The organism is Halopseudomonas pelagia (genome assembly GCF_009497895.1).
GTDB classification, from domain to species: domain Bacteria; phylum Pseudomonadota; class Gammaproteobacteria; order Pseudomonadales; family Pseudomonadaceae; genus Halopseudomonas; species Halopseudomonas pelagia_A.
This window is the reverse complement of sequence record NZ_CP033116.1, coordinates 1,432,701-1,489,736: the sequence shown is the minus strand read 5'-3', so window position 1 is coordinate 1,489,736 and position 57,036 is coordinate 1,432,701. Positions and strand designations below refer to the sequence as shown.

Annotated in this window: 53 protein-coding genes and 1 tRNA gene (1 of these 54 cut by a window edge); 26 read left to right on the top strand and 28 right to left on the bottom strand. The window is 54.4% G+C overall.

The features are described 5' to 3' along the window. The 3 genes from EAO82_RS07040 to EAO82_RS07030 form a co-directional block, all read left to right on the top strand. Positions 1–476 carry the final stretch of a substrate-binding domain-containing protein gene (locus tag EAO82_RS07040; RefSeq protein ID WP_174958765.1) on the top strand. 847 nt of this gene lie to the left of the window's left edge, so 476 of the gene's 1,323 nt are visible here — the last part of the coding sequence; its start codon lies beyond the left edge, outside the window; its stop codon occupies positions 474–476. A 131-nt stretch (positions 477–607) separates the two neighbouring features. Next, positions 608–2,542, top strand: coding sequence for an acyltransferase family protein (locus EAO82_RS07035; protein ID WP_096347998.1), 1,935 nt, complete (start codon positions 608–610; stop codon positions 2,540–2,542). A gap of 441 nt (positions 2,543–2,983) precedes the next feature. Next, a complete protein-coding gene (locus EAO82_RS07030) occupies positions 2,984–4,045 on the top strand; it encodes a tyrosine-type recombinase/integrase (RefSeq protein WP_174958762.1) in 1,062 nt (353 codons plus the stop codon). A gap of 56 nt (positions 4,046–4,101) precedes the next feature. Here the strand turns inward: EAO82_RS07030 and istB are convergent, their stop codons facing one another. After that, positions 4,102–4,857 (bottom strand): IS21-like element helper ATPase IstB, encoded by a 756-nt coding sequence (istB, locus tag EAO82_RS07025; RefSeq protein ID WP_153274255.1) that lies wholly within the window; start codon positions 4,855–4,857, stop codon positions 4,102–4,104. Positions 4,858–4,871: 14 nt separating this feature from the next. Beyond that, complete coding sequence (gene istA / locus EAO82_RS07020; protein ID WP_174958648.1) at positions 4,872–6,416, bottom strand: IS21 family transposase; 1,545 nt, start codon at positions 6,414–6,416, stop codon at positions 4,872–4,874. Between the two features lie 515 nt (positions 6,417–6,931). Here istA and EAO82_RS07015 point away from each other — a divergent pair. Then, positions 6,932–7,177 carry a helix-turn-helix transcriptional regulator gene (locus EAO82_RS07015; protein ID WP_231703303.1) on the top strand — a complete coding sequence of 82 codons (246 nt, stop codon included), beginning with the start codon at positions 6,932–6,934 and terminating at the stop codon, positions 7,175–7,177. 676 nt (positions 7,178–7,853) lie between these two features. On the opposite strand, the gene EAO82_RS07010 is transcribed toward EAO82_RS07015, so the two are convergent. The 5 genes from EAO82_RS07010 to EAO82_RS06990 are packed head-to-tail and all read right to left on the bottom strand — an operon-like array spanning position 7,854 to position 10,016. Further along, the gene (locus EAO82_RS07010; protein ID WP_096345074.1) at positions 7,854–8,132 is read right to left on the bottom strand and encodes a hypothetical protein; all 279 of its coding nucleotides are present in this window, start codon (positions 8,130–8,132) and stop codon (positions 7,854–7,856) included. 60 nt (positions 8,133–8,192) lie between these two features. After that, positions 8,193–9,155: a metallophosphoesterase gene (locus tag EAO82_RS07005; RefSeq protein WP_096345075.1), complete on the bottom strand. Its 963-nt coding sequence runs from the start codon at positions 9,153–9,155 to the stop codon at positions 8,193–8,195. 14 nt (positions 9,156–9,169) lie between these two features. Further along, positions 9,170–9,421 carry a hypothetical protein gene (locus EAO82_RS07000; RefSeq protein ID WP_096345076.1) on the bottom strand — a complete coding sequence of 84 codons (252 nt, stop codon included), beginning with the start codon at positions 9,419–9,421 and terminating at the stop codon, positions 9,170–9,172. A gap of 13 nt (positions 9,422–9,434) precedes the next feature. After that, the gene (locus tag EAO82_RS06995; RefSeq protein ID WP_096345077.1) at positions 9,435–9,734 is read right to left on the bottom strand and encodes a hypothetical protein; all 300 of its coding nucleotides are present in this window, start codon (positions 9,732–9,734) and stop codon (positions 9,435–9,437) included. A 30-nt stretch (positions 9,735–9,764) separates the two neighbouring features. Continuing rightward, positions 9,765–10,016 carry a hypothetical protein gene (locus EAO82_RS06990; RefSeq protein WP_096345078.1) on the bottom strand — a complete coding sequence of 84 codons (252 nt, stop codon included), beginning with the start codon at positions 10,014–10,016 and terminating at the stop codon, positions 9,765–9,767. 165 nt (positions 10,017–10,181) lie between these two features. Between EAO82_RS06990 and EAO82_RS06985 the strand changes: the two genes are divergently transcribed. Further along, positions 10,182–10,406, top strand: a complete 225-nt coding sequence (locus tag EAO82_RS06985) for a hypothetical protein (protein ID WP_096345079.1) — start codon at positions 10,182–10,184, stop codon at positions 10,404–10,406. A 167-nt stretch (positions 10,407–10,573) separates the two neighbouring features. After that, entirely contained in the window at positions 10,574–11,494 is a 921-nt protein-coding gene (locus EAO82_RS06980) for a WYL domain-containing protein (RefSeq protein ID WP_321540969.1), read from the top strand. Between the two features lie 40 nt (positions 11,495–11,534). On the opposite strand, the gene EAO82_RS06975 is transcribed toward EAO82_RS06980, so the two are convergent. From EAO82_RS06975 to EAO82_RS06965, 3 genes are read right to left on the bottom strand one after another with little or no spacing between them, the layout of a single operon-like run. Continuing rightward, the gene (locus EAO82_RS06975) at positions 11,535–14,798 is read right to left on the bottom strand and encodes a type I restriction endonuclease subunit R (protein ID WP_096345081.1); all 3,264 of its coding nucleotides are present in this window, start codon (positions 14,796–14,798) and stop codon (positions 11,535–11,537) included. Continuing rightward, the gene (locus tag EAO82_RS06970) at positions 14,795–16,186 is read right to left on the bottom strand and encodes a restriction endonuclease subunit S (RefSeq protein ID WP_096345082.1); all 1,392 of its coding nucleotides are present in this window, start codon (positions 16,184–16,186) and stop codon (positions 14,795–14,797) included. Before EAO82_RS06970 ends, EAO82_RS06975 begins: the two co-directional genes overlap by 4 nt. Further along, positions 16,183–18,516, bottom strand: a complete 2,334-nt coding sequence (locus tag EAO82_RS06965; RefSeq protein ID WP_096345083.1) for a class I SAM-dependent DNA methyltransferase — start codon at positions 18,514–18,516, stop codon at positions 16,183–16,185. Before EAO82_RS06965 ends, EAO82_RS06970 begins: the two co-directional genes overlap by 4 nt. 435 nt (positions 18,517–18,951) lie before the next feature. Here EAO82_RS06965 and EAO82_RS06960 point away from each other — a divergent pair, with 435 nt between their 5' ends. Next, positions 18,952–19,533 carry a recombinase family protein gene (locus tag EAO82_RS06960; protein ID WP_096345084.1) on the top strand — a complete coding sequence of 194 codons (582 nt, stop codon included), beginning with the start codon at positions 18,952–18,954 and terminating at the stop codon, positions 19,531–19,533. Between the two features lie 224 nt (positions 19,534–19,757). Here EAO82_RS06960 and EAO82_RS06955 read toward each other — a convergent pair whose 3' ends face one another. Beyond that, a complete protein-coding gene (locus EAO82_RS06955; RefSeq protein WP_153274273.1) occupies positions 19,758–21,188 on the bottom strand; it encodes an IS1182 family transposase in 1,431 nt (476 codons plus the stop codon). 566 nt (positions 21,189–21,754) lie between these two features. Here EAO82_RS06955 and EAO82_RS06950 point away from each other — a divergent pair. The 3 genes from EAO82_RS06950 to EAO82_RS06940 all read left to right on the top strand — a co-directional run bounded on the left by EAO82_RS06950 (position 21,755) and on the right by EAO82_RS06940 (position 24,542). Next, positions 21,755–22,639: a type I restriction enzyme HsdR N-terminal domain-containing protein gene (locus tag EAO82_RS06950; RefSeq protein ID WP_096347482.1), complete on the top strand. Its 885-nt coding sequence runs from the start codon at positions 21,755–21,757 to the stop codon at positions 22,637–22,639. Between the two features lie 515 nt (positions 22,640–23,154). Further along, a complete protein-coding gene (locus EAO82_RS06945) occupies positions 23,155–23,637 on the top strand; it encodes a hypothetical protein (protein WP_143520352.1) in 483 nt (160 codons plus the stop codon). A 98-nt stretch (positions 23,638–23,735) separates the two neighbouring features. Then, positions 23,736–24,542: a serine protease gene (locus EAO82_RS06940; protein WP_096347480.1), complete on the top strand. Its 807-nt coding sequence runs from the start codon at positions 23,736–23,738 to the stop codon at positions 24,540–24,542. A 410-nt stretch (positions 24,543–24,952) separates the two neighbouring features. Here EAO82_RS06940 and EAO82_RS06935 read toward each other — a convergent pair whose 3' ends face one another. Next, on the bottom strand, positions 24,953–25,516 hold the full coding sequence (locus tag EAO82_RS06935) for a hypothetical protein (RefSeq protein ID WP_096347479.1): 564 nt from the start codon (positions 25,514–25,516) through the stop codon (positions 24,953–24,955). 68 nt (positions 25,517–25,584) lie between these two features. On the opposite strand from EAO82_RS06935, the gene EAO82_RS06930 reads away from it, so the two are divergent. Beyond that, positions 25,585–25,932, top strand: a complete 348-nt coding sequence (locus EAO82_RS06930; RefSeq protein WP_143520351.1) for a hypothetical protein — start codon at positions 25,585–25,587, stop codon at positions 25,930–25,932. A gap of 247 nt (positions 25,933–26,179) precedes the next feature. Here EAO82_RS06930 and EAO82_RS06925 read toward each other — a convergent pair. Further along, positions 26,180–26,270 (bottom strand) — tRNA-Ser (locus tag EAO82_RS06925). 210 nt (positions 26,271–26,480) lie between these two features. Here EAO82_RS06925 and EAO82_RS06920 point away from each other — a divergent pair. From EAO82_RS06920 to EAO82_RS06910, 3 genes are all read left to right on the top strand, one after another. Beyond that, a complete protein-coding gene (locus tag EAO82_RS06920; protein WP_096347478.1) occupies positions 26,481–27,170 on the top strand; it encodes a crotonase/enoyl-CoA hydratase family protein in 690 nt (229 codons plus the stop codon). A 126-nt stretch (positions 27,171–27,296) separates the two neighbouring features. Then, complete coding sequence (locus EAO82_RS06915) at positions 27,297–28,379, top strand: metal-dependent hydrolase (protein WP_096347477.1); 1,083 nt, start codon at positions 27,297–27,299, stop codon at positions 28,377–28,379. A gap of 78 nt (positions 28,380–28,457) precedes the next feature. Further along, a complete protein-coding gene (locus EAO82_RS06910; RefSeq protein WP_096347476.1) occupies positions 28,458–29,684 on the top strand; it encodes an MFS transporter in 1,227 nt (408 codons plus the stop codon). On the opposite strand, the gene EAO82_RS06905 is transcribed toward EAO82_RS06910, so the two are convergent. The 5 genes from EAO82_RS06905 to EAO82_RS06885 form a co-directional block, all read right to left on the bottom strand. Continuing rightward, on the bottom strand, positions 29,685–30,011 hold the full coding sequence (locus tag EAO82_RS06905; protein WP_096347475.1) for an AzlD domain-containing protein: 327 nt from the start codon (positions 30,009–30,011) through the stop codon (positions 29,685–29,687). Next, complete coding sequence (locus tag EAO82_RS06900; RefSeq protein WP_096347474.1) at positions 29,998–30,741, bottom strand: AzlC family ABC transporter permease; 744 nt, start codon at positions 30,739–30,741, stop codon at positions 29,998–30,000. The genes EAO82_RS06905 and EAO82_RS06900 overlap by 14 nt, the downstream gene beginning before the upstream one ends. Before the next feature lie 86 nt (positions 30,742–30,827). Then, positions 30,828–34,310, bottom strand: a complete 3,483-nt coding sequence (locus EAO82_RS06895; protein ID WP_096347473.1) for a PAS domain-containing hybrid sensor histidine kinase/response regulator — start codon at positions 34,308–34,310, stop codon at positions 30,828–30,830. A 147-nt stretch (positions 34,311–34,457) separates the two neighbouring features. Continuing rightward, entirely contained in the window at positions 34,458–34,832 is a 375-nt protein-coding gene (locus EAO82_RS06890) for a diacylglycerol kinase (RefSeq protein ID WP_096347472.1), read from the bottom strand. Between the two features lie 13 nt (positions 34,833–34,845). Then, the gene (locus tag EAO82_RS06885; RefSeq protein ID WP_096347471.1) at positions 34,846–35,502 is read right to left on the bottom strand and encodes a response regulator transcription factor; all 657 of its coding nucleotides are present in this window, start codon (positions 35,500–35,502) and stop codon (positions 34,846–34,848) included. Between the two features lie 199 nt (positions 35,503–35,701). Between EAO82_RS06885 and EAO82_RS06880 the strand changes: the two genes are divergently transcribed. Then, on the top strand, positions 35,702–36,631 hold the full coding sequence (locus EAO82_RS06880) for a DMT family transporter (RefSeq protein ID WP_096347470.1): 930 nt from the start codon (positions 35,702–35,704) through the stop codon (positions 36,629–36,631). On the opposite strand, the gene EAO82_RS06875 is transcribed toward EAO82_RS06880, so the two are convergent. Further along, positions 36,567–37,370, bottom strand: a complete 804-nt coding sequence (locus tag EAO82_RS06875) for a tRNA-uridine aminocarboxypropyltransferase (protein ID WP_096347485.1) — start codon at positions 37,368–37,370, stop codon at positions 36,567–36,569. The two genes, EAO82_RS06880 and EAO82_RS06875, sit on opposite strands and share 65 nt — an antisense overlap. 190 nt (positions 37,371–37,560) lie before the next feature. Here EAO82_RS06875 and EAO82_RS06870 point away from each other — a divergent pair, with 190 nt between their 5' ends. The 3 genes from EAO82_RS06870 (at position 37,561) to EAO82_RS06860 (ending at position 40,543) form a co-directional block, all read left to right on the top strand. Further along, positions 37,561–37,959, top strand: a complete 399-nt coding sequence (locus EAO82_RS06870; RefSeq protein WP_096347469.1) for a PA3611 family quorum-sensing-regulated virulence factor — start codon at positions 37,561–37,563, stop codon at positions 37,957–37,959. A gap of 70 nt (positions 37,960–38,029) precedes the next feature. After that, on the top strand, positions 38,030–39,433 hold the full coding sequence (locus EAO82_RS06865; RefSeq protein ID WP_096347468.1) for an MBL fold metallo-hydrolase RNA specificity domain-containing protein: 1,404 nt from the start codon (positions 38,030–38,032) through the stop codon (positions 39,431–39,433). Positions 39,434–39,457: 24 nt separating this feature from the next. Continuing rightward, positions 39,458–40,543 carry a TIGR00730 family Rossman fold protein gene (locus EAO82_RS06860; protein ID WP_096347467.1) on the top strand — a complete coding sequence of 362 codons (1,086 nt, stop codon included), beginning with the start codon at positions 39,458–39,460 and terminating at the stop codon, positions 40,541–40,543. On the opposite strand, the gene EAO82_RS06855 is transcribed toward EAO82_RS06860, so the two are convergent. The 3 genes from EAO82_RS06855 to EAO82_RS06845 all read right to left on the bottom strand — a co-directional run bounded on the left by EAO82_RS06855 (position 40,503) and on the right by EAO82_RS06845 (position 42,672). Beyond that, positions 40,503–40,946, bottom strand: a complete 444-nt coding sequence (locus EAO82_RS06855) for a regulatory protein RecX (protein WP_096347466.1) — start codon at positions 40,944–40,946, stop codon at positions 40,503–40,505. The genes EAO82_RS06860 and EAO82_RS06855 overlap by 41 nt on opposite strands. Positions 40,947–40,957: 11 nt before the next feature. Then, positions 40,958–42,004 (bottom strand): recombinase RecA, encoded by a 1,047-nt coding sequence (recA, locus tag EAO82_RS06850; protein ID WP_096347465.1) that lies wholly within the window; start codon positions 42,002–42,004, stop codon positions 40,958–40,960. 146 nt (positions 42,005–42,150) lie between these two features. Further along, positions 42,151–42,672, bottom strand: coding sequence for a CinA family protein (locus EAO82_RS06845; RefSeq protein ID WP_096347464.1), 522 nt, complete (start codon positions 42,670–42,672; stop codon positions 42,151–42,153). A gap of 111 nt (positions 42,673–42,783) precedes the next feature. Here EAO82_RS06845 and mutS point away from each other — a divergent pair, with 111 nt between their 5' ends. Continuing rightward, a complete protein-coding gene (gene mutS / locus EAO82_RS06840; RefSeq protein WP_231703302.1) occupies positions 42,784–45,360 on the top strand; it encodes a DNA mismatch repair protein MutS in 2,577 nt (858 codons plus the stop codon). A gap of 158 nt (positions 45,361–45,518) precedes the next feature. Continuing rightward, positions 45,519–45,842, top strand: a complete 324-nt coding sequence (fdxA, locus tag EAO82_RS06835; RefSeq protein WP_096347463.1) for a ferredoxin FdxA — start codon at positions 45,519–45,521, stop codon at positions 45,840–45,842. 525 nt (positions 45,843–46,367) lie between these two features. Here the strand turns inward: fdxA and groL are convergent. The 3 genes from groL to EAO82_RS06820 all read right to left on the bottom strand — a co-directional run bounded on the left by groL (position 46,368) and on the right by EAO82_RS06820 (position 49,000). Then, entirely contained in the window at positions 46,368–48,011 is a 1,644-nt protein-coding gene (gene groL, locus EAO82_RS06830) for a chaperonin GroEL (RefSeq protein WP_096347462.1), read from the bottom strand. Positions 48,012–48,062: 51 nt separating this feature from the next. After that, positions 48,063–48,356: a co-chaperone GroES gene (locus EAO82_RS06825; protein ID WP_022964075.1), complete on the bottom strand. Its 294-nt coding sequence runs from the start codon at positions 48,354–48,356 to the stop codon at positions 48,063–48,065. A 194-nt stretch (positions 48,357–48,550) separates the two neighbouring features. After that, complete coding sequence (locus tag EAO82_RS06820) at positions 48,551–49,000, bottom strand: FxsA family protein (RefSeq protein ID WP_096347461.1); 450 nt, start codon at positions 48,998–49,000, stop codon at positions 48,551–48,553. A gap of 232 nt (positions 49,001–49,232) precedes the next feature. Here EAO82_RS06820 and EAO82_RS06815 point away from each other — a divergent pair, with 232 nt between their 5' ends. After that, positions 49,233–49,991 (top strand): SDR family oxidoreductase, encoded by a 759-nt coding sequence (locus EAO82_RS06815; protein ID WP_096347460.1) that lies wholly within the window; start codon positions 49,233–49,235, stop codon positions 49,989–49,991. A gap of 78 nt (positions 49,992–50,069) precedes the next feature. On the opposite strand, the gene EAO82_RS06810 is transcribed toward EAO82_RS06815, so the two are convergent. Further along, positions 50,070–51,083: a DUF481 domain-containing protein gene (locus EAO82_RS06810; protein ID WP_096347459.1), complete on the bottom strand. Its 1,014-nt coding sequence runs from the start codon at positions 51,081–51,083 to the stop codon at positions 50,070–50,072. 48 nt (positions 51,084–51,131) lie between these two features. On the opposite strand from EAO82_RS06810, the gene EAO82_RS06805 reads away from it, so the two are divergent. Next, positions 51,132–51,464, top strand: coding sequence for an MGMT family protein (locus EAO82_RS06805; RefSeq protein WP_096347458.1), 333 nt, complete (start codon positions 51,132–51,134; stop codon positions 51,462–51,464). Positions 51,465–51,483: 19 nt separating this feature from the next. Next, positions 51,484–52,890, top strand: coding sequence for an AmpG family muropeptide MFS transporter (locus tag EAO82_RS06800; protein ID WP_143520349.1), 1,407 nt, complete (start codon positions 51,484–51,486; stop codon positions 52,888–52,890). An 89-nt stretch (positions 52,891–52,979) separates the two neighbouring features. Here the strand turns inward: EAO82_RS06800 and EAO82_RS06795 are convergent, their stop codons facing one another. After that, positions 52,980–53,843 (bottom strand): mechanosensitive ion channel family protein, encoded by an 864-nt coding sequence (locus EAO82_RS06795; RefSeq protein WP_096347457.1) that lies wholly within the window; start codon positions 53,841–53,843, stop codon positions 52,980–52,982. 19 nt (positions 53,844–53,862) lie between these two features. Beyond that, entirely contained in the window at positions 53,863–54,348 is a 486-nt protein-coding gene (locus EAO82_RS06790; protein WP_096347456.1) for a YajQ family cyclic di-GMP-binding protein, read from the bottom strand. A gap of 104 nt (positions 54,349–54,452) precedes the next feature. Between EAO82_RS06790 and EAO82_RS06785 the strand changes: the two genes are divergently transcribed. The 3 genes from EAO82_RS06785 to EAO82_RS06775 all read left to right on the top strand — a co-directional run bounded on the left by EAO82_RS06785 (position 54,453) and on the right by EAO82_RS06775 (position 56,996). Then, positions 54,453–55,421: a response regulator gene (locus tag EAO82_RS06785; protein WP_096347455.1), complete on the top strand. Its 969-nt coding sequence runs from the start codon at positions 54,453–54,455 to the stop codon at positions 55,419–55,421. Positions 55,422–55,423: 2 nt separating this feature from the next. Next, on the top strand, positions 55,424–56,341 hold the full coding sequence (locus EAO82_RS06780; RefSeq protein WP_231703338.1) for a 2-dehydropantoate 2-reductase: 918 nt from the start codon (positions 55,424–55,426) through the stop codon (positions 56,339–56,341). A gap of 76 nt (positions 56,342–56,417) precedes the next feature. Beyond that, entirely contained in the window at positions 56,418–56,996 is a 579-nt protein-coding gene (locus EAO82_RS06775; protein ID WP_096347453.1) for a cob(I)yrinic acid a,c-diamide adenosyltransferase, read from the top strand. Positions 56,997–57,036: the final 40 nt, after the last annotated feature.

Sequence of the window (57,036 nt, the reverse complement as noted above, 5' to 3'; positions counted from 1 at the left end):
CCTTTATCAACTACGCGCAAAGCCAAGCCGGGCAGGATATCGTGGCCCAGTCCGGTTTCTTTTCCCAGAACCCCTTTGCGGTTGATCCGGAGCAGGACGCCAGTGTGCCGGCAACGTTCAAACGCCTGACCGAACGCTATCAGCGCCTGTCCGTTAACTTTCGTTTCGCTGAAGGCCGTACCAAGCTGGACAATAAGGCCAACCGCGACTTGCTGCGGATTCAGCACTACCTCAGGGAAACCGGCAAAACCGGTAAGGACCTGATGCTGATTGGTTTTGCCGACCAGCAAAGCGACGAACTGCGCGCCCAGATGATCTCCGAACTGCGCGCTCTGTCCGCCAGCAAGGCCCTGCGGCAACTTGGCACCCAGGTGCACGGGCACACTGGCTACGGCCACTATATGCCGGTGGGTTCAGCGGGCGGTGCTACTGGCGCCCAGCGCAACGGCCGGGTGGAGGTGTGGGTCCGGCGCTGAGCGCGCTCGGCTTGCCACCCGCCGCCCGGCGGTGGCCGGCCTAATCAGAGCCACACCTGCTGCAAACAGCTTGTCTGCGCTGGCCTAGCCCATATAATCTCCCCCGGTCTGCACATTCTAGGGGAATTGACTTGAAGATCGCTCCGGGCTACCGCGCTGATATCGAAGGCTTACGCGCACTGGCCGTCGTCCTGGTGATTCTCTACCACTACGAAGTTCCGGGAATCAGCGGCGGCTTTATCGGCGTGGATGTGTTCTTCGTCATCTCTGGCTACGTCATCACCCAGCTGCTGCAACGCAACTTCGAGAAGGCGGCCTTCAGTTTCCGGGACTTCTACGCCCGTCGCATCCGTCGGCTGGTGCCCCTGTTTCTGGTAGTGTCCAGCGTCACCTTCGTGATGATCTCGCCCTTCTACCTTGGCGATGCCTACTACCTGTTTGCCAAGAGTTGGCTGGCGTCTCTGTTTGGCTTGAGCAACATTTATTATTTTCAGGAGCTCTCTCAGTACTTCGCCCCGGAAAGCCGCTCGCTGTCGCTGTTGCACACATGGTCCTTGGCGGTTGAGGAGCAGTTCTACCTGATATGGCCGCTGGCGCTGTACCTGGCCTACCGATTTGGTAAGGGCCGTAATGGGCACTGGCCTTTCCGCATTACGCTGGTCGCCACTTTCGCGCTGTCGGTGTATCTGGCTGACGCCTATCCAGCCGCCGCCTACTACCTGCTGCCGGCCAGGCTGTTTGAATTCATGCTGGGCACCGGCGTAGCGCTGTTCAGCCGTCAGCTTCCAGTCCTCGGACGGCTCAGTGCCGAGCTGCTCGCGGCGCTCGGCCTGGCGATGATCTGCGTAACCGCGATAGTGCTCACCAAGCATGACCATTTTCCCGGCTACAACGCCCTGTGGCCTACGCTGGGCACCGCGCTGGTGATCTACGCCGGATTGCACCAGAGCCGGACTCTCACTGCTCGCCTACTCAGCCTGCCAGTCATGGTTTTTCTGGGAGGCATTTCCTATTCCCTGTATTTATGGCACTGGCCGCCCGTGGCGCTGCTGCATTATCAGTTGATCGAGCTCACCTGGAGCAACCGTCTGCTGCTGATCGGCATTGTCGTGGTGCTGTCATGGCTAAGCTTCCGCTTTGTGGAGAACCGCTATCGTCACCGCCCGTGGAACTTGAAAAAATCCTTTCTGATATTCATCCTGGCCCCGGCTCTGATCATCTGGGCTATCCAGTCGACCATCCGCATAGCCGATGACCTGAGCTTTCGAATTCCTGAAGACCGTCGCGAACTTTATCGCATCATTTCCCAGAACAACGCTGCCGACCTGTACAAGCGCTGCTTCAAGGGCGCGCCTGCGCAATTCAACACAAGCGAAGCCTGCCTGTTCGGTGCCGAGCCGCAAGACGGCCAGCCAGACAGCATATTGATTGGTGACTCCCACGCCATCGCCCTGCTTGGCTTTGTGGAGCAGCTCATCGGTGATGAGCAGTCCTTGCTGGTGGTAACCCGGGCCTCCACCCCCTTCGTAATACCGGAACACTCCGTGGCCGCATTCGTGGATCCGGAGAAGGTCGAGCGCAACACTGCCTTGGCCAATTATCTGCAGCAACGCCCGATGACCGTGTACGTCAATGCATGGTGGAACTCGTATTTGCAGAACGAGTTGTATCAGACCTACTTCATTGACACCCTGGCCTGGCTCGACGCCCAGGGCCATAACGTCGTTGTAATCGAAGATGTGCCTGAGTTGCCCTCCTCCTCGTATGCGGAATGCCTGTTGAAGAATATGGACGATTGCTCCATCGACGCCGCAGACGCCCGGCTCAAAATGAGCAACTTCCTGCGCTTCAAAGAAGCCGCGCAACAGCGCTTTCCTGATATCAATTGGATAGACCCGAGAAAAGTCATCTGCGACCAGCTCCGCTGCCAGACGGTATTGAACGGTATCCCTCTGTATCGGGACGAGAATCATCTTAACTATGTGGGATCGACAGAGATTGGTCGGGAGTATGTTGAGCGGTTTGGGAGCCCATTGGGGGGGGTTAAAAAGCCAGGGGATAATTGAGCGTTAAGCTGGGGCCTGAAGTACGAGAGGGATTACTCGGCGCGGGGCGCCTCACCTCTTCGGGCTGGACCGGCAATCCCACCGTTGTAGCTTTGCGACACCGTTCTTCGCCTGCTGGCGCAGGCTCGTTGAACCGTGAGGGGTCTCGTCCGTCTTTTCACCGCACAAATGAAAAAGCCCCAGCTTGCGCTGGGGCTTTTTCATTTGTCTGGCGGAGAGAGAGTCCTCTATATCCAAGTCCATAAATAACCTGTGAAGCACACTATTAGCGCGCTGCGAGCGCGTTTTCCTTGTTCGTTCGTCCATAGACGTCCTGCTGAGTCTACCGAGAACTCGTCCCAAAGTATGGGCCTGGGTATGGGCTGGGTATGGGCTGGGAAAGGAAAGGAAAGGAAAGGAAAGGAAAGGAAAGGAAAGGATCACTTTGGAGGAAGTAAATTTATGAGCAAGCTATCAATCAAAAAAATTGAAAAAATTATGAAAATCGGGGATCGCGGCCTCACATCCGATGGCGGCGGACTCTACCTAAAGGTAAGCAAACAAGGCAGTGGTAGCTGGATCTTCAGGTACAAGAATTCAGGAAAAAGTCGAGACATGGGCCTTGGTAGTTTTCCCGAAATCAGCTTGGCCTCTGCACGGAACCAAGCCTTCCTGGCCAGACAACTCAGAGAAAGGGGCTTGGACCCTATCGAAGAACGCGCTAAAGCCGATGCAATTGCTGAGGATGCTTTGTCAGAAGGCATGCATCGCAAGCAGTCTTTCAAGACTCTCACTGAGCAATACATCACCAACCACAGCCCCGCATGGCGGAATGATAAGCATAGAAGTCAATGGGCCAACACCATGAACTCCTATGCATTTCCAGTAATTGGGCAGCTTGCCCCGAATGAAATAAAAACATCCCATTTAATGGAGATACTTTCCCCGATCTGGATCACGAAAACAGAAACAGCCAGTCGTGTCCGCAATCGTATCGAACTCGTACTAGACTTTGCAAAAGCATTGGGCTGCCCTCTTGAGACCAACCCTGCTCGTTGGCGTGGACATTTAGATAAGCTTTTACCGAAACGTTCAAAGGTAGCACCAGTTAATCACCATTCAGCGGCTTCCTGGAATGAAATGCAGCCAATTGCACTGGATCTTCAGGGACGAGAAGCTCCATCCTTCCAAGCTCTACTAATGACGATTTTAACCGCCTGTAGAACCTCTGAAGTACTAAACGCACGCTGGGATGAAATCGATTGGGAAGAAAGAATATGGACTATTCCTTCGAATCGTATGAAAGCGGGAAAGCTACACCGTGTACCGATCGTGCCTCATCTAGAGCACCTGCTAATCAATATGAATAATCGTCGTGAGTCAGATTACATATTTCCTGGAAACACAAAAGACAAACCTCTTTCTAATATGGCAATGACAATGGCATTGAGACGAATAGAGAGAGATGACATTACAGTACATGGATTTGCGTATTCCGGCGAACGTGACCGGTCATTCCGGTGATCGTGACCGATTTGCACACGGCCTTCACGCTGGAACGGGTTTTGTACTCTGAGCGGTCACGATGGGTCAATCGATACCGCGTTTTGAGCGTTAGCCTTTCTCAGTGATTCCCCCTTCAGATTGAGCCGGTGGGCGCCGTGCAGGAGCCGGTCCAGGATGGCGTCGGCGAGCGTGGCGGAGCCGATGTACTCGTGCCAGTGTTCGGTGGGTAGCTGACTGGCAATGAGCGTTGAACCACGTCCATGACGGTCCTCGATCACCTCCATCAGATCCTGTCGTTGCTGGGCATTGACCTTCTGCATGCCCCAGTCATCTAGAATCAGCAGATCGGTTTTCAACAGCTGCGTCATCAGGCGGGCGTAGCTGCCATCGCCGTGGGCGATCCGCACTTGCTCGAACAGCCGTGGCACCCGCAAGTAGCGGACGGATAGCCCTTGGCGGCAGGCCTGGTTGCCCAGGGCGCAAGCCAGCCATGTCTTGCCACAGCCGGTGGGACCGGTGATACACAGATTCAGCGATTGACCGATCCAGTCACAGCTGGCCAGGCCTGCCATACGGGAACGTTCCAGCCCTCGCGGGTGGCGATAGTCGATGTCTTCGATGCAGGCCTGCACGCGCAAGCGAGCAGCCTTCAGTAGCCGGTCCAGCCGACGGTTCTCCCGGTGCAGCACTTCCCGGTCTACCAGCAGGGCCAGGCGCTCCTCGAACGCCAGGTCATGGGTTGCGGGCTGCGCCCGCTGCTGTTCCAAGGCGTCGCACATGCCCGTTAGCTTGAGGTGGCGCAGGGTGTTGAGTGTGTTGTGAGTCAGCATAGGTCTCTCCGGGATCAGTGGTAGTAATGCGGGCCGCGAACGTTGGTGTGCGCCGGCAGGTCGGTCAGGTCACGCTCATCGTCGGCCAGAGGCAGCGGGAACTGGTCCAGCCCCTGTTTCAGGATCGAGGTGATGCTCTGGTAGCTGGCCGAGTTGATCGACAGCGCCCGGGCACAGGCTTGTTCAAGGCGTTCACGGCTGTAGCGCCGACTGAGACTCAGCAATCCCAAACAAGCGCGGTAGCCATGCTCTGGATGAGGGCGGTCCTTGAGCTGGCTCTGCACCACCTCCAGCGTGCCGGGGCCGATGTCCTTGGCCCAGTTGAGGAAGCGCTGCGGCGACCAGTCCTTGTGGGCCTGATGCGCCTTGGGCATGTGTTCGGTCAGGGTTACGAAGCGGCTCTTCCCGTGGCGGGGATGTAATGCCACCCGCTGGCCCTTGTGCATGACCTCCAGGGCGGTATCCGTTAACCGTACGTCCAGAACCAGCCCCACCAAGGCGTGAGGTACGCTGTACAGGCGTTTGTCGACCTCGATGTGGTAGTCGATGCCTGGCCTGGCCTTGCGCCATTCGGCGTAGGTATAGGGCGCTACTGGCAGAGGCCGCAGTGCCGGTCGATCAAGTGCGTCGAACAGGCTCTGACGGCTCTCGGTTCGACCCTGGAACAGGCGCTGGTTCAGGGCTGGTAGCAACGCTGCAATGGCGGCATTGAGTTCGGCCAGGGAGAAGAACATCTGATGCCGTAAACGGGCCAGGATCCAGCGCTCGACCAACAGCACCGACGTCTCGGCCTTCGCCTTATCCTTGGGCTTGTAGGGCCGTGCTGGCAATACCGCCGTCTGGTAATGGCAGGCCAGCTCAGCATAGGTCTCGTTGATCGTCGGACTGTAGCGGTCCGCCTTGGTCACCGCCGCCTTGAGGTTATCCGGAACCAGCAGTTCCGGTACCCCGCCAAAGAACCTGAACATCCTTTGGTGGGAGGCGATCCAGTCTGGAAGGCTCTGGCTCCAGGTAGCCTCGGCGAAGGTGTAACTGGACGCGCCCAGCACTGCCACAAAGACCTGGGCCTTGCGCACCTCACCGGTAGAGCGGTCCACCACCGGCACAGTAGGGCCGCAGTAATCGATAAAGATCTTCTCGCCAGCCCGGTGGACCTGTCGCATGCTGCGGCGCTGCCGGCCACGCCAGAGCCGGTAGTGGTGGCAGTACTGGCTGTAGCGATACGCCTTGTCGCCGTGGCGTTCTACGTATTCGGCCCAGAGCAGTTGCAGAGTGACGCCTTTGGTCTTGAGCTCTTGATGAACCTCGAAGTAGTCGGGCTCGGCAAAGCGTGACGGTGGCGCCTTGGCCGGGAACAGCAGCGCGTACAGCCGAACCTTGTCCAGGTCCTTCGGCAGTGGCCAGGTAACGCCCTGAACCTGGGCCAGGCTGACGTACTTGCCGACCACGCCCTTGGAGAGTCCGCAGGCACGAGCAATGCGCTCGTGACTGAGACCGGCTTCGTATTTGAGGCGCAAGACCTCGATGATCTGTCGCATGGAAATCCTCGCAGCCGGCATCCGCTCTTCCTCGTGAAAAAAGGAAGCGGTATGCGCGATTAAGTTGAAGAATTCCAGTGTGTTGGCAGTGATTCCGGGGGAACGTGACCGACGATTCCGGCATCGTGACCGGTGATTCCGGGATATCACCCAAAATCGGTCACGATAAAACGGAATGAGCGGTCACGTTAGCCCGGAACAGGCGGTCACGTTCAAACGGAATGGGCGGTCACGATGGGCCGGAATATGCAGGATTCCGTTCAACCTTCCGCGATTGGGCAGCTGAAAACACAATCTATCCTAGAGAAGTTTGTGAGCAAGCCCTGGCACATACGTTAGGCAATAGTGTTGAGGCTGCATATCGCCGAAGTGATTTATTTGCTAGGCGGTTTGGGCTAATGATCGAATGGAGTGAATACCTTTTAGGCAAGGTCCCCAATACCCTAGTAATTGAAAAGATACTTAATATATAGCTCTAGTACGAGCCTTACACCCTCCTCTACTCCACGAATAGCAAAAACTGGAGCCACTAAATAATGCAGTCAGTACAGCTGGCTACTTTAGAGGAAAAAATGATGAACAAAAATAACGTACCAACCAGAAGAATATTGCGGTTACCCGAAGTCATCAACCTAACAGGCTTCAGTAAATCATGGATATACCAATTAATGGGGCTGGGTAAATTTCCGAATTGCATTAAAATTGGCATTCGCTCCGTAGGTTGGGACAGTTACGAAATTACAGCTTGGATTAATAAAATGATCGAAGAAAAAAGATACTGAACTTTCAAACTACAATGCGATATTACACAGGCAGCAGGCGTGCTCTTGGTTACTAATCAGCAATTTACAAGAGAATTCTTGCACAGGAACTCAATGGGCAGAAATGCAGTAAAACCCACCGGCAAGCTTTATAATCACTCCTAGAATGCCGATCGGAGGTAGGCAGTCTCATGACAACACTTTATCTCATATTTTGCAGTTGGACCCTGAGACCACCAAGTTTGTATTACTTGGAAAGATAGAACTCGGTATTGTTCACGTTGCTAACTACAAGCCCAACAGACTCAGACAAGTGCTTAGCAAGGCGAACATACAGGGTAGATCTACTAGGAACACAGGTAAACCACACATAATTCATTTTATGTTTTTTTATATGTGACACTGCGATTTTTTCAACCTCACGGAAAACTTTCAACGAACTGACTCCTGAAAACCCCAAGTCGTTGTAGCTTTCATGATGAACGCCCCATTTGTCAAAAGGATCATAAATTGAATATGTGGTAAAAAACGAAAGTTGACCGTCATTCGAAAACCGAACAAAGTAACCAACCCCATCTACACTAAAACTATATTCACTCTTCTTCATGACCACAAGCCAACCTAATATGTAAGTTCTCCCTAAAATCCAGGGAGATTATATCCTGCCTAGGAATATTTTCTTTTAAATATTTTATCTTTAATTAAAGTTGAAGTTTACAAACGTAAAACCCAATTCGGTTTTAGAAAATGTTAATTTTGAGTCAGTTTTTACCAAGGGCGATTCTCGGACTGTTTTTTCCAACTCATTTTCGCTCAGGTTTGAAACATCTTCAGTTTTGAATATAAAACTTTCTGCTACAACACTTTCCCAGGCCCATTTCTGGTAAAGAATCTCATAATCCCCGAGCTTTGCCTCTACCTGAACCAAAATATTTGTGTCATCGTCAATGGGGATGCTCTCAAATTTATTGCTCAACGTTGACTCCAATAATTTATTGAATACATTTGCGAATAAATTAAATTAAATTAAATTAAATTAAATGATATCTAAATCGTGTCCTACATGAATATATCGCTCTAACATTAACTTATTTTCGCCATGCCATTGGTAGGCGCAAAGCTTTCTGTTATCTATACTATTTTCAGGTGGTTTGGCAGCAATGCTATAATCCAAGCAAGCAACATATTCACTTAAGGGCTCTGGATTTCCGCTCATCCAATAGTGCCCAAGGAATAGTAGTTTATCATTTTCATAACCCGGGATGACATCATCAGATAAAGGTATATCCGGAATGCATTCGACGTCTTTAGTAGAGCCTATCGCTAGCTGTTTATAGGTGGCGCCCTTCACTTCCGTCCACCACTTAACGCGTATTTCTGTGCGTCGATGGCCCTCTTTATCGGCAAAGTCCTGACCGTTTGGTAAGGTGACTTCCAAGCCCTTAAGCACAATTTCAAGCGCCTCATAAGCTGCCGAACTTTTACGGGTTAATTCTGGCCAGGCGCTTGGAAGAATGCAGTTTTTTTCATTTGTATATTTTTTTAGTGTTTGTAGTGAGGAGGGATGCCAGCAGGCATGCACTACCCGTAAATCTTCGAGCTCCAAGAAGAGTGGAAGCGTTTTAAACCACTCAATGATTTCTCGGTGCTTTTTCGAACCTTCATTAACCTGCTTAAGAAATTCTTTGTGCTGGTCTCTATTTTTTTCGCTATGTGGTCGTAAATATTCGCCTGGCTTATCGTCGTGTTCTGTAGCCCAAGCTATTGCATTAAATTCGTGGTTGGCCATTACAGCCTGGGCGTGACCGCTTTCAACCATTGAGCGCGCAATATTAATAACTTCAAGTTGCTCAGGGCCGCGATCAATAAAATCGCCAAGAAAAATAACTGTTCGCTCTGGGTGCTGCCACACACCATTAATTTCTGAGTAATTCATTTTACTCAAAAGTTTTTTTAGCGGTATTGCGTGACCGTGTATGTCACCGATGATGTCGTACATTAAAATTCCTTTTATTAATTGATTTCTTCAGATGGAAGCGCACCGCCAACGATTTCACCTTCTAGGGAAATTTCTAAGCTAGCGTTCTTTTCATAAACGAAGCGGTATTTTTGAGCTTTTCCAAACGGGCCAAAATCACCGCCTGTTTCAAGCATGTTTTTCAGTACCGCTGACGTGGCTGTTTCGACCTGAATATTCAGCGGTGGGTGCCATATTCCATCGAGAAGGGCTACTTGGCACTGATTGAGTAGGTGACCCATGGTCATTGCAGAGCGCCCCTCACGCTTGAGCCCGGTGATAGAAAGCCCAAGCCTCCTTAAACCAGTCCTGGCTAGTTTCGCTGATCGCCTTGGCTGCGTCGGCCTCAGGAATGCCCAGGACCAGGAACAGACTCAGTGCAAACGCTTCTCTGTTGTACTTCAAGTCGGAAAGCCCTTTATCTAGCCCTAGGTGTGATGATTCCACTACAGCATCTAGGCGGGAGACCGTTTGTGCAGATGGGTGCTGGTACCCCAGAATTTCAGTTTGAGTGCGATCAGCAGCACGAAGCTGGTTTTCTTCAGATAAATTCATCGACATGACGGCACTCCTTGCTAGTCGTGATAAACCTTAATTTTCCGCCTGCAAAGCCAGTACTATATTTGCTAGGGTTTGTGGCTCAATCGACTCGACCTCAAACCAGTCCATCAAGGTTTCGCTAATAGCCTCACCTATTGGTTGGCCGTTGGAAAGTTTTTGAAAAGCGGATTGCGCGATTGAATCATACTCATCGTAACAATCATTTTCTTTGCAGCAGGTTCCCATAGGGTCCAGGTAAAACAACACCTCTGAAATACGGCTAGCGTCCTGGCTTTTGATCATTTTTATCACTCCTTTGGCCCGCTCGGCTTTTCATATCGATGCTTTATCTTTGATGACGTCAGTTTAGCGCTATGTGCGACATATTACGTCGCGCTAAGCTGTCATCCTACGTATCATCAGTTTACAGCTCAGACTGAGGGCATAGCGAGGCAGCGAGGGAGTGCCATGTTCAATCACGAAATGTTGATGGCTTCAGCAATCTGGGGGTGTCTGGCTCTAGCGCTCTTGCTGCTGTGGGGTTGCCTGGCTTTTGTACTGCAAAAAATCGGGCTGTTTTCAAACACCATTGCGCAAAGGCAGTCACGCATTCTCATTGCCTTTCGCTGGGTTTGGCTGTTGCCAATGAATATTGCGTTGATTACGCTCGTTCTGGCTTTTGTCTGGGACTGAATAGTCATCAGAAAAGCATCAAATTCCAACACCGGTTCACCGCATCCCCCTTCATGCCCGAGTAAATTGATACCGCCATGCCTGCCGCTAACAGTCGAAGCACCTTAAGCCGCCAGTGGGAGTTGTTGAAACTGCTGCCCTCTCGCCCACCTGGTTACACCGTGCAGATGCTGGTTGAGCAATTGGCCGATGCAGGGTACGGAATCAGCAAACGTACCGTTGAGCGCGATCTGAATGAGCTCTCGCTGCTATTCCCGCTGCAATGCAATAACAAAGGCATACCCTACGGCTGGTATTGGACGCCTGGCTCGCCTTCGGATCTGCCTAGCGTAACCCTCAGCGAGGCGCTCACATTGCAGCTAGTCGAAAACAGCCTGCGCCCATTGCTGCCGGCAGGCATTTTGAAAAGCCTGCAGCCACGCTTCGCTCAGGCCAGACAGAAGCTCGATGCACTTACCGCGCAAATGCCTGCCGCCCGATGGATCGACAAAATTGCCAGCGTTGCACCAGAGCTAAATCTGATTGCGCCTGAAATCGATCCGGATCTGTTGGATGCAATCCAGCAAGCACTTCTGGGCGATCAGCAAATAGACTCGACTTACTTCGCAGCACACACCAATAAAACGCGAACTCTAACGCTCAATCCCTTAGCGTTGATCTTGCGTGGAAATATCAGCTATTTGGCCGCAACGGTTGAGCCCTACACAGACGTGAGGCTTTTTGCCGTGCATCGGTTCAAACAGGTCGAAATTCTGGAAACGCCAACCAACAGACCCGCTGATTTTGAGCTGAAAACCTACATCAAGAGTGGTGCACTGCAGTTCAGTCAGGGTGATGTGATTCAGCTTAAGGCAAGAATTAGCGGTGACTTGGTCAACTTGCTGACTGAAACGCCATTGTCAGCAGACATGCAAATCAAGGCAGAAGAGGATAGCCACGCGCTTAGCGCAACGGTGCTGGATAGCTGGGAATTGCATTGGTGGGTTTTGTCACAAGCTAATGCCATCGAGGTTCTGGAGCCCCCTGAGCTTAGAGCGGAAATCAGCCGAAAAATCGCCATGGCACACGCATTGTATGAGGAGTCCTAGTGCGCCCAGGGTGCGGAAACGACCAGGACGCATAAACGGATTAAGTCGCTAACTGCAGCAAGTCGAAAACCACTCGGGCAAATTTATTGGCCTTTTGTGGATCAGATAACAGCTGCAGCATCTGGTTTTGATGCGCGTCGCCACTGCTCATAATCGCGTCATCTATAGCCTTAGGGAAATTTCCCAACAGCGCCTGCTCCGGGGTATTGTTGGCTAGCTGCTGCATGACCAACTGGTTCTCACTGACCTTGTCACGAATGGTGTAGGCGTAGTTCACCATGTCCTTATCAGTTAGCTGATCCGTCACAAACAGCTCATTCAGCCGCTCTAATATCTCCGACAGCATCTCTTCCTTGATGTCTTTCGCCCTGCCCGAGCCAAGCCCTTCACCAGGCTCCAATTTATAGTCAGCCGAGTCCTCTTGCAGCTTCAGATCTTGCTGCCGGATTATAGAAACCCGGTAATGGCTGAGCACGATACTGTCTAGGTCAATATCTTCCTCATCCACCGCGCTTTCGCGCAGCATAGGGTTGAGACTGCGCGCATACAGGCTGAGCTTTTCCAGCTGTTTATCGTCGTAATCGACAATCTGCGACATGAATTCATAGAAGCGCACGAATGTGCCCAGATCCTTTTTAAAGATATCCAGAGCATCCTTTTCCTTTTTGCACTCTTTGAGATCATTTTCAGCATTGGCGATCAGCACTGCATCCTGGGTCTTTTTTATGCGCTCAAATATAGTTTTCGAGTGTTCATAGGCCTCAACAGCGGATTTGTAGCGCTTGCTCCAACGCTCGACAGCAGGCTTGCAAATGTTGGCAATGGCCGCATTGCTTTTGTTTTTAACGAAAAATGCCGAGCAGAACTGCTCAACCTCAGTTGTCTTGTAAATACCTGCCGCGTTGAGCTTTTCAAACAGGTCGAAAATCAAGTCGGGATTAGAAACATCGGCCAGCTCTGCCGTCTGAAAGTACGGCTGAAACGAGTCGAGAATATCCTGCGGCTCGTTGAAGAAATCCAGAACGAAGGTACCCGTTTCTGCTTTGCCAGGGTAGGTACGGTTTAAGCGCGAAAGGGTTTGCACGCACTCCACACCGCCGAGCTTTTTGTCCACGTACATGGCGCAGAGCTTGGGCTGATCGAAGCCGGTCTGAAACTTGTTGGCAACGACCATAACTTGATAATCATCGCTGTCAAAGGCTTTGCGCATGTCGCGGCCTCTGAGGTGGGGGTTCATGTTGCTCTCGGTGTATTTCTCACCGATCAGCGCGACTGAGTTCGGGTCTTTTTCAGTAAATTCGACCTCGCCCGAAAACGCCACCATGGCATGGATTTTTTGGTAGCCCTTATCGACGATGTACTTGTCAAAACACAGCTTGTAACGCACCGCCTCTTTACGTGAACTGGTGACCACCATGGCTTTGGCTTGGCCGCCCAGCAAGCCCATGACGTTGGTGCGGAAGTGCTCAACGATTACCTGCACTTTTTGCGCAATGTTGTACTCGTGCAGGCGCACCCACTGGTTGACCTTGACCTTGGCTTTTTTGCTTTCTACTTCCTGGTCGGCTTTACCAATTTTCTGCGCCAGGTTGTAAGCCACTTTGTAGTTGGTGTAGTTCTTCAGCACATCGAGAATAAAGCCCTCTTCAATGGCCTGGCGCATGCTGTACACATGGTAGGCCTCGGGCTTATTGGTTATAGACGGCTGCTCATCGGGCTTTGGCAAACGGCCAAACAGCTCCAACGTCTTGGTTTTAGGCGTGGCGGTAAACGCAAAGTAACTCAGATTTTTTGATACCCGGCGTGAAGCCACCGCAGCATCAAGAATATCCTCAGAGCTGAGCTCATCTTCGCCCTCGGCCTTAGTCTCGATCATCAGCACTTCTTTAAGCTGGCGTGCCGTTGATCCGGTTTGCGAGGAGTGCGCTTCGTCAGCGATGATCGCGTAACAGCGCTCTTTCAGGTTGGCGCTGTTCTCGATGGCGCGCATCACAAAGGGAAAGGTCTGGATGGTAACGATAATAATCGGCTGGGAATTAACGAGCGCGTTCGCCAGCTTTTCCGATTTCGGACCATCGCCTTCCTGATTGTTGATACGGCCAACCGCGCCATCGACATGCTCGAACTGGTTGATGGTGTCTTGCAGTTGATCATCCAGCACGGTGCGGTCGGTCACCACAATCACCGAGTTGAACTGCTTGTTGCCTTCAGCATCGTAAAGCGCCGAAAGCTGGTGCGCGACCCAGGCAATCGAGTTGGACTTGCCCGACCCCGCACTGTGCTGAACCAGGTACTTTTGCCCTGGGCCTTCAGTACGCGCCGCATTGACCAGTTTATTCACCACATCCCACTGGTGATAACGCGGGAATATCAGGCTTTCCTTCTTGTACTTACGGCCTTCCCAGTCTTCTTTGTCTTCAATTTGCAGGTGCACAAAATGCCCAAGAATTGACATCAAATTGCTGGGCAGTAAAACCTCGTTCCACAGGTAATCGGTGGCGTACTGGTCAAGATCTTCCGGCACATCGTTACCGGCACCGCCCGAAGAGGTGCCTTTGTTAAAGGGCAGGAAGTAGGTATCCGCACCTTCCAGCCGTGTAGCCATATACACCTCGTACTGGCTGACAGCGAAGTGCACCAGCGCACCGCGTTTAAATGTCAGCAGCGGCTCGGACTTTTTGGTTACGGGGTCGATAGCGAAACGAGTAGTTTTGTATTGCTTGATGGCTTTCTGCACAGCCTGCTTGAATTCGGATTTAAGCTCCAGCGTCACCACCGGCAAGCCGTTTACAAACAACACCAGGTCAATCCGCCAGGCTTGGGCTTTGCTTCCGTTAAGTTCTAAGTGCTCTCGGGTCGCCCAGGGTGAATACACGAGCTCCTGCACCACCCGGCAACGGTTCTTGGTGTAGCGCGCCAGGGTATCAGGGTTCAGGTCATGCTCGGGCTTGAACTGGCACAGGCTAAAACGTGTGCCGCGATGCCGTAACTCATGACGCAACACACCTAGGGTACCGAAAGTACGCATATCTTTGCTGGCAGCATTCGGGTCGCTTTTATTCAGTTGGCTGGCGACCCGTTCCATAAAGTGCTGCTCGGGTTTGCTGGGGTAAAGTGCACAGAACCTCTTCCACTCTTCGGGCTGGGTGTCTTGCACAAAGCCCAGCAGATCCTCTGGGTACAAAGCCAATTCACGGTTGTAGTTGTCCGCCTTGCCCAGCAGCCAGCCATTGGCCACCAGATGCTTGAGCATGTCATTCTGAAAGGTAAATTCGTTCGCCTTACCGCCACCTAATGCACTCATGCGGCTACTTCCTTGTTGGTTTGAGCCGATCCCGGTGCGACCCAGCCTCTGACATCGATTTTGCCGGTAACGGCGGCGGAGATGAGAGCAGCACGACGCTCCTGTAAGAGATCGACAACATCCTCTTGTTTGTCCAGTAAGGCGTTGAATTTTATGCATCTCGCCTGAATGAAGCTGGCAATTTCTATAGCTTCACTTTCAGGAGGAACAAGTATTGGAAGTTCACCTATGTTCTCCTGAGTCATTGTTGGCATATAGCTACCAGTGTTTATCATAAATATTCGCGCCTGAAGCGCATCAGTTCCCAAAAATTGCGACACATACCTTGAGTCAATTTTAGATTTTTTAAGAAGAACCATTTGTGGATTGATAGTCATTGGTGAAGGCACTTCGAAAACAACAGCTACCTTCCCAAAAGACCAACTTGTTTTAACCAGAAGTATATCTCCGGGCTCGAGCATTATTTCTGGCGATTCAAAGTACTTACCCCAGCTCAAGAAAACTTTTTTCTCTAAGCTAAACCCCCGTTCATTAATATTCGAAGGGCTCAAGACGATCGCACCATCTCCTTCGTCAACAATATCATCGACTGTGTAGCCGCGATAACCAATGCGACCAGCCATTTCTACTATCCACTTTACCTTACTAACGCCCCAGTGTTCTGGTACCTCCCCCAGCCACTCAACACCCGAGTCGCGCATCTTGGCTTTGGGCCCGCCCTTTAATGAAGAGAGGCCTTTGGTGACGGCATGGCTAATCACAGCCTGACGCTTTTCTTTTAGCAGTCGGATAAGCTGTTGTTGTTTTTCGATCAGGGTGTCGATTTTGGCGGTTTCGTGGTCGAGGAAGTTAGCGATTTTTTCCTGTTCAAGATCGCTTGGTACAAACACCGGCAGATTTTTTACCTTCTCTGAATTTAGGTTGTTTTGCGTGTTTGATGTTGAGTAATACATCAAATAATTTTCGATGCTTTGCAGCCAATATCTAAAAAATCGGTTATTCAATGTTTCTTTCGGAATTAAAGCCAGTATCGCCTGATTTGTCGTCAAGTCTGCACCTGCCTCAGCAACCTTTCCCAAAGAGGCGAATATTGAATAAAGCAATGTACCTTTCGGCACTATTTTCAACCCTTTTGCGTAAATCCCCTTATCACTGACATCTTTCTCTGTTTCTGTAACAACAGCTGTTCTCGTCATATCCGCTATTGATACCCAGGGAGTCCCCTCACCACTTTCCTCCCAAAAAAGGGAATTTCCACTCTCGGGGGTACCACCTGCCACACAGCCTGAAAGTTGGAACTTGATTTTCTGCTCACACCAATTCTCTGGGATTAAATCAATAAGGGGAAAATTACAATTCCTGTAAGAGTTGTATGGTTCGAATTTCATACATGCACCTCTTGCAGCAAGGCCATAATCTCGGCCGATACGGCATCCAGATCCGCATCAATCTCAAGCAAATCCCGTGGCGGTTGGTACTGGTAAAAATGCCGGTTAAAGGGGATTTCATAACCGACTATGCCGACTTGCTGGTCCTTAACATCTTTCTTGCTGGCATCTATCCAAGCATCGGGAACATGGGGCAGCACTTCTTTAAGGAAGTAGGCTTCGTTGCTGGCGTTAACCGGCTGGCCTGGGTCGAGGGCTACGTTTTCGTTGTCGCGCAACTCGCTGTCGGTTTGGTATTCCTGCACCTCGCCATTAACCGCAAACAAGCCATACAGCGGATTGGCTGGGGTTTTGTGCAGTTTCTTAATCACTTTGGCGGCGGCTGTGTTCTTCCAGCTCATGGCATCGGTGATCTGCTTTTTGTCCTTGGCATCCAGGCTTATTCCCTTTTGCTTGCAGGCCGCCTTGATCGCATCGTCAAAGCTGTTGAAGTCATCACATTGCGCAGTGCCTATGCTGGCTTGAAGTTGCTGCGCCTTGAGCAACAGGCGTTTTTGATCCATCCAGGTCGTGCGGTTGAGCAGATCCTTGAGGTGCTTCTCTTTAAGGTCGGCAAAGTTCAATTTACAGTAACGGCGAATGGCCTCTTCATGGGTGCTTAAGTCGCCATAGCGCTTGCAGGTATCGCCATCACACCAGCTTTCACCTTCAAGGTTGCTGAACTCTTGATACACCCAGCGCATCACGCTGTTGATCGCGCCAGGGGCGAAACGGCATTCAGCTACACGTTCATCACTGAACTGCCATGAAAGCCGCAGCGGCCGCTCGATGCTGATGCGCCGATAGCCAAACTCATAGGAATTAAAAATCTTGCTGGCAAAGGTCTTAGCCGCTTCGGCTTTTGGGTTGGCGGCCTGGCGACCACGATTGCTTTTTTTCGCGGTTTGCTTGTCCAGCTCATACGCATCCACGGGCTCAAAACTGCCAAAGGCGCGGATAACCGTAGCAATATCATCCTCGGCCATTTCATTGCGCTTGGAGCCAAGCGATTTGCGCATTTTTCCGCACAGGTTCACGCCATTTATCAGTTGCACCTTGCCTTTGCGCTCTGCCGTTTTTTTGTTCGAGAGCACCCAGACGTACGTGGAAATGCCGGTGTTGTAGAACATATCGGTGGGCAGCGCGATTATGGCTTCGAGCAAGTCAGCTTCGAGAATGTAGCGGCGGATTTCCGATTCGCCAGAACCTGCGCCACCCGTAAACAACGGCGAGCCATTGAGGATGATGCCAATCCGCCCACCGCCCTGCGAGCTATCACGCAGCTTGCTGATCAGGTGCAGCAGAAACAACAAAGAGCCATCACTGACCCGTGGCAACCCCGCACCAAAGCGACCATTAAAACCCTTCTGGGTATGCTCATCGCTGATCTCTTGCTCAATCTTTTTCCAATCCACACCAAATGGTGGATTGGAGAGCATGTAGTCAAATTCGCTGGCATACAGTTGGTCATTGGATAGGGTGTTGCCGAGCTTGATATTGCTGACGTCCTGACCCTTGATCAGCATGTCAGCTTTGCAGATGGCGTAGCTCTCGGGGTTGAGCTCCTGACCATAGGCGCGCATCACGGCCTGCGGGTTGAGTTCGTGCACGTACTCCATGCCGGCAGAAAGAAAACCACCCGTACCAGCAGTGGGGTCGTAAATGGTGCGAATAATACCGGGCTTGGTCAACGCATCATCGTCTTCCATAAACACCAGGGAAGTAGTGAGGCGCACGATGTCACGCGGGGTGAAGTGCTCACCGGCAGTTTCATTCGAGCCCTCTGCAAAGCGGCGGATCAATTCTTCAAACACCAGGCCCATGTCATGGTTAGAAACCGATGCGGGGCTTAGATCGGTTTGCCGCACGCGTTGCACAAATTTGTAGAGCAAGTTGGCATCGTTGAGCTGGCCAAGAAACTCGTTAAATTTGAAGTGTTCGAAAATCTCCCGGGCATCCTTGGAGAATCCTTGAATGTAGGACTCCAGATTGGCCTTGATGCCAGCCTCACCCAGCTTGGATAAGTCCATTTTTGAGGTGTTGAAAAACGACAGCCCACCGCTTGCACGCAGCAGCAGCTTTTCTTGAGCTTCTTCAGAGATATTGAGTTGCTGGATTTTCGCGTATTCAGTCAGCACGACTGCTTTGCTGGCTTCCAGTACACACTCAAGGCGACGTAACAGGGTGAAGGGCAAAATGATGCGGCCATACTGGCTTTGCTTGAAATCGCCACGCAGGAGATCGGCCAATGACCAAATGTAGGCGGCCAAGTTGTTAGAGGTTTGCGACATTATTAGAAATTCCCTTTAGTGCTGGGCAGTTGCTGAGGCTAGGTCAGCATGCCTATTAATAGAGCTAAAAGCCATTATGCTTCAACGGCGGAGCGTGGTAATGATTTCATTTTAACTAGCTGCGTTTGCGTGACTGGAAAGCGATAGCTGATCAGAGCGAACTCTGTAGGAGAGCCGGCAACATTTATCTATTTGAAGGTCGAACGCCATTGGCGTAGATCCTAAACCGCCACGCGACAAAATATGTCGCCTTAAGACCTAGCGGAAAATATCTCATCAAATGACTGAGCAGTGAGTACCTGCCGCAGTCCAAAAACGGTCGGTTCTGACACCGCCAGCAACAAGGTCGATTACTGGTATCATAAAATAGCATTGACTATATTTGACACCAAGACAATAATGAACCTACGTTTTTGATACCAAGAGGCCGTCATTATGTCTCGTACCTTTGCCTATTGCCGAGTAAGCACAACCGGCCAAACAACTGAGAACCAAGTCCAAGAAATCAAAGCCGCCGGATTCGACATCCAGCAGCAACGATGCATCGAAGAAACAGTATCGGGCTCTGTGCCAGCTAGTGATCGTAAAGGTTTCCATAAACTACTCGAGCGCATGGAGTCGGGTGACGTGCTGGTAGTGACCAAACTAGACCGCCTTGGGCGTAACGCGATGGATGTGCGTTCGACTGTTGAATTGCTAGATGGCAGAAGCATCAAGGTTCACTGCCTGGCACTTGGAGGAGTTGACCTCACCTCCCCCGCCGGAAAAATGACCATGTCGGTTATTGCTTCAGTAGCTGAGTTTGAGCGGGACCTGCTGATTGAGCGCACGCAGTCTGGATTGGCGCGAGCAAAGTCAGAAGGAAAGTCTCTTGGACGCCCGCCGATAGCTTCAGCAGGTGACGTACAAAAGCTAAAAGCTGCGAATCAGTCGCAGAGTGAAGTGGCGCAGGAGCTGAAAATATCTCTGAGCACGGTTAAGCGGCTTTGGAATCGTGAAGAGCCCCTAGTTACGTAGACAATTAATGACCGCTTTTGGCCGATGACGGCCTGTGTAGGCGGGCTGCTATCGGCCCAGAGCGTGTAAAAACGCCAGAACGGATTTCCGTCAGCGTCTATAGCGGACCTTTCTCGGGCTTAGAGCCTGATCAAGCTTATGACCGCTGCGAATAGCCCATGAGACAGTCTAGCAGCGCCCTGGAGGCCTCTCAGAGGCAGCGTAGGTGAGTAAGGCACGGGCTTTTACGCTGTCAGAGCCTCTAGCAAGCTGACGGTGCCTATGATTTTCATCACCCGTTTCAGGTTGTAGGCGAGCACATTCAGGCTCATCTCAGCACTCACCCCATTGAGCTTCCGGGTCAGGAAGTGTGTCGCACCCATCCATTGCTTAAGCGTTCCGAATGGATGCTCAACGGTCCTTTTTCGGATACGCATCATCTCGGGTGCACTGCTGAGCCGGAGCTGCATTTCTTCCAGCACTGCTTCGTGCTCCCAACGCCGAACTCGCCGCTGCTTGCTCGGCGTGCATTGCGACTTCAAGGTGCAGCTTTGGCATTTCGAGCTCCAGTACCGATGCAGTTTCATGCCTTTCTCAACACTGGAGAAACGCCAAATCAAAGTCTCACCAGCCGGACAGGTGTATGCGTTTGCCGCCGCGTCATAGATAAATGCGTCGTTGTTGAATCGCCCATCGGCTTTGGCTGCGGAGGTCATTGGCTTGGGTACATAGGCGACGATTTCCGCGTCGTGACAAGCCAGGATTTCCTCACTCTTGAAGTAGCCTCTGTCAGCTACCACCGACAACTTTTCTGTCCCCATCGCCTCGCGGGCTTGCTTGGCCATAGAGCTTAGCTGGTCGCGGTCGGATCCGACGTTGGTCACCTCATGAGCGACGATTAAATGGTGCTTGGTGTCGACCGCTGTCTGCACGTTGTAGCCAACGATTCCTGTGCCGCGGGTCATCATGGAACGAGCGTCTGGATCGGTCAGTGATACCTGTTTGTCCGGTGACTCATTGAGCTGAGCTTCGATTGACTGAAGCTCCTTCATATGCACCTTCAACTTAGCGATTCTTTCTTCCAGGCGCACGACATTGGCGTCAGAGACAGGACGATCTTGTTGATCGGCAGCATCGAGCGAAGCCAGGTACCGGCTAATACTCGCTTCTATTTCCTCCATCCGTCGCTTCAACTTGGCGCTGGTGAAATTGCGATCTCGGTTGTTGACCGCCTTGAATTTGCTGCCATCGATGGCGATCAGACTCTCGCCAAACAATCCCAATTGCTGGCACAGCAGAACGAACTGACGGCAGACGCCACGGATAGCCTTACCGTTGTCCTTTCGAAAATTAGCGATAGTCTTGAAATCAGGCGTCAAACGTCCGGTCAGCCACATCAACTCCACGTTGCGCTGTGCTTCCCGCTCAAGACGGCGGCTGGATTGAATCCGGTTGAGGTAACCGTAGATGTATATCTTCAGCAGGATCGAGGGGTGATAAGCAGGCCGACCAGTATCAGCGGGGATGGCACTTTCAAAACCCAGCTTCACTAGGTCGAGTTCGTCAACAAAGGCATCGACCACTCGAACCGGGTTGGTATCGTTGACGTAGTCGTCGAGGCTCTCGGGCAGTAAGGTGCTTTGGCCTCGATGCTCACCTTGAATGAAGCGCTTCATGAACGATCCTTGCGATGAAATCCTGGGAAATCATAGCAAGGTTTTGAGACAGCGTTTTTACACACTCTGGGCCAGAAGCGGACATTTACTGTCTGAAAGATCTGGCCGACCCACTTCTATCTGCAACACACCGGTCAGGTCGTGGCAGCCTGACTTAAGCAAGGAGGCGTCTATAAATCCCGGCGTAATTCAGGGCCGCGGCCCTGAGTGTTTTGTTCTCCTTGCCAGCAATCCAACAAAGCCCTTGGCAATCCGCCGCAAAAAAAAGCATTATGCTAACAACTGTTCACACTCAGTCCCTCTTTGGCGGCATGGATGCCTTGCTTTTCTCATACAAGCATTCCCCCCGCATGGTAATTCGCTGTGTGGCGCTGGCCCCTGGACGATTTGGCTATAAAAGGCTTAGACGGCGCTCGGCTTAACGTCGTACAGGAGAGATGGAAAATATGCTTAACTGACTGATCTGGCGAGAAAATACTCATATTCCGGGCGAAATGTTAAGGCGCGAATTAATCACGCATTCGGTCTAATCACTGTTATGCGTTTTCTAACTCGGAGGATCATTCTTGAAATTCGAGAAAGCTTTTAACCCAATTGAGGGCTTTGACCTCCAAGTTTTGAACGATCCAGACTTTAAGGAAGACTCGGTTCGTGAAGAAATAATTTCCCCGATACTTAAAGCTTTAGGTTATGGAGTTACAAAACCCCACAAAATAATACGAAGCAAAGGCTTGGAACACCCCTTTGTTTCCGTTGGCAGTGCTAGAAAGAATATTACCTGCATACCTGATTACTTGATTGAGGTAGAAGATAGGTATGCCTGGGTGCTTGAAGCGAAGGGGCCAAACGAAAATATCGTATCTGGGAAGCACGTTGAGCAAGCATATTCTTACGCCATACATAGCGAAATAAGAGTGCCTTTATTTGCCTTATGCAACGGCAGAGAGTTTGTGCTTTTCCACATCAGCAACGAAAAGCCATTGATTCATTTCAAGATGGAATCACTGCCAGTTTATTTTGAAAATCTCGCAAAATGTCTGGCGCCGAAAAATGCTCTGAACACCGAATTTAAATTAGCGAAAGATCTTGGCTTGCACCTCAAGAGGTTAGGTTTTCAGGAGTTTAACAGCATTATATTTCCCGATGTCCCCATTAGATTCATTGGCCAACTTGATCCCGACATGTTTACAACGGCAACGGGAACAAAAATCGAAGGCGGTGACACCTACGCCATGTCGCTTGATTTCGATGAAAAAATACTGGATCAAATGAGGGGAAAAATTCCGAGCCAGGCAATTGAAATGCTCAAGATCAGGGGCAAATCCGAACGGCAAGTCGTCCAATTTCCAGATGGCAGTTACAAACTAACGCTAGACTGTCGTGTGGGCGCTGATCTTCAAGAAAACTTGGACGAAATATTTTTACCGTTCATTGTTAATCGAGTGCTGTAGCCGCATAACAACTGGTTCAAATCGCTCGCTTCGCTCACTGGGACGGGCTAAAGCCCGCCCCTTAACCATACGTTAGGCGTAAAAGCGGACCCCGAAGCTGATGGCAAATAATTGGAATATTCCAGCCTTGCTGGAAAAGGAAGTACGAGAGAGGGATAAGGCTTGCGTGTATTGTGGCTACGAGTTTGTGCTTCCACAAATATCGGCTAAATCTTCAGCTAGCTGGGAGCATATAATCAATGACGCAAAAATTATCACAAGAGAAAATATCGCTTTGTGTTGTCGCGGGTGTAATGCGAGCAAGAGCCAAAAGGCAGTATCAGCATGGCTCACCACGAAATATTGCCAGGAACGTGCCATTACTGCTGAATCCGTAGCCCCAATAATTAAGCAGGCAATTTCAAATGGTCAGTAGTTCTACGCATAACAAATCGCTTTTGTCGGACAATTTCTCCACCGCTTCGCAGCTGCAAAATTGCCGCAAAGCTCTACGTTATGTGCCTTGAGGAGCTGCATTGAAAATTACGGAAATATTAGCGATTTACGCGGCCTGCCTTTCAACGCTGGTGTTTATCTGGAACATTGCCAAAGCAACACCTAAATTTAAGGTCGATTTACTTCACGGAATTGAAGAAAAGGATGGAGGCTACGTAGGAGGCCTTTACGTGACTGTTAGGAATCACTCTTCACACAAAATTCATCTGGCAAGCTTCGATTTATTGTATCAATCAGAAAGGCAATCATTTTTTAAAAAGCTGTTTCATTTTATAAAATACAGAAATTGGTCTAATTCGGTAGGTTGGGTACATTGCTGTCCGTCACTGTACGGTGTTAAATGTAATTATCCCGTAGGGTTAGAGGCGTTTCAGTCACACCAGTTGTTTATACCCGAAGATGTAGTTAATGAGGTTCTTGAAAAAAGCATTAACCGTAAAATTAAAGCCAAGGCTCAAGATCAATTATGGCGAAATAAATACTCTAAAGAGTTGGTGTACTAATCAGCACATAACAAGTCAATCAACCACACGCCTCCGGCGCCGGACGCAGCAAAGCTGCGCCGGTTAATGAGGCGTTATGCAAAGGATCAAGTATCTGTATGCATGAAGAAATTTACGAAAAAATTCAGAGATGCTGCGGTTATGTTACTGTCGTTCTTGACGATGAGGTTATTAGCCAGGGTACTTGTTTTGCATTTACGTCAGATGGCGAGGTTCTTACCGCGGCACACGTGGTAACTGGAAGAGTACCAATACTACACAAAGACTATTCAGATCCGAATGTAAAAATATTCATCAAGTTTGCAGGTAGGCCCGCACTTGAATATAGAGTTTCTTTTTGCAGTTTAACCATCCAATGCGCTGCTTTTACTGAAGCAATACAACTTGATATTGCCGCACTTGCGCCAAAAGAAAAGCAAGCCGAAGCATTTCCTTATTTACCCGCCAGAATAATGTCGCCAAAGCTGGGGCAGCAGGTATTTATTTCAGGCTTCTCTGATGATCTTTCTTTACCATTTAACATCGATAGAATTGCAAATAAAGACTTCCCCGGAATACAAGATTTTCTTTCAGTAATGAAGAAAGGCTACATGGCCGACATGATGGGGCCATTAATCAAAAGAGCTGCTATTGGCAACCATAGAAAGATTATTGCAGAAGATTCGAGCCAGAATATCACTATAGAAGTTGATATTTTCTATTTGGATAATGGCGTTAATAGCGGCGCTAGTGGTGGCCCAGTGGTTAACGAAGATGGTGAGGCTATCGGTGTTATATCGCAGCGAGCAGTTACTAGCGCCAGTCAAAAATCCGCGCCAGACCTTAAGGTTCCCGCTGGAGCAACAATAGCTTTATCTTTGCATCCTATGAATGCAATTCATCAAATTATGAAGAACAACGCATAACAACTGATTTAAATCGCTCACTTCGTTCGCTGGGACGGGTTAAAGCCCGCTCCTTAGATTTATCGGCAGCATTTACTTTGATAGCTAGCTGAATTTTATGCGAGCTTAGATTATTAAAAGAGTATTAATTAGTGATTGGATTGCCACACCATAGATTGAGCTTGATTGCTTGGAGTTTTTAATTTTAATTTAATCATCGCTCGGCTACCATACTGGTAGCTAGATATCATTTAATCTTATTCTTGTCATCAATTGCTAATCGTTAGACAATACTATAATCAAGGCGCCCGCTTCGCAAGCACCTGATTAATATACCAAATTCAATTCAGACCTAACCGTCACCACTGAAACAATGCGTGAGATGAAACCCAAATTTTCCAGCTGATTTTTCTATGAAAAATCGTTATTGCTTATTTATTGATTGATTTTTTGACGTGTAGATAATCCATCACATCACGCTCTGCCCGCGCGCCTGACTTTTTTAGAAGGTAGTTTGCAAAGCTTAATCTTTCTTTTCGATCACATACTCTTTTTTCATCTAGCTGTGTCGGGTTGCCTGCAAGCTTTCGCCATTCGATAAATATCAGATCAGGAAGGTGCTGGAAACTATCTCGAACATATGCATTTTTTCGTGAAATATCCTCAAGCATCATATGGATATGTAATGCTCCATCAGCATGTTCCTCTATCACGGCATAGAAGCTAATGCTATTTTCGCTAGGGAAGGCATCATAAGCGTTTCTACCAAAAGCCTTTTGGCTAACGGCTCTATATAATTTTTTGAGATCTTCCCGTACCTTTTTTTCGCTAAAAACCGATTTGCGGTAGGTCAGCGTCATAAAGAATGAAAAATTAAAATCTGCCAGCCATTCGGCTTTGGCTTGGTTGATAATGTGGTCGTGGAAATGATTTACATCATAGGTCCATCTGCCTTCCGATAAACTTTTACTGCCGCTCACCTGTTCGATTGTCATGGATTGCCTCCTTTGGCTATTCATGATGTACTTATCTGTATTTCTCGTTACGCACTCCAAGTAGAGCTATGAATCGAACCGGCAACCCAGATTTTGGAAAAATACGGAATCGTGACAACAGCGCATTGAACGCAAAAAAAGCGAATACCGCCAATGCCAAAGCGTTGGCGGTGTATGAAGTGTTGGATGAACTTAAGGATCGTCCAACGGAGGGAGAGGGCATAAGAAATTTGTTGGCAGAAAGGCATAGAGAATCTCTCACTTTGAGAGGGCTCTGCTACGTGCTGCGGCATTTGAACGTCCCCACCCCTTCCGGTCAGGGATCAGACAAGTGGCAACCCAATACTGCAAGACGCTTGCGTGCGCGGGTATTAGCCCTGAATGGTATCGATATTTTAAGCTTTTGGTCTGAATAGACCTGGGACCGCATCAGCTGAGCGGCAGAATCGAGTATTCATGCACAAAAATCACGACGAGTTCAGGTTTCAAACCTTCGTGACAGAGCGCAAGCCACAGCAATCCAGTGAGAAGGTACTGCGGTTGGTATACTGCATGCCTGTGTCGGACGCAGCGAGACTGAACATGCTAGGTATGGGCTGAAGTATGGGCTAGGGAACGGTAGAACGAAAAAAGCCCCATTTCTGGGGCTTTTGACTACTGATTTGGCGGAGAGAGAGGGATTCGAACCCTCGATACGCTATTAACGTATACACACTTTCCAGGCGTGCTCCTTCAGCCACTCGGACACCTCTCCGGATTCCTGGAGCCAGCCGGGGCTGGTTCCAAGGCGCGCTAATGTACCGAAATGAGGCCTCTTTGGCAAACGCTTTTTCCGCTGGCCGGGCGCTAGGTTGGCAAGGTTGTTGGGAGGCGTGTGCTGGAACTGGCCGGTCATCTTTATATTGGTACACTGCACTACTGATACGGTCGTTCCCGGCTGTTTATAGTCTATGAGGATGCTTCCATGAGCGAGCTGGTTTCCTACAGTTTTTCCGATGGTGTTGCGAGGCTGAGCCTGAGCAACGGTAAGGTCAATGCCATTTCTCCAGCGGTGATCGAGGCGTTCAATGAGGCGCTGGATCAGGCGGAGAAGGACAAGGCCGTGGTGGTCATCAGTGGCCAGCCGGGGATTTTGTCTGGTGGGTATGACCTGAAGGTGATGACGTCCGGTGCGGATGCGGCCAAGGCATTAGTAGCGTCGGGTTCAACGTTGGCGCGGCGGATGTTGTCGCATCCTTATCCGGTAGTAGTGGCCTGTACCGGCCATGCGGTGGCCAAGGGTGCTTTTATTCTGCTGTCGGCGGATTACCGTATTGGTGTTGAGGGTCCGTTCAAGATCGGCCTGAATGAAGTGGCCATTGGCATGACCATGCACCACGTGGGCATCGAGCTGGCCCGTGCACGATTGACCAACAGCGCGTTCAACCGCTCGGTGATCAATGCCGAAATGTTTGATCCGGCTGATGCAGTACACGCGGGCTTCCTGGACAAGGTAGTGCCCGCCGAAGAGCTTGAGGCCAAGGCCATGGAGATGGCCACGCAGCTGACCAAGCTGAACATGAGCGCCCACCGCAATACAAAGCTGAAGACGCGCAAGGCGTTGCTGGAATTGTTGGACAAGTCGATCGAGGTCGATAAACAGCACGCGCTTTAAGCGGTCATGATCGAGCGGTAAAATATCGAATCGATTTACTCATGCAGCAATACGAAAGCCAGCTTATGCTGGCTTTCTTTTTTTGTAGAGTCTCTTTGGAGAGTCTTTTTTTTTTGAGAACCCCTGATGGACTCGATTACCCAGGCGATGCTCGGTGCCTCAATTGGCGGCGCCATGCTCGGCCGTTGGCATGGGCGCAAGGCGCTGGTGGCTGGAGCATTGCTGGGCACGTTGCCGGATATGGATGTGGTGATCAACTACGGCGACGCCGTGGCCAACATGACCTACCACCGGGGCTTCAGCCACTCGCTGTTCGTGCTGAGTGCATTCAGCTTGCTCTTGGCCTGGGCCTGGCGATGTTGGCGACCAAGCCCTGATTACACGGCAAGCCGATTGTGGTTGTGCATCTGGTTGATTCTGGTCACCCATGTGTTGCTCGACGCCTTTACCAGCTACGGCACGCAACTGTTCTGGCCAATGACCACGCCGCCGGTGTCTATCTCGAGCATCTTTATTATCGATCCGCTCTATACCGTGCCGTTGCTGCTCGCGGTGGTGATCGGGCTGATCGTGGGCTTTAAGGGCAAGGGCTTGAAACTGCAATACGCGGCGCTGACCCTCAGCACCCTATACCTGGCCAGCACATTGGTCGGTAAGCAGATGGCTGAGAATAATCTGCAGCTGGCGCTGGAGCGCGAAGGTATTGAAGCGCAAGCGGTGTTTATTACCCCTACCCCCTTTAACACGGTGCTCTGGCGCGTAGTGGCGGTGGCCGGTGATGATTATTACGAGGGCCTGGTGAGCTGGTTCGACGATAAACCGCCGGTGCTGGAACGCATGCCGCGGCATTACAGCGAAGCCGCTCCGTCGCTGGAGGGGTCCGAGCAGCACGATAGATTGCGCTGGTTTACCCGCGACATCCTGCGCTATGACCTGATCGACAACCAGTGGGTAGTGACCGACCTGCGCCTGGGCATGACCGGCTACCATCCTTTTCGCTTTGCCCTGGCCCGCGTGAACCCGCAGGATCAAAGCGCGCAGTTGATTAAGCACGTGGAAACCTGGCCCGCCGAACCGCGGGATATGAGCCAGCTGACCGATTTGCGCAAGCGCGCGCTGGATAGCAGCTACCCCCTATCGCTACGGGAATTGACCAAGGATCTGGGCCGTTCGCCGCTTCGACTCGGCGAGTCGGGCGCCGGGTCATAAGCGCTGCTGATAGTGCATCAAGCGCGCAGGCCGCCCCGCTCTCTGCGATAATCAGCGCATTGAGACGGGGGCAGGCGCATGACAGGTACGACAACTTCACCAGCAAAGGAAGACCGACGGGGCCTGGCTATGGTCGCGGCGTTGCTGGCCATTTTCACCACCATCTTCGCCAGTAACCTGCCTACCCCGCTGTATTCGTTCTGGCAGGCGCGCTGGGACTTTTCCTCTACAGCGCTTACAGCGGTGTTTTCCATCTATGTTCTGGGCGTGGTCACCACTCTGCTGACGCTGGGGTCATTGTCTGACAAGCTCGGCCGACGGCAGATGATGGTGCCCGGGCTGCTGTTTATTCTGGGCGGGGCCGTCGCCTTCATGCTAGCCGAGGGCATCTACGGCCTGGGGCTGGCGCGCATTCTGACGGGCATCGGTACCGGAATCGTTACCGGCGCAGCATCGGCGGCACTGGTCGAACTGGAGCCCAACGAGAACTGGACCCGCGCCGCTACCCTGTCTGCGTTGTTCTTCACCTTGGGCGCCTTTGCCGGGCCGACGGTCAGTTCGCTTGCGCTGTTTTTTGGTTCCGGCGCGGACCTCTGGCCATTTATGGTGATCGTCGCCCTCTGCCTGGGAACCATCACTCTGCTGCTGACCGCCCCCTGGCCCGCCCATATCGGCCAGCGGCAGAGCAACTTCCGCCTGCGCGCCTGGCGCCCGACCACGATTAAAGTGCCACGTGAACTCCTTGGTGCCTTCGTGTTTGCTGCGGCGACCATTTGCCTGGCCTGGTCTACCGGCAGCTTATACGCGTCTCTGGGGCCAAGCTTGGCCATGAACCTGACCGGTATCAGCGACCGGGCGGTGGCCGGGTTGTTCGCCGCGGCCTGGCAATTGATGGCCGGGCTCAGTCAGTTTGCCTGCCAGCGCCAGCCCTTGAACCGCTTACTGATTGCCGGACCGAGCATCTTGATTGCTGGCTTGATGATCATGGCGGCATCGGTACTGCTCAGTTCTCCGGGCCTGTTCGGGCTGGCGACGCTGGCGACCGCCACCGGGGCCGGCGCAACGGGCGTCGTGGCTATCGCGTCGATCAGCCAGGTAGCACCGCCGGCCGAGCGTGGCGGTATCATCTCGGCCTTCTACCTGATGGCGTACCTGACCATGGCTTCGGTGGTATTGGGAGTGGGCTTTACCAGTGATGCCATCGGCTTTGGCACTACCGTGCTGGGCTTCACCACGTTGATTTCTCTGGCCGCGCTGACGCTGATGATCAGCGCAGTGCGCAGTGGCCGGGCGACCTTCTGGTAATCAGCCGAACAGCCAGCGCCAGATAAAGAAGAACGCCAGGCCGCCGATGATGGTGGCCAGCAGATTGCGCCACTTGGCGGCGATCACGATCGCCACAATGCCACCGACCAGATAGGCATTATCCAGCGACAGGTCCAGGTTGGCGCCGTCCGGCATCAGCATGGCGGGTGCAACGATAGCCGTGAGCACCACCACCGGTACATAGCTCAACGCCTGGGTTACCAGCGGGCTGAAACGCACCCGGTGGCCCACGGCGAACAGCGTGTAGCGGATGGCAAAGGTGATGACCGCCATGCCGCCGATCAGAGCGATTTCATAGGGATTCATCGGTCACCCCCTGATCCTGCTCGGGATAGATCACCTTGGGCTGTAGGCGCGCTGCAATAACACCCGCGATCACGCCGAGCAAGGCTGCGAGCATAAGGCCGAGCTTGTACGGCAGGCCATTGGCTGCGACCGCCACCACTGCCGCTACCAGCGCGGCGACCAACATGGGGCGCGTGCGCAGCAAGGGGACGACGATGCCGATAAAAGTCGCGACCATGGCGAAATCCAGCCCCCAGTGCGCCATACCCGGCAATGCGTGGCCCAGCAGCACACCGACCAGCGTGCAGGCAAACCAGTTGCTGTACATGGCCAGGCAGGAGCCGAAGAAATACCACTGTTTACCGGCCAGCGGTACAGTCGCATTCTGATAATAACGGTGCACCACGGCGAAACTTTCGTCGGTCAGCCAGAAGGCCAGCGGCACCCGCCAACGCTGCGGCAGGTGGCGGACATACGGCAGCATGCTGGCGCTGTAGAGCATGTGCCGCAGGTTGACGATCAGGGTGGTCAACAGAATCACCACAAGTCCGGTGCCCGAGGCGATCAGACTGATAGCGATGAATTGTGCAGAGCCTGCGAATACCAGGGCAGACATGGCCAGTGTAGCGCCCGCCGACAAGCCCGACGACACCGCCAACGTACCGAAAATGATGCCGAACGGCAGCGCGCCGACCAACATCGGGATGGTATCCCGAGCGCCCAGCAAGGCCGTTTTGAACCGCGAAGACATGCAACATAACCCCGAACAATGAGGCGGCTTAAGCTACCAGCCTCTGCCGTCGCCAGACAAGATACAGTTAGGCACCAAGAGTGCTGCTATTGCAGCTCCACGTAGCGGCTGATCAACGCCCGCAGCGCGGCTGGCTTGACCGGTTTCGGCAGAAAATCCAGCCCGGCCAGCCGGATCTGGGTGACCAGCTCGCTGCGTCCATCGGCGCTGATGATCACGCCCGGAAACTCCTGCCCTTTGAGTACCCGCAACCAGTGCATCAATTCCACGCCGGTGTCGCCTGCGTCCAGATGATAATCCACCAGCACCAATTGCGGCATGAAGCCCTGAGCCAGCACCTGTTGGACCTCATCACGATCCCGCGCCACCGCGACATTGCATTGCCAGCGGCTGAGCAGGCTCTGCATACCCGTGAGGATGTTCGGCTCATTGTCGATACACAGCACCTGCGCGCCGCTGACGATAGGGCTGACTTGCGCACCGGCCTTGGTGCTGGTGCGACGTTTGTGGCGCGCCAGCGGTACGGTCACGCTGAAGACGCTACCGGCACCCGGCCAGGAGCGCACCGCCAGCTCATGCCCGAGTACCCGACACAGCCCGTCAGCAATGGCCAACCCCAGGCCCAGGCCCTTTTCTGCCTGGGTACGGTGGCTGTCCAGGCGCTGGAACTCTTCAAAGATCACCTGCAGCTTATCCTCGGGGATGCCCGGGCCCTGATCCCAGACCTCGATTCGCACCTGATCCCCCATGCGACGCACGCCAAGCACCACCTTGGAGCGCCCGGCATAGCGGAAGGCGTTGGTCAGGAAATTCTGCAACACCCGGCGCAGCAGGCGCATGTCACTGCGCACACGCAGGTTACTGATATGCACACGCAGGTCCACGCCCTGCTCCACCGCCATCGCGCCAAGTTCGATTCTTAACGGCTCAAGCAGATCGCGCAGGCCGAAGTCGGTCCACTCCGGACGAATGCGCCCGGCTTCCAGGCGCGAGATATCCAGCAGATCCGAAATCAGGTCCTCGGCTGAACGCAGCGAGGTATCCAGGTGTCGCACCAGCTCTTCGGCTTCGGAGGGCAGGTGCGACTGGTGCGATAGCGATGCCGAGAACAGTCGCGCAGCGTTCATCGGTTGCATCAGATCGTGGCTGACCGCGGTGAGAAAGCGGCTTTGCGACTGACTGGCGCGCTCGGTCTGGGCCTTGGCCTGGATCAACGCCTGGTTCAGCTCGGACAGTTCGCTGGTACGCTCGGCCACGCGCTGCTCCAGGCTTTCGTTGGATTCCTTGAGGGCCTGCTCGGCGCGGCGGAAATCGGAAATGTCGGTAAAACTCATGACAAAGCCGCCGCCGGGCATCGGGTTGCCGATGATTTCGATCACCTGGCCACTGGGGAACAGACGTTCGGAACGATGCGCGGTGCCCTGGCGCATCCAGTTGATGCGCTTCTCCACATGATCCTGCGGGTCACCGGGGCCGCACAGACCGCGGCCGGCGTTGTGCAGGATGATATCGGCAATAGGCCGGCCGATAAAAATCAGCCCTTCCGGGTACTCGAACATTTCCAGGTAGCGGCGGTTCCAGGCCACCAGACGCAGCTCCTTGTCGACCACGCTGATGCCCTGGGTGATGTTCTCAATCGCGCCTTGCAGCAATCCGCGGTTGAACTGCAATACCTCCGAGGCTTCATCGACGATGCGCACCACATCATCAAAGTGCATATCGCGGCCTTCAATGGCGGCCTTGACCACCACCCGCGCCGAAGACGCACCCAGTACCCCGGCGAGCAAGCGCTCGCTGTGGGTAATCCAGGCACTGCTGGCGTTGTGATTCAGCACCAGGGGTTTGCCCAGCGCTTCGGAAAAACGCAGGAAGCTCTTGTGCGCGCGCTCTTCACCGACAAAACGTCCGGCTAACGCCAGCAGGTCCTCGAGGGTGACGCGCAGGAGGGCACGACTGGGTCCGTCATGCCACTGCTGAGAGTCCTGGCTGACGAAGCGGCTGGCCTGCCAGTGTTCAAGCACGCGCGTGCGGCTGAGCAGGGAAATCATCACAAATACCGCCACGTTGCCCGCCAGGGAGATCAGGCTGCCCAGGGTCAGGCTGTCGATCGGCAGACCCATCGAGCTGGCATATAACGGGTCCAGCAAAGGCCAGCCCTGTAACTCGCCGCCGAGCAGCGGCAGAATCAACATGTAGAACCACAGGCTGATGCCAACCAGCAAACCGGCAAACACACCACTGCGGTTGGCCTGTTTCCAGAACAGCGCGCCAAACATCGCCGGCGACAGCTGGGCGATGGCAGCGAAAGCGATCTGACCGATACTCGCCAGACTGCCGGCCGAGCCGATCAGCCGATAGACCACATAGGCCAATAACAGGATCACCAGAATACTGGTGCGCCGCACATTCAACAGCAGGCCGCGAAATTCTTCATAGGTGCGCTCCGGCCGATTACGGTTGCGCAGCAGCAGCGGCAGCACCACGTCATTCGACACCATGGTACTGAGCGCAATGGCTGCAACGATCACCATGCCGGTAGCCGCAGAGGCGCCACCGATAAAGGCCAGCAGGGCAAGGAATGGATGCCCTTCCAGCAGCGGAATGCTGATGACGTACGAATCCGCCGATACTGACGGGCCCAAAGTCATCTGCCCCGCCAGGCTGATGGGAATCACGAACAGCCCGGCCAACACCACATACGCCGGGAAGACCCAGCGCGCCATGCGCATATCGCCAGGCTGGATATTCTCCACCACAGCAACCTGAAACTGTCGCGGTAGACAGAGAAACGCCAGGATCGCGATAAACGACTGGAACAGCAAGTTGGTGAATAGCGTATCGCGCTGCCAGTAGTCGTGCAGTTCGACACTGCTGCTGGCGCGATCAATCAGATCCCCGACGCCGCCGAACAGGCTGAAGGTCACGAAGGCACCCACGGCAAGAAACGCGAACAGCTTGACCAGCGACTCGAAGGCGATGGCCAGCATCATGCCGCGATGGTGCTCGGTAGCATCCAGGCTGCGGGTACCGAACAGAATGGTGAACAGCGCCAGCACCAGGGTGACAATCAGTGCGGTATCTTCGGCTCCGGCTACCTCACCCAGCTCTACTCCGCTGGCGGCGCTGCCACTGAGCAGGTTGAAGCCAAGCACGATGCCTTTGAGCTGCAAGGCAATGTAGGGCAGAACGCTGACCAGGCAGAGCAGGCTGACCGCAACCGCCAAGGTCTGCGACTTGCCATACCGCGAGGCAATAAAGTCGGCAATCGAGGTGATGTTTTCCTGCTTGCTGATGGCGATCATGCGCGCGTACAGGCGCCAGCCGAACAGAAAGAGAATCACCGGGCCGATATAGATCGGCAGAAAACCCCATAGCTGTTCGGAGGCCATGCCTACCGCCCCGAAGAAGGTCCAGCTGGTACACCAAACGGCCAACGACAGACTGTAGACCCAGACCCGCAGGCGTGGATTGAATTCGTTGGTCTGGCGATCTCCCCAGAACGCGATGGCGAACAGCAACGCCATATACAACAGGAAGATGGAGGCAACCAGTGGGCCTGAAAGCATCATGATTGGTCAGCACACCCTTGAATTGTTAGCCCGGAGTGATAGCCCGCATCATCAGCCCGGCCGGATAAAAATCAGTGATAACCGAGTCTGTCATTCTGTCGCGCCCTTGCCCAGCCCATGATCGCTAGACTTAAGTCGTGGTGGCATTCACTGCGGCTCCAGCAACACCAGTGACCAGACCACTGCGATCATGATCAACCCGAGCATCTGCGCTGCGCTGCCCATGTCCTTGGAGGCCTTGGATAGCGGATGACGTTCAAGGGAGATGCGATCAATGGCCGCCTCAATGGCAGAGTTAAGCAGTTCGATGATGAGCGAGAGCAACACACTACCCACCATGAGCGCGCGGCCGACATAGCTGACTGGCAGTACCAGCGCCAGTGGGATGAGTATCACCGCCAGCCAGACCAGTTGGCGAAAGGCAGCCTCGCCCCGGTAAGCGGCCTTGAGGCCGTCGAGCGAATAACCAAGGGCATACCAGATACGCTTGATACCGGTCACACCCTTGTACGGATTGGTCATGCCATTACCTGAATCAATGACCGGCTCGGGTCAGTTCCATGTGTTGCAGTACCAGCGCGGCCTGCGTTCGTGTACGCACGCCCAGTTTACGAAAGATGGCCGTGACGTGCGCCTTGACCGTTGCTTCGGAAACGCTGAGGTCGTAGGCGATCTGCTTGTTCAGCAAGCCGTCGCAGACCATGGTCAGTACGCGAAATTGCTGCGGTGTAAGGCTGGCCAACTGGTCGCTGACGTTCTTTTCCTGTTCGGACATCAAGCCCGCGCTCTCGGAAGCGTCGGGCCAGCTGACGCCGCCTTCAAGCACATTGCGCACCGCATCCTGAATGCCTTCGAGCGAGGACGACTTGGGGATAAAGCCACTGGCGCCGAAATCCCGTGCTCGCTGCACCACCGGCTGTTCCTCCTGGGCGGAAATAACCACCACCGGAATTTGCGGGTACTGGCCGCGCAGCAATACCAGACCGGAAAAGCCATAGGCGCCGGGCATGTTCAGATCCAGCAACACCAGATCCCAATCACTTCGCTGATCCAGGCAGGCTTGTAGCTCGGCAATACTGCCCGCTTCAGTCAAGGCTACCTGCGCCTCGGAGCCGCTGATCAACGCCTGGCGCAAGGCGCTGCGAAACAGCGGATGATCGTCTGCGATCAAGATGTCGTAGGAGAGACCCATACCTGGCGTTCCCGATTCAAATGTTATTGTTGTGTGCTGCGAAATTCTTTCGTCAACCTCTGCCTTTGGGCGAGATCACAGCCAGCTCCAAGCAACTGCAATGAGGTCAGGCGCAACTGTATCTGTTTTCTGTCTCGGGGTGTAGGCATACTGCGCCGCTTCACCCTTTTCCCCGCCCTATTTCACCTGTGAACGCGACATGAAATCCAGCGCCTACCGCTCCGACGCCCTGATGTTACTCACCGCCCTGATCTGGGGTTCGACTTTCGTCGCACAAAGCGTAGCGATGGACCATGTTGGCCCGTTTCTTTACACCGGGCTGCGCTTCACCTTGGGTGCGCTGGCAATTCTACCTCTGGTGTTGCTGGCCAGCCCTCAGGGTAAAAGCGCCGAACGCCGCTTTAGCAAACCCATGTTGCTGGGCAGCCTGGTGCTGGGCTTGATGCTGACCCTGGGCATCAACCTGCAACAGATCGGGCTGATGTTCACCACGGTGACCAACGCCGGCTTTATTACTGGCCTATACGTCATTCTAGTCCCCATTTTCGGTTTGTTTATTGGCATGCGCACCAGCCTGGGCACGTGGGGCGGCGCATTGCTGGCGTTGGTGGGTATGTTGCTGCTTAGCGTTAACGCCGATTACAGCGTCGCGCCGGGTGACTGGCTGCAATTGACTGGCGCAGCCTGCTGGGCCGTTCACGTGCTGCTGGTCGGCGCGTTGGCTAGCCGTTATGACCCGGTGCGCGTTGCCTTCTGCCAGTTTGTCGTTTGCGCTGTCATCAGCCTGACTATGGCACTGTTATTTGAAACCTTTAGCTGGGACGGCATTGTCCTGGCCGGTCCGGCCATTCTGTATGGGGGCCTGCTGGCGGTGGGTGTAGGATTTACCTTGCAAGTGGTTGCGCAGAAAAATGCCATTGCCTCGCACGCGGCGGTGATTCTCAGCCTGGAAGCGGTGTTTGCCGCGCTGGCCGGCTGGCTGTTCCTGGAAGAAAGCCTGAGTCTGCGCGGCTTTATCGGTTGCTGCCTGATGCTGGCCGGTATGCTGATCGCGCAGCTGGTGCCTATTTATCTGGAGCGTCGACGGGCTCTGGTGCCCGTGCAGCAGGAGCCTGCGGGCCATCACTGACCTCGGCCGATACGCCCAGGTAATCCGCAAGCCGCAGCCGTGAAGGCAGACTGGCAGTAACACCCCAGTTACCGCGCGAGGCCAGGTAGGCGTCGGTAAATACGTCAAAATAGTCGTTCAGCAGGTTCGCCGTCGCATCCTCCCCGGCCAGCCCCAGGCACGCCGTCGCTACTTCAACGGTACACAGGTGCTCTTCACGGGTAGAGCGCCGCAGCCGATATCGCGACAGCTGCTCAGTCTGCAAACTCAGCACCGGAAATTCATCCAGCCAGGGGCTCTTGCGGAACATCTTGCGTGCCTGGGTCCAGGTCGCATCCAGAATAATCAGCAACGGCCGTTTACCCTCCCGTGGCCCAATACCGGTCGCTACCGGCTGGCCGTTATGTGCGTATTCGGCGGGAAAAACCACATAGGGCTGCCATTGCGGATCGGCGAGCAATTCAAGCAATGCTGGATCGACGCTGGTACGCGACCAGACAAAGGCATGGGTATCGGTGATACAGTCGGCGATCAGGCGTCCGGTGTTGGTCGGCTTGAGCGGCTCCATCGCATGCATGATCAGGCAGAATCCAACCTTGCTATCGAGCAACGGCCGCCAGGCACAGACGCACGCATGAGCGGCCTGCAGGCACCCTGGGCAGCGCCGCAACTTGGCACCCCTGGCCTTGAACGGCCGGGTGGATGCGGATTTCAGTTCGGCCCTGAGGCGCTCAACAGCATGGGGAAATTTGGCTGACACGGGAAACCTTTGGGTTAAATGCAGGTCATGATGACCACAGGCATTTTGCCACACTTACTCAGGTTCCATTTACTCACGGTCCATCGACAGCTCATCTATCGGCTCGCTGCGAAACAACGTTAACCAGTACGAACCAGTACGAGGAGCCATGGTCGAAGTTCGTGACACTATTATTGTTGGAGAGAATTCCATGCGTTGGTTGTCCTTACTTGTCGTTTTATGCATCGCCCTGCCCAGTCACGCAGTTTCGCTTCGCGAGTCGCGGCTGCAGGATACCCTCAAGCAGGTAGCAGAGCAGAGCAGTGAAGGCGCGCCCCGGACCATCAACGACAATATCGTCGATGAAGGCTATAGCAGCGAAGGCACCGAGCTGATCAATCATCTTTCCGTCAACCAGGCCTACGCCGAGCAGTTGCAGCGTGATCCGCTGGTGGTGCGTACGCAGTTACAGGCCAGCGTGTGCGCAGATCAGCGCTTCCGCCGTTTGATGGATATGGGGGCCACCCTAACCTATCATTTTTCGGTCACTGGCTCGAGCCGCCCGGTGCTGACCCAGAGCTTTGTGGCAGAGCACTGCCAGGCGCTCTAAACTGATGCATATCAAAAGTCCGTTTGCTTGACTTGGGCATAATGGGCTTTTCATAGCACAGGTGCGTCCCATGGCTCTTCTGACCTTTCACGGCGCAGTACAGCAAGTTACCGGATCCTGTTACCTGATTGAGGCCAATGGCCGCAAGGTGTTGCTTGAGTGCGGCATGACGCAGGGCTTTCGTCGCGACGAGGTACACAATCGCAACCGCTTTCCCTTCGATCCGAGTAGCCTGGATGCGGTGGTTATTTCCCATGCCCATCTGGACCATTCTGGCTTGCTGCCCAAGCTTGCCGCCGAGGGTTACCGGGGCTCCGTTTACCTGACACCGGCCAGCCGATCCCTGCTGGAACTGATGCTAGAGGATGCCGCGGGCTTGCAGGAACGCGACACCGAATGGGAAAACCGCTGGCGTCAGCGCGCCGGCAAGGCATTGCTTGAGCCGCTGTACACGCAAACCGACGTCGACCATATTCTGGGTCAGTGCCAGACGCTTGAGCACGAACAACTCACCGAGATCACCCAGGGGATCGAGCTGCGCTTCCATGAAGCGGGGCATATTCTCGGGTCAGCTATCGTCGAAATGCTGATTCATGAGCCGCACAACCTGATGCGTCGGCTGGTATTTTCAGGCGATCTGGGCAACAGCTGCTCACCGCTGCTGCACGATCCCAGCGTTATTCGCGAAGCCGATCTGCTGCTGATGGAATCGACTTATGGTGACCGTGACCATCGTCCACTCGAGGACACACTGGATGAACTGAAGAGCATACTCAAAGACGCTTTCGAGGCCGGTGGCAATGTGCTTTTTCCAGCCTTTGCGGTAGGGAGAACACAGGAGCTGCTGTATTACCTGGGCAAGTTTTACCAGGAAGGCTCGCTGAAGCAGCAGGTAGTGTTTCTGGACAGCCCCATGGCCATCGCCGCTACTGCGATTTACGATCGTTACCACCAGCAATTCAATCACGATGATAAAACCGCCATCGAGCAGCACGGCAAGGGTGATTTGAAACACTGGTTACCCATTCTCAGATGTACGCCAACCCCCGATGAATCGATAGCCATCAACCGCATTGGTAGCGGGGCAATCATTATCGCCGGCGCGGGCATGTGCAATGGCGGACGCATCGTTCATCATTTCAAACATAATCTGTGGCGCGACAACTGCCATGTGGTATTCCCCGGCTTCCAAGCAAAGGGCACGCTGGGACGCAGACTGGTCGACGGCGAAAAGCAGGTGCGCATTGTGCATCAGAGCCTGGCTGTCAAAGCTCAACTGCATACCCTTGGAGGGTTCTCCGCACATGCCGGGCAATCGCAGCTTATAGACTGGCTCAGTCAGTTCGAGCGCAGTCCGGAGATTTATCTGGTGCATGGTGAACTGGAGAAAAGCCAACTGCTGGCTGCAGCAATCAAAGCCCGACTGGGCTGGCAGGCGAATATCCCCGAACCCGGCGAGCAGATTGCATTTTGATGCCCGCTAACAAGAGAGCAATAGATGAGCGATGAACTGGACCCCGTAGATTATCTTAGCCGTCATTGGCAAACCGGCGGCAGCGGCCTTCAGCAGAAGGTCGATGAGCTGGTCGAGATGAGCGCGGGCAAGAGCGAAAATGCCGCGCTGTACCGTGACATGATTCTCGACGTGATCCGCATGGCGCAGGCCGACCGCAACCGTTGGGACGCCAAGATCATGCTGCAAACCATCCGCGAGCTGGAGCAGGCCTTTGCCCGCCTGGAGCTATTCAAGCGCCGCCGCAAGGTCACTGTGTTTGGTTCGGCCCGTACCCACGCTGACAGCCGTATCTACTCCCTGGCCCGGGAGATGGGCAGCATGCTGTCTCGACACGACTATATGACCATTACCGGCGCTGGTGGCGGCATCATGGCCGCCGCGCATCAGGGCGCCGGTCTGGATAACAGTTTGGGGTTCAACATCACCCTGCCCTTCGAGCAACGCTCGAATGATGTGGTGCACAACACCGATCACGACCTGCCGTTCAAGTTCTTCTTTTTGCGCAAGCTGTTCTTCGTCAAGGAGGCCGATGCGCTGATCCTCTGCCCTGGCGGCTTCGGGACGCTGGATGAAACGCTGGAGGTTCTGACACTGGTCCAGACCGGCAAAAGCCCAATGGTGCCGATAGTGCTGCTGGATGTGGAGGAAGGGACCTACTGGGAAGGACTCTTGCAGTTCTTCCGCGAACAGCTGAGCGATCATGGGTATATCCATGAAAGCGACTTCAACCTGATGAAACTGGCCCACTCACCGCAAGACGCGATGCAGGAGATACTGCGCTTTTACAGCAACTACCACTCCGCCCGGTGGAGCAAGGGACGTTATCTGCTGCGCATGCATCGGCCACTCAACGAACAGGCCATGACGCAGATCAGCAAAGAATTCTCAGCGCTATCACGCAATGGCAGTTTCAATCAGGACGCTTGCGCGACCGGGGAGGAAGAACCGGAGTTGTGCGCACTACCGCGTCTGAGCTTTCCCTTTAACGGGCGAGATCATGGCCGGTTACGGGCTTTGATCGACCTTATCAATCGAGAGGAAAATCAGGAAAACCGCGATACTGCATAAAGCGCAACTGTTTGGCGCGCTCCTTAAGGTCCTGCGCCGGGCCTTCGGGGAAGCGCTTGGCAAATACCTGTTCGGCACTTTCCGCCCAATCCCACTGAACCGCTTGCAGATAACTCTCAACCAGGTGCTCGGCGACCCCTCGCTCACGCAATTCTTCACGTAACCGCTGGGGGCCTATGCCGCGCTGACTGCGCGCATGGATGTAGGCTTCGCAGAAGCGCTCATCGCTAAGCAGGCCATCTTCCTCAAGCTGATCCAGCGTGACTTCACACACCGCTGCGGAAACGCCGCGCTGCTGCAATTTGCGCAGCATTTCACGGCGACTGTGCTCACGCCGCGCGAGCAAATCCAGCGCGCTGCGGCGTGCCTCCTGCGGCGTTTCCAGCTGAGTGCGACCGAACATGCCTGAACAGCTTACTCGGCAGCAGCGTCAGCACTGGCTTCAGCCGCTGCCGTGGCCTTGGGGTTGGCCGGCTTGGGTAGCAATTTATCGCGAATGGCCTTTTCTATTTCGTCGGCAATCGCCTGGTTCTCTTCCATGTATTTGGCGGCGTTGGCCTTGCCCTGGCCGATCTTGCTGCCTTTGTAGCTGTACCAGGCACCGGCTTTTTCGATTTCGCCGATCTGCACACCTAGGTCAATGATCTCGGCATTGTGGTAGATACCCGAGCCATACAGAATCTGGAACTCGGCCTGGCGGAACGGCGGTGCGACCTTGTTCTTGACCACCTTGACGCGGGTTTCACTGCCGACTACCTCATCGCCTTCCTTCACCGCACCGGTACGACGGATGTCCAAACGGACGGAAGAGTAGAATTTCAGCGCGTTACCACCGGTAGTGGTCTCCGGGTTACCGAACATCACGCCGATCTTCATGCGAATCTGGTTGATGAAGATCACCAGACAGTTGGCATTCTTGATGTTACCGGTGATCTTGCGCAGCGCTTGGGACATCAAACGAGCCTGCACGCCAACGTGGTGGTCACCCATCTCGCCTTCAATTTCAGCCTTGGGCACCAGAGCAGCAACCGAGTCGATAATGATCACGTCAACCGCATTGGAGCGTACCAGCATGTCGGTAATTTCCAGCGCCTGCTCACCAGTGTCCGGCTGAGATACCAGCAAATCATCGACATTGACGCCCAATTTGGCCGCGTATTCGGGATCGAGTGCGTGCTCGGCATCGACGAAGGCGCAGGTGGCGCCTTGCTTTTGCGCCTGGGCAATAACAGACAAGGTCAGCGTGGTCTTACCCGAGGATTCCGGGCCGTAGATTTCGACCACACGCCCCCTGGGCAGACCGCCCAGACCCAGCGCGATATCCAGACCCAGCGAGCCAGTGGAAATCGACGGGATGGCCATACGCTCATGGTCGCCCATGCGCATCACCGCGCCCTTGCCAAACTGACGTTCAATCTGACTCAAAGCCGCAGTAAGCGCCTTCTTCTTGTTGTCGTCCATTGTGCATCCTCTTGGTGTAGCGGGCGCCTGCGCGCTCGGTCAACGATAATGTCTGTAATAGCTGCGGTAATAGCTTCTGCTAAAACTACTGTATATATGGTCAGTATTATTCCACAGAAGTTTGCCGCCGCCTACCCCTTGTTTCGTTAACCTGAGGACTGGCGCACAGCGCGTCGTTCGATCAACTTGAGCAGCCCCTCTAGCGCGTGCAGTACGGTTTGCGCGCGTACCTCACGGCGGCTTCCCTGCAATCGCTTGCACAGGCTCAGCGTCTCGCCGCCCTTTGACGTCCAGGCAAACCAGACAGTACCTACTGGCTTGTCAGGCGAGCCGCCATCCGGGCCGGCGATACCGCTGACCGCTACTGCCAGATCCGCCTCGGCCGCGTCCAGCGCGCCCAGGGCCATGGCTCTGACCACCGGCTCGCTGACCGCGCCATGTGCGGCCAGATCTGCTTCGCTAACGTTCAACCAACGTGCCTTGCTGTGATTGGCGTAGGTGACAAAACCGCTGTGAAACCACGCCGAGCTCCCGCTGACTCGCGTAATGGCCTCACAAATGCCACCGCCAGTGCAGGATTCCGCCGCCGTTACCAACAACCCTTCACGCCGCAATGCATTACCCAGGCGGGCCGCAGCGGAGTCGATCAACGGGTCATATTGAGACATGCCATCTACCTCTTAATTTTGCGCTTAAAAGCTGGCCACGCTTTGCGTAGACTAGGCGGCCAGTTGTTCGACCATCTATATACCTATGCCTACCACAGACCAGGGAATTGCATGAGCCGCGCCGAGAAATCCGCCAGCCACACACCCATGATGCAACAATATTTTGGGCTCAAACAGCATCATCCCGAACAGTTGCTGTTCTATCGCATGGGCGATTTCTACGAGCTGTTTTTCGACGATGCGAAAAAGGCCGCCAGACTGCTGGATATTACCCTGACCGCCCGCGGACAGTCAGGTGGGCAACCCATTCCAATGGCCGGTATCCCCTACCATGCCGCCGAAGGCTACCTCGCCAGGCTGGTCAAGCTCGGCGAGTCGGTGGCGATCTGCGAACAGATCGGCGATCCGGCTACCAGCAAGGGACCGGTAGAACGCCAGGTAGTTCGCATACTTACCCCCGGCACGGTCAGCGATGAAGCCTTGCTCGATGAACGGCGCGACAACCTGCTGGCAGCCCTGGTAGGCAGCGAACGCGGCTTTGGCCTGGCCACGCTGGATATCAACAGCGGGCGTTTCTGCGTCATGGAGCTGGCTGGCTGGGAAACCCTGCTCGGCGAACTGGAGCGTTTGGCGCCTGCTGAACTGCTGATCCCCGATGACTGGGAAAGCAACACGCCGATCGAGCGCCGCCGCGCGGTACGTCGCCGCGCGCCCTGGGAGTTTGATCGCGACAGTGCATTCAAATCACTGACTCAACAATTCGGCACCAAGGATCTGGTCGGCTTTGGCTGCCAGGATCTGAAGCTGGGCCTGGGCGCCGCCGGTGCGCTGATGAGCTACGCCAAGGAAACCCAGCGCACCGCCCTGCCGCATATTCGCGCGCTGACGCTGGAACGATTCGAAGACAGCGTCATTATCGACAGCGCCAGCCGACGCAATCTGGAAATCGATTGCAACCTGTCCGGCGGTCGCGACAACACATTGCTGGATGTACTGGACCACACCGCTACCGCAATGGGTAGCCGCCTGCTGTGCCGCTGGCTGAATCGCCCATTGCGCGATATGGCGGTATTGCAATCGCGCCAAGGCAGCATCAGCACACTGCTGGAACAGCACTACCATGAGGAGCTGCAACCGGTACTCAAGGGCATTGGCGACATTGAGCGGATACTGGCGCGCATTGCGCTGCGCTCAGCGCGTCCTCGTGATCTGGCACGCCTGCGTGATGCGCTGGCTACCCTGCCCAGCCTGCAAACCGCGTTGCAGCCGTTAGACACCGCTCACCTGCGCCGTTTGGCTGAGCAGGTCGGCACCTACCCAGAACTGGCCGAGCTACTTGAACGAGCGGTGATAGAAAACCCGCCGGCAGTGATTCGCGATGGCGGCGTGATCAAGCCCGGTTACGATGCAGAACTCGATGAGCTGCAAAATATCAGCGAGAACGCCGGCCAGTATCTGATCGATCTGGAAAACCGCGAGCGTGAGCGGACCGGTCTCTCCACCCTGAAGGTCGGCTACAACCGGGTGCATGGCTACTTTATCGAACTGTCACGCGGCCAGTCGGCCCAGGCCCCGGCGGATTACATACGGCGGCAGACGCTCAAGGGCGCCGAACGCTTTATCACGCCGGAACTGAAAACCTTTGAAGACAAGGCCCTGTCAGCACGCAGCCGTGCGCTGGCCAGAGAGAAGTCGCTTTATGAGGAACTGATCGACCGGATCAACCTAGACCTTGCTGCGCTGCAAGACACCGCCAGCAGCCTCGCCGAACTGGATGTGCTGGCTACCCTGAGTGAGCGCGCCAGCACGCTGGATTATTGCCGCCCGCAGTTTATCGAGGGCTCGCAGATGCACATCCAGCAAGGCCGCCACCCGGTGGTGGAACAGGTGCTGGACGGTCCCTTTGTGGCTAACGACCTGCTGCTCGATCCAGATACGCGGATGCTGATCATCACTGGCCCGAACATGGGCGGTAAATCGACCTACATGCGCCAGACCGCGCTGATCGTGTTGCTAGCGCATATCGGCAGCTATGTGCCCGCTCAGGCAGCGGAGCTGTCGCTGGTCGATCGCATTTTCACTCGTATTGGCTCCAGTGACGACCTGGCCGGCGGGCGTTCGACCTTCATGGTCGAGATGAGTGAAACGGCCAATATCCTGCACAACGCTACCGATGCCAGCCTGGTACTGATGGACGAAGTTGGTCGCGGCACCAGCACCTTCGACGGCCTGTCGCTGGCCTGGTCTGCAGCCGAGTACCTGGGTCAGATCCGCGCCTTCAGCCTGTTTGCGACCCACTATTTCGAACTGACCAGTCTGGCCGACACCGATCCGGGCGTCGCCAACGTTCACCTGAATGCCACCGAGCACAATGAACGCATCGTGTTCCTGCACAGTGTGCTGCCAGGGCCTGCCAGCCAGAGCTACGGGCTGCAGGTGGCACAACTTGCCGGCGTACCCAAACCGGTTATCGACCGCGCTCGCGAACACCTGGCGCAGCTCGAGCAACAGAGTCTGAGCCAACAGGCGAGCACTAGCGGCAAAGCCCCGCACATTCCCCTGCAAAATGATCTGTTCGCCAGCGCTGCGCATCCGATGGTGGATATATTGCGCGGTTTGAAGCCGGATGAATTAACGCCCCGCCAGGCCCTCGAACTGTTATATCAATGGAAGTCCGAACATGCGTGATATCAGTAAATAATAGCTATTTGCATTAACCCACTACTAACAGCCGACAACATCGGCAATTATTAATGCCAGCCTGTACCGGCCTGGAAAAACTGCTAGACTACGCGCCATATTTCGCGCCATATTTGCGACCGCCTGATTCGGATGGAGACCCGACCATGACTTTTGTTGTTACCGACAACTGCATCAAATGCAAGTACACCGATTGCGTTGAGGTCTGCCCTGTCGACTGCTTTTATGAAGGCCCCAATTTCCTGGTAATTCACCCGGATGAATGTATCGACTGCGCGCTCTGCGAGCCGGAATGCCCCGCTAATGCTATCTTCTCGGAAGACGAAGTCCCGGAAGACATGCAGGAATTCACCGAGCTGAACGCCGAACTGGCGGAAGTATGGCCGAACATTGCCGAGAAGAAAGAAGCGCTGAGCGATGCCGAAGAATGGGATGGTGTCCCGGACAAGTTGCAATATCTGGAGCGCTAGGCGTTCAGGTAAGAACTTGCTCATAGAGAGGCTGGCCACGCGCCGGCCTTTTTATTGCAGATGGTTTAATGCTGCGCGACAATACATTTGAAAATCGATAAATTTCAGGCAAAAAAAGGGGCGGGATAGCCCGCCCACTCTTCATTCCTTATTTGGCATCCTTGTCCAAGTCATCCTGACTTTATCGTCCTGATCCCTCCCTGAGTTCAGCTTCCTGCCGAACGGCGTTTTCCTTAACGCTTAGACACATAATATCTGGTTACGTTTCCCGCACAAGCCCCGCGAAACTGAGGGGAACTAATCGTAAAAAAGATGACACCTTTTTAAAACAACAGGTTAACTATAAAAACAGGGCCAATTGCCATTCCACGCACAGCACATTGCCGATATAGCTTACGCGAGCTGTAGGAAAACGCTTACACGGAGCTCTTGTTCATAATCGCTTTATCCGCTGAAACAGAACAGACAGGCAATAAAAAAGCCCGACCTCTTGCGAGGCCGGGCTTTTGGTTACAGGGACTGCAATTACATCATGCCGCCCATGCCACCCATACCACCCATGCCGCCCATATCAGGCATTGCGGGCTTGTCTTCCGGCAACTCGGCAATCATCGCCTCGGTGGTGATCATCAGGCTGGCAACCGAAGCTGCTGCCTGCAAGGCACTGCGAGTGACCTTGGCGGGATCCAGGATACCCATCTCGATCATGTCGCCGTATTCGCCAGTCGCGGCGTTGTAGCCATAGTTGCCCTGACCGGCCTTGACCTTGTCCAGCACAACAGAGGCTTCGTCGCCAGCGTTGGTGACGATCTGGCGGAAAGGTGCTTCCACAGCGCGACGCAACAGATTGATACCAACGGTTTGGTCGTCGTTATCGCCGGTCATGCCGTCGATCGCCTGCAGAGCACGTACCAGGGCAACACCGCCGCCAGGTACAACACCCTCTTCAACCGCAGCGCGAGTAGCGTGCAGAGCGTCTTCAACGCGGTGCTTCTTCTCTTTCATTTCCACTTCGGTAGCAGCACCAACCTTGATAACCGCAACACCGCCAGCCAGTTTGGCCAGACGCTCTTGCAGCTTCTCGCGATCGTAATCGGAGGTGGTGTCTTCAACCTGCTTGCGGATCTGACCAACGCGCGATTCGATATCAACCTTGGCACCAGCACCGTCGATAACGGTAGTGTTGTCCTTGTTGATCTGAACGCTCTTGGCTTGACCCAGGTGCTCAAGAGTGGTGTTTTCCAGGCTTAGGCCGACTTCTTCGCTAATCACGGTACCACCGGTGAGGATAGCGATATCCTGCAGCATGGCCTTGCGACGATCACCAAAGCCAGGCGCCTTGACGGCGGCAACTTTGACGATACCGCGCATGTTGTTCACAACCAGAGTAGCCAGCGCTTCGCCTTCAACATCTTCAGCCACGATCATCAGCGGACGGCCAGCTTTGGCAACGGCTTCCAGAGTCGGCAGCATTTCGCGGATGTTGGAGATTTTCTTGTCGACCAGCAGGATATACGGGTTATCCAACTCGGCAGACATGGTCTCAGGCTTGTTGACGAAGTAAGGAGACAGGTAGCCCCGGTCAAACTGCATGCCTTCGACCACTGACAGCTCGTTGTCCAGACCGGAACCTTCTTCAACCGTGATAACGCCTTCCTTGCCAACGCGATCCATGGCTTCAGCAATGATCTTGCCGATGGATTCGTCAGAGTTGGCAGAGATGGTGCCTACCTGGGCAATGGCCTTGGAATCGGCACAGGGCTTGGCCAGTGTCTTGATCTCGGCGACGATGGCAGCAGTGGCTTTATCGATACCGCGCTTGAGATCCATTGGATTCATGCCAGCAGCAACAGACTTCAGACCTTCGGTAACGATGGCCTGAGCCAGAACGGTAGCGGTAGTAGTACCGTCACCTGCGTCATCGTTGGCGCGTGAGGCAACATCTTTAACCAGCTGTGCGCCCATGTTTTCGAACTTGTCTTTCAGTTCGATTTCCTTGGCAACGGTTACGCCGTCTTTGGTAATGATTGGCGCGCCATAGCTGCGCTCGATCAGTACGTTGCGGCCCTTTGGCCCCAGAGTGGCTTTTACCGCGTCGGCGAGGATATTGACACCAGCCAGCATCTTGTTGCGGCCGGAGATACCGAATTTAACTTCTTTAGCAGCCATTTTCGCTTTCCTTTAATCAGTTCATACAGAGAGTGCGGGTAATGCCTGTAATCAGGATTCCAGCACGCCGTAAATTTCGGACTCGCTCATGATCAGCAGATCTTCGCCGTCAATCTTGATGCTGCTGCTGCCGGAATAAGGGCCAAATACGACTTTGTCACCCTCTTTCACAGCCAGCGCACGCACTTCACCGTTGTCCAGCAAACGGCCGGTACCCACGGCTACCACTACCCCGGTGTTCGGCTTTTCTGCGGCTGAGCCAGGCAGAACGATACCACCAGCGGTTTTTGTTTCTTCTTCGCTGCGACGAACGACTACGCGGTCGTGTAACGGACGAATTTTCATCGTTGTGAGTCTCCCAATGTGATGTGAATACCGGCAAGCCGGGGTTTCAAGTTAAATCAGGGTCTTGCGACCCGAAGGACGCGCCGTAGGCAACGTCACTGTTCCGTTCAGCTCCCGAAACGGGCGCTTGTCAAAACTGGTGTTGCGTTAATGGGGCCCTGAACGGCAATTTCAAGGGAACCCCGAAAATTTTTTCACTGTTGGTCGATGTGTTTGTCACGCTGGGGAGCGGCCTCGTCACCCGGTTTCCACTCGCCTTCGATGACGGTGTGGCCATCGCGCGTCCAGGCCTTGGGGCCGCCAGGCTCACCAGGAAGCGGCTGGCCGCGGTGGCGCCAGGCCAGGACCAGGCAAACCAACGCGGCGGCATCAGTCAACACGCCGGGAATAACCAACAAGACACCCGCCAGCACGCCCCACATGCCGGACTTGAGCACGATCAGCGGCGAGCCGGTCTGCGACATCTGCGTTTGCAGACGCTGGACCATCACCCAGCCCTGGCTCTTGATCACCAGAACCCCAACCACGATGGTACCGAGCACCCATAACAGCGTTAAGCCAACGCCAATGGCCTGCCCCAGAATAATCAAACCAGCCAGTTCAATGAACGGGATGGCTAGTAACAGCAAGCGAATGAAAGGCATGAAAACCTCGGATAATAAGTTTGAATTTAATATATGGGTCCGACATGGTTCGGTTTCAACCCATCCTGTCGGTCTTCAGCTTTGATTAAGGTTCAGGGTTGGTTTCACGGCTCGGCTCAAGACTTGCGCTCAAAAAATGACCAGAACGGCTTACCGGGTATTCTAAAATGCGCATGACTCGGGCATGCTTGCGCCGGATTATTTTTCCCATTGGCTTCGAGGAGTGCCAAGCATGCAAGTAAAAGACAGTGTGATCATCATTACCGGCGGCGGTCAGGGCCTGGGGCGCTCCATGGCCGAATACCTGGCAGGCAAAGGCGCCAGACTGGCCCTAGTCGACCTCAACCAGGAACGCCTGGACGAAGCCGTCGCGGCGTGCAAAAGCGCTGGTGGTGATGCCCGCTCGTATATCTGCAACGTCGCCAATGAGGAGCAGGTAGAAAGCATGGTCAGCCAGGTCGCCGAGGACTTCGGCGCGATCAACGGCTTGATCAACAATGCCGGGATCTTGCGTGACGGGCTGCTGGTCAAGGCCAAAGATGGCCAGATACAGAAAATGAGCCTGGCGCAGTGGCAATCGGTGATCGATGTCAATCTGACCGGCGTGTTCCTGGGCACCCGTGAAGTCGCAGCGAAAATGATCGAGCTGGGGAACAAAGGCCTGATCATCAATATTTCCTCGATTTCTCGCGCCGGCAACATCGGTCAGTCCAACTACTCGGCAGCCAAGGCTGGCGTTGCCGCAATGACCGTAGTGTGGGGCAAGGAGCTGGCACGCCACGGCATTCGCGTAGCGGGAATTGCCCCAGGCTTTATCGAAACGGAAATGACGGCCGGAATGAAGCCCGAGGCGCTGGAAAAAATGACCTCGGGTATTCCGCTGAAACGTATGGGCAAGCCAGAAGAGATCGCTCATTCGGCTGCTTATCTGTTTGAAAACGACTATTACACTGGTCGGATTCTGGAACTGGACGGCGGCATTCGTCTCTGAGCTACTGCACTAGCCAGCGTGGTAAGAAGGCCTGGCGCCTTCTTACCCGTTGTTTTCCCAAACTGCTTAGCAGCTAACTTACCAACTAACCCCTAGACCAAAGCGATAGCGCTTGTCGTTGATGCTCTGATCGTTGTTGCCATCCAGATAGTCCCACTCGGCCAAGAGGCTCAGCGATGCCCAGCTGTTCAGCAGGTAGCGCACTCCGACCTCCGCATCCACTACGAAATTGATTGATGGATCATCCGGAAACAGCGTTTCAGCGTTATGCAGGAATTCGAAGCGCTTGCCGTAGATAAAGCGACGCAGATCCCATTCGACGCCCAGGGCGTTGAATATGTCTTCGGTACCGTCACGATTCTCCAGGCGTACATGGTCGATCCGTGTCGAGGTTTCGAAGCGGCCCAATGCGTTATTCCACCACTCGTAGCCAGGGCCCATACCCAACTGTTTGCGGCGTTTTACTTCACTGACATGATCGCGCTGATAGCTGGCGCTGGTCTGCCAGAACCATTGTTCGTCGAAAAACCAGCTCAGATCATAATCGGTCTGCCAAAGATGGCGGCTTTTCACATCGTCACGGTAATCGCGCTCGAACTCGCCACCCAGCACATGGCGCCAGTCACCGTGACGGGCGCGCGTGTCAAAAGCCATATCCAGGTCACGTTGCTCGGTATCCGTGTCCTTGATATCCAGCGCAGCCGTGGCGTTGCCCTCCCACACCCAGTCTTCGATCAGCGGCTGCGGCTCAAGCATCTGCTCAATAGAGCTGATCTCCATCCTGACCGGTTCCGGCTCACCGTTGACGACCATGATCGCGCCCTCTTCTGCGGCCGTTACCGCCAGAGCCCGCTCAGCCTCGCCCACCGACTTGATCAGCAATGGGTTATCGGATTCGAATGTCTTGATATTCTTCACATCGACATTGAGGTTGCCAGCCATGGCGGTCTTCATGATCAGCTTGCCGCCTTCGAGCAACTCGATCGTGCCAGTGATACGATCACCGTTCTTGAGCCAAAGAGTATCTGCCAGGGCGTTGGCGGACAGGCACAGCGAAGCGACCATAACGGGAATCAAACGGAAACAATACATCGGAAAAAACCTTTGACTAGGGGCTGGACAACAAAGGCGACATTATCCATGTCTGAGAAACGAATACCAGAGGTCAAGCTCGCTACACGCGAGGTTTTCTGGCAGGTGTTGGCGAGCATCCCCCCCGGCAGAGTGACCAGCTATGGCCAGCTGGCGAAGTTGGCGGGCATGGGGCGCGGTGCCAGGCTCGCTGGCCGCTGGCTCGGTCAGTTGCCAGCCGACACCGAGCTTCCGTGGCACCGGGTGCTCAATAGTGTTGGGCAATTGTCGCTCTCCGCCGACAGTCCCTCGGGGCAGGAACAATATCAACGCCTGATGGCGGAAGGTGTCATCATCAACAATCGCCGTGTGGACATGAAAAGGTTCGGGTGGCCGGATTGACCAATTTTACAGGAGCAGCATGAACGAGAATCAGCCCGCCGAGCACGCATCCTCGTCGAACCTATCCCAGACTCCGGTTCAAGCGTCCGAACGTGAAGGTTTACGCGTTTATCTCAACCCGCGTGTTATCGGCATGCTGTTTCTGGGATTCTCCGCCGGCTTGCCGTTGCTGCTGGTAGGCGGCACTTTCAGCGCCTGGCTACGTGATCTTGGCGTGGAGCTGACCGCCATCGGTTTTTTGAGCTGGGTGGGGATTGCCCATTCGATCAAGGTGCTCTGGGCACCCTTGATCGACCGCGCACCCATCCCGCTGCTGAGCCGTTGGCTGGGGCGTCGACGCTCCTGGATGCTGCTGGCGCAGGTTGTGATCGCGATCGCCCTGCTGGGCATGGCCTTTACCGATCCCCGGGAAAATCTGGGATTGGTAGCGCTCTGGGCGGTGCTGGCTGCTTTTGGTTCGGCCTCCCAGGATGTGGCGATAGACGCTTATCGGGTCGAGGCCGAAGCCAAACACCGGCAAGGCGCGATGGCCGCTACCTACGTCACCGGTTACCGCGTAGCCATTCTCGCCGCCGGGGCAGGCGCTCTGCACCTGGCGTCGCTGGAAAACTGGAGCACCGCTTACGCGGTAATGGCGGTGCTGATGGGGGTCGGTTTCATCACCACCTTTATGATCGCTGAACCCAAGGTGCAGGTGACCCAATCCACCGCGCTGTTCGAGGAACGCGTCAGCCAGTATCTGGCGCATACCAGCCACGCGGGATGGCGCCGCAGCCTGACGGCCTGGTTTATCGGCGCGATGGTCTGCCCCTTCGCCGAGTTCTTTCAGCGCTATGGCAAGGCGGCTCTGGTTATTCTGGCGTTTATTGCCACCTTCCGCATCAGCGACATCTTTATGGGCGTGATGGCTAACCCCTTCTACCTGGATCTGGGCTTCAGCAAGGCACAGATTGCCAATATTGCGGCGGCTTTCGGGCTCGGCATGACCTTGTTTGGCGCTGCCATGGGCGGGGTGCTGGTCGCGCGTTTCGGCATCGCGCCGATTCTGCTCGCTACAGCCTTTATGGCGCCGCTCACCAACCTTGCATTCGCCTGGCTGGCCTACATCGGCCCGCAGGACTACGGCCTGATCGTCGCCATCATCGCCGACAATATCACCGGCGGGTTGGCCATCTCGGTGTTCATTGCTTACCTGTCGAGCCTGACCAATACCGCCTATACCGCGACGCAATATGCGCTGTTCAGCTCACTGATGACTCTGCCCGGCCAGTTTGCCGCAGGCTTTACCGGTTTGCTCGCCGCCAACGTAGGCTGGATCGGCTTTTTCATGCTGACGGCACTGACCGGGCTACCGGCCATTGTGCTGGCGTTCATGTTGCTGCGGATGGCGCATCCGGACCGCCTGCGGCGCCCGGGTATCGACTGATCCGGCGCGTTATCCAACGCCCATATCTCTCAACCCCACGAACGAAAAGGCCCGGCATATGCCGGGCCTTCTTCAACTGCGTGCGAGGATCAGGTCTGGGGTTGCTTCTCGGCTTCCCGCGGTGCCGGGTCTGCCACCATATGCAGCGTGCGCTGGGGGAAAGGAATGGAAATGCCGGCCTTGTCGAATTCTTCCTTGGCCAGCTCCTGAAGCTCCCAGAATACACCCCAGAAGTCATCAGTCTTGGTCCACATGCGCAGCGACAGGTCGACTGAGCTCTCACCCAGACCGGTCAACCAGACCACCGGTGCCGGGTCGGTAAACACCCGCTCGTCGGCCTCGGCCAGGCCAAGCAGAATGCGTCTGGCTTGTCTTACATCATCGCCATAATCGATGCCGATATTGATATCCACACGGCGGGTCGGCTGACGCGAGTAGTTGATGATATTGCCATTGGACAGGCTGCCGTTAGGCACCACGATGGTCTTGTTGTCAGGGGTCTTGAGTATGGTGAAAAAGATCTGGATGCTATCAACGGTGCCACCAATGCCTTGGGCTTCGATGTACTCGCCTGCCTTGAACGGCCGGAGGATAAGAATCAGCATGCCGCCAGCAAAGTTAGCCAGGCTGCCCTGCAGCGCCAGACCCACAGCCAGACCGGCCGCACCGATCAAGGCGATGAACGAGGTGGTCTCGATACCAATCATGCCGGCGACGCTGATCACCAGCAGAATCTTCAGGCCGACGCCTACCAGAGTGCCGATAAAGCTGTGCAGAGTGCGGTCCACATTGCGCTTTTCCAGCAGCACATGAACCCCGGAGGTAATGCGCCCGACAACCCACCAGCCAATGGCAAAGGTCACCAGTGCCAACAACACCTGACTACCGTATTGCAGTACTAAAGGCAACCAGGCTTCCGACAATCCCTCCAACTGCACCATCACCTCATCCATGCGCTAAACCTCTTGTATATCAATCGCGAAAATTATTGAACTGCAGTGGCATGTCCAATTCAGCACCACGTAATACCGCCATGACTTCCTGCAAATCGTCACGCTTCTTGCCGGTTACCCGGACCTGCTCACCCTGAATGGCGGCCTGTACCTTGGCCTTGGAATCCTTGATCAAAGAAACGATCTTCTTCGCAAGTTCCTTGTCGATCCCTTCTTTCAATACAACATCCTGCTTGACCTGCTTGCCTGATGCAAAGGCCGGTTTGATTTCCAGACACTGGATATCTATCTTGCGCTTGACCAGACTGAGCTTGAGAATTTCGAGCATCTGTTCCAGTTGGAACTCGGCATCGCCGGTCATATGGACCGTCTGTTCCTTGTCTTTGAACTCGAAATGCCCCTTGCCGCGCAAGTCATAGCGACGCTCAAGGTCTTTCATCGCGTTATCGACCGCGTTGGTCACTTCATGCTTGTCTAGTTCGGAGACCACGTCAAAAGATGGCATGTATATACCTCAAATAAACATCATTTTTATGACATACATTGCAAAACAACAGTATATCCTCGTGGCATTATAACGTAATTAATCAACTGACCTGGAGCCTTGCCATGCCCAACCCGCAACTGAGCATCATGGTGGTGGATGACACCAAGTTCAGCAGTGCGGTAATAGGCCATAACCTGACGCGCGCTGGTTATGCCGATATCCGCTTTGCCAATTCAGCCATGGACGCCTTGGCATTGCATGAAGAACGCCCAGCCAGCGTTATGGTGGCTGATTGGCTGATGCCCGAAATGGACGGGCTGCAGTTGACCACACGCATTCGTCAGGCCGACGAACAAAGCGGTCACTATACTTATGTAGTGCTGTTGACTGCGCGCGAGGGTGACAACGTGCTGAGCGAAGCATTTGATCGGGGCGTGGATGACTTCATCAGCAAGTCAGCGATGAACGAACAACTGCTCCCGCGCATCTACGCCGCTGACCGGATTTCCCAGTTGATCAATCGCCTGCTCGACGAAAACCGCATGCTCGCGGACAACAACTCGCAGCTTGAAGAGCACAATCTGGTAGACAATCTCACTGCCCTTGGCAACCGCCGCTACGCCTTGCAAAGGCTGAACGATGTGCTGCGCAATGTGGACTCACGGGGTGGTATTTGCTGTGTATTGTTACTCGGCGTACAGAATCTTGAAGAGCTGGGTCGCAAGTTGGGCGACAGCGTACAGCAGGAGCTGCTGCGCGGAATTGCCCGGCGCTTGCAGCAATTGGTGCGCCCTACCGACGTCATTGCGCGTGTAGGTAACTCCAACTTTGCCATTGTCACCCTGGCTGAAGACCCTCAGGACTGCAAGCCCAACAGCTTCAAACGGCTGCACGACGGGTTGAATCTCAAAGCGTTCAAGACCAGCGAAGGCTATCTCAGCGTGCGCGCAGGTATGGCCCTTTGTGCCGTTGATAACAAGCACCCCCTGCCGAGCGCCGAAGAACTGCTCGCCACGGTAGAAACAGAACTGGGCAGCGCTTACGAAACCAATTTGGTTACCGAAGTCCGCTGGGCCGCAGCCGAGGCTTGAGCGTGTTTCACGTGTTGGGCGGTGGTAGCCTGGGATTGCTCTGGGCTGCCAGACTTGCCGAGGCCGGCACCGATGTACGGCTGATTCTGCGTGATGCTCAAGCGCTGCAAGCCTGGAAGGCGGCAGGCAGCAGTATTCTGTTTGAACAGGCAAGTAAGCGTAGCCGTATTGCGCTGCAAGCGCAGCTGGCCGACGAGTCCGGTGAACCCATCGATATTTTGATTCTGGCGACCAAAGCGTATTCCGCTCAGAGCGCGCTACACAGCGTCGCTCAGCGCTTGCAGCAGAACGCGTCGATCCTCATGTTGCAGAATGGTATGGGCAGCCAGCAAGCGGCCTCGCGGACTTTCGTGCAGCAACAAGTACTCTATGCAAGCGTTACCGACGGTGCCTGGATGCCAGCCCCACGCCATGTTATCTGGGCCGGCCAGGGCCAGACCCAGATCGGTGACCCCAGTGGCGCTGACTGCCCCCAGTGGCTCAAACACATCGATCAGCAAACTATTAATTGGCAATGGCATACCGATATCCTCGCGGTCCTCTGGCAAAAGCTGGCGGTCAACTGCGCGATCAACCCCTACACGGCGCTGTATGACTGTGACAATGGCCAGGTACCAACTCGTGCCGGCGCGCAATTCCCTCGCTTGATCGACGAACTGCACAGCCTACTCGAACGCCAGGGTGCGAATGTTACGCGGGCAGAACTCGGCAATTACATTGATCAGGTCATCACCCGAACTGCCGTGAACAGTTCCTCCATGCGCCAGGACATCCACGCGCGCAGGCGCACCGAGATCAGCTACATCACCGGCTATGCCTGCGAGGTAGCGCACCAGGCCGGCCTTGCCACGCCGCTGCTGGATCAACTACATGGCGCGCTAAAAACACATCTGGCAACGCTTGGCCTGCCCCCCGACTGAGCGCGAGCTATGCCGCTAGGCTCATTCACGCTAGCATTTGGGTCTTTATCCTCTACCGCAACGAGACCAGACCATCATGGGTTACCGTTTGAGCAAACTTTATACCCGGACCGGCGACGACGGTGACACCGGACTCGCCGATGGCCGTCGCATCGGCAAGGACCATCCGCGTATTGAAGCCATGGGCAGCGTGGATGAACTCAATAGCCAACTGGGAATGCTGATTGCGGACCTGCAGGGCCAACATCTGATCGCGCTCGGTGAAGTACTCGGGCCGATACAGCACCGGCTATTCGATCTGGGCGGTGAACTGGCTGTGCCCGGCTACGAAATCATCGATGCTGCAGATGTGCTGGCGCTGGAAGAGTTGATCGACCATTTCAATGCCGATCTCGAACCGCTGAAAAACTTTATTTTGCCTGGGGGTTCACGCTGCGTTGCAGCCGCGCATCTGGCACGCAGCGTCTGCCGCCGAGCAGAGCGCCGCTACCTGACGCTGGCCAACCATGAGGCCGTCAACGAGCAGGCACCTATCTATTTGAATCGGCTGTCGGACCTGCTGTTCGTCATGGCTCGAACAATTGCCCGCCAAGAGCAAACCCCCGAGGTGCTGTGGGCGCCAAAGCCCAAGCCCGCACCTGAAGCGTCCGAGTGAATACTACATCTGCATGAAAGCACCGGTGCGCGGGAAGCGC

What these genes read in the sequence shown, in the direction of transcription:
- EAO82_RS06845 (WP_096347464.1), bottom strand. Translation starts at nt 42,672, where the DNA reads ATGTCTCAATATGACCCGTTGATCGACTCCGCTGCGGCCCGCCTGGGT.
- groL (WP_096347462.1), bottom strand. Translation starts at nt 48,011, where the DNA reads ATGGCTGCTAAAGAAGTTAAATTCGGTATCTCCGGCCGCAACAAGATG.
- EAO82_RS06825 (WP_022964075.1), bottom strand. Translation starts at nt 48,356, where the DNA reads ATGAAAATTCGTCCGTTACACGACCGCGTAGTCGTTCGTCGCAGCGAA.
- EAO82_RS06905 (WP_096347475.1), bottom strand. Translation starts at nt 30,011, where the DNA reads ATGAATCCCTATGAAATCGCTCTGATCGGCGGCATGGCGGTCATCACC.
- EAO82_RS06915 (WP_096347477.1), top strand. Translation starts at nt 27,297, where the DNA reads ATGGACTCGATTACCCAGGCGATGCTCGGTGCCTCAATTGGCGGCGCC.
- EAO82_RS06910 (WP_096347476.1), top strand. Translation starts at nt 28,458, where the DNA reads ATGACAGGTACGACAACTTCACCAGCAAAGGAAGACCGACGGGGCCTG.
- EAO82_RS06870 (WP_096347469.1), top strand. Translation starts at nt 37,561, where the DNA reads ATGCGTTGGTTGTCCTTACTTGTCGTTTTATGCATCGCCCTGCCCAGT.
- EAO82_RS06800 (WP_143520349.1), top strand. Translation starts at nt 51,484, where the DNA reads ATGAACGAGAATCAGCCCGCCGAGCACGCATCCTCGTCGAACCTATCC.
- EAO82_RS06790 (WP_096347456.1), bottom strand. Translation starts at nt 54,348, where the DNA reads ATGCCATCTTTTGACGTGGTCTCCGAACTAGACAAGCATGAAGTGACC.
- EAO82_RS06940 (WP_096347480.1), top strand. Translation starts at nt 23,736, where the DNA reads ATGCATGAAGAAATTTACGAAAAAATTCAGAGATGCTGCGGTTATGTT.
- EAO82_RS06965 (WP_096345083.1), bottom strand. Translation starts at nt 18,516, where the DNA reads ATGTCGCAAACCTCTAACAACTTGGCCGCCTACATTTGGTCATTGGCC.
- EAO82_RS06895 (WP_096347473.1), bottom strand. Translation starts at nt 34,310, where the DNA reads ATGATGCTTTCAGGCCCACTGGTTGCCTCCATCTTCCTGTTGTATATG.
- EAO82_RS06785 (WP_096347455.1), top strand. Translation starts at nt 54,453, where the DNA reads ATGCCCAACCCGCAACTGAGCATCATGGTGGTGGATGACACCAAGTTC.
- mutS (WP_231703302.1), top strand. Translation starts at nt 42,784, where the DNA reads ATGAGCCGCGCCGAGAAATCCGCCAGCCACACACCCATGATGCAACAA.
- EAO82_RS06995 (WP_096345077.1), bottom strand. Translation starts at nt 9,734, where the DNA reads ATGTCGATGAATTTATCTGAAGAAAACCAGCTTCGTGCTGCTGATCGC.
- EAO82_RS06865 (WP_096347468.1), top strand. Translation starts at nt 38,030, where the DNA reads ATGGCTCTTCTGACCTTTCACGGCGCAGTACAGCAAGTTACCGGATCC.
- istA (WP_174958648.1), bottom strand. Translation starts at nt 6,416, where the DNA reads ATGCCGGCTGCGAGGATTTCCATGCGACAGATCATCGAGGTCTTGCGC.
- EAO82_RS07030 (WP_174958762.1), top strand. Translation starts at nt 2,984, where the DNA reads ATGAGCAAGCTATCAATCAAAAAAATTGAAAAAATTATGAAAATCGGG.
- EAO82_RS07005 (WP_096345075.1), bottom strand. Translation starts at nt 9,155, where the DNA reads ATGTACGACATCATCGGTGACATACACGGTCACGCAATACCGCTAAAA.
- EAO82_RS06975 (WP_096345081.1), bottom strand. Translation starts at nt 14,798, where the DNA reads ATGAGTGCATTAGGTGGCGGTAAGGCGAACGAATTTACCTTTCAGAAT.
- EAO82_RS06860 (WP_096347467.1), top strand. Translation starts at nt 39,458, where the DNA reads ATGAGCGATGAACTGGACCCCGTAGATTATCTTAGCCGTCATTGGCAA.
- EAO82_RS06775 (WP_096347453.1), top strand. Translation starts at nt 56,418, where the DNA reads ATGGGTTACCGTTTGAGCAAACTTTATACCCGGACCGGCGACGACGGT.
- istB (WP_153274255.1), bottom strand. Translation starts at nt 4,857, where the DNA reads ATGCTGACTCACAACACACTCAACACCCTGCGCCACCTCAAGCTAACG.
- recA (WP_096347465.1), bottom strand. Translation starts at nt 42,004, where the DNA reads ATGGACGACAACAAGAAGAAGGCGCTTACTGCGGCTTTGAGTCAGATT.
- EAO82_RS06955 (WP_153274273.1), bottom strand. Translation starts at nt 21,188, where the DNA reads ATGAAGCGCTTCATTCAAGGTGAGCATCGAGGCCAAAGCACCTTACTG.
- EAO82_RS06990 (WP_096345078.1), bottom strand. Translation starts at nt 10,016, where the DNA reads ATGATCAAAAGCCAGGACGCTAGCCGTATTTCAGAGGTGTTGTTTTAC.
- EAO82_RS06805 (WP_096347458.1), top strand. Translation starts at nt 51,132, where the DNA reads ATGTCTGAGAAACGAATACCAGAGGTCAAGCTCGCTACACGCGAGGTT.
- EAO82_RS07000 (WP_096345076.1), bottom strand. Translation starts at nt 9,421, where the DNA reads ATGACCATGGGTCACCTACTCAATCAGTGCCAAGTAGCCCTTCTCGAT.
- EAO82_RS06815 (WP_096347460.1), top strand. Translation starts at nt 49,233, where the DNA reads ATGCAAGTAAAAGACAGTGTGATCATCATTACCGGCGGCGGTCAGGGC.
- EAO82_RS07015 (WP_231703303.1), top strand. Translation starts at nt 6,932, where the DNA reads ATGCAGTCAGTACAGCTGGCTACTTTAGAGGAAAAAATGATGAACAAA.
- EAO82_RS06900 (WP_096347474.1), bottom strand. Translation starts at nt 30,741, where the DNA reads ATGTCTTCGCGGTTCAAAACGGCCTTGCTGGGCGCTCGGGATACCATC.
- EAO82_RS06880 (WP_096347470.1), top strand. Translation starts at nt 35,702, where the DNA reads ATGAAATCCAGCGCCTACCGCTCCGACGCCCTGATGTTACTCACCGCC.
- EAO82_RS06810 (WP_096347459.1), bottom strand. Translation starts at nt 51,083, where the DNA reads ATGTATTGTTTCCGTTTGATTCCCGTTATGGTCGCTTCGCTGTGCCTG.
- EAO82_RS06935 (WP_096347479.1), bottom strand. Translation starts at nt 25,516, where the DNA reads ATGACAATCGAACAGGTGAGCGGCAGTAAAAGTTTATCGGAAGGCAGA.
- EAO82_RS06970 (WP_096345082.1), bottom strand. Translation starts at nt 16,186, where the DNA reads ATGAAATTCGAACCATACAACTCTTACAGGAATTGTAATTTTCCCCTT.
- EAO82_RS06930 (WP_143520351.1), top strand. Translation starts at nt 25,585, where the DNA reads ATGAATCGAACCGGCAACCCAGATTTTGGAAAAATACGGAATCGTGAC.
- EAO82_RS06985 (WP_096345079.1), top strand. Translation starts at nt 10,182, where the DNA reads ATGTTCAATCACGAAATGTTGATGGCTTCAGCAATCTGGGGGTGTCTG.
- EAO82_RS06960 (WP_096345084.1), top strand. Translation starts at nt 18,952, where the DNA reads ATGTCTCGTACCTTTGCCTATTGCCGAGTAAGCACAACCGGCCAAACA.
- EAO82_RS06980 (WP_321540969.1), top strand. Translation starts at nt 10,574, where the DNA reads ATGCTGGTTGAGCAATTGGCCGATGCAGGGTACGGAATCAGCAAACGT.
- EAO82_RS06820 (WP_096347461.1), bottom strand. Translation starts at nt 49,000, where the DNA reads ATGCCTTTCATTCGCTTGCTGTTACTAGCCATCCCGTTCATTGAACTG.
- EAO82_RS06795 (WP_096347457.1), bottom strand. Translation starts at nt 53,843, where the DNA reads ATGGATGAGGTGATGGTGCAGTTGGAGGGATTGTCGGAAGCCTGGTTG.
- EAO82_RS06855 (WP_096347466.1), bottom strand. Translation starts at nt 40,946, where the DNA reads ATGTTCGGTCGCACTCAGCTGGAAACGCCGCAGGAGGCACGCCGCAGC.
- EAO82_RS06885 (WP_096347471.1), bottom strand. Translation starts at nt 35,502, where the DNA reads ATGGGTCTCTCCTACGACATCTTGATCGCAGACGATCATCCGCTGTTT.
- EAO82_RS06920 (WP_096347478.1), top strand. Translation starts at nt 26,481, where the DNA reads ATGAGCGAGCTGGTTTCCTACAGTTTTTCCGATGGTGTTGCGAGGCTG.
- fdxA (WP_096347463.1), top strand. Translation starts at nt 45,519, where the DNA reads ATGACTTTTGTTGTTACCGACAACTGCATCAAATGCAAGTACACCGAT.
- EAO82_RS06890 (WP_096347472.1), bottom strand. Translation starts at nt 34,832, where the DNA reads ATGACCAATCCGTACAAGGGTGTGACCGGTATCAAGCGTATCTGGTAT.